This window comes from Microbulbifer sp. CnH-101-G, assembly GCF_052466775.1.
This window is the reverse complement of the sequence record NZ_CP174292.1, coordinates 3,222,783-3,280,453: the sequence shown is the minus strand read 5'-3', so window position 1 is coordinate 3,280,453 and position 57,671 is coordinate 3,222,783. Positions and strand designations below refer to the sequence as shown.

The 57,671-nt window shown below is 52.3% G+C and carries 51 protein-coding genes and 1 pseudogene (2 of these 52 cut by a window edge); 29 read left to right on the top strand and 23 right to left on the bottom strand.

Annotated elements, in window-relative coordinates; all coding sequences use genetic code 11:
• Positions 1–88: pseudogene (locus ACJJID_RS14525) on the top strand (IS30 family transposase) (its annotated part extends 245 nt beyond the left edge of the window); the annotation flags it as partial.
• Positions 89–214: 126 nt separating this feature from the next.
• On the opposite strand, the gene ettA reads toward ACJJID_RS14525, so the two are convergent.
• Positions 215–1,879 carry an energy-dependent translational throttle protein EttA gene (ettA, locus tag ACJJID_RS14520; RefSeq protein ID WP_152454926.1) on the bottom strand — a complete coding sequence of 555 codons (1,665 nt, stop codon included), beginning with the start codon at positions 1,877–1,879 and terminating at the stop codon, positions 215–217.
• A 181-nt stretch (positions 1,880–2,060) separates the two neighbouring features.
• On the opposite strand from ettA, the gene ACJJID_RS14515 reads away from it, so the two are divergent.
• The 5 genes from ACJJID_RS14515 (at position 2,061) to fnr (ACJJID_RS14495) (ending at position 7,541) form a co-directional block, all read left to right on the top strand.
• Positions 2,061–3,167, top strand: a complete 1,107-nt coding sequence (locus ACJJID_RS14515) for an enoyl-CoA hydratase/isomerase family protein (RefSeq protein ID WP_444920089.1) — start codon at positions 2,061–2,063, stop codon at positions 3,165–3,167.
• A gap of 57 nt (positions 3,168–3,224) precedes the next feature.
• Positions 3,225–4,133 carry a 3-hydroxyisobutyrate dehydrogenase gene (gene mmsB, locus ACJJID_RS14510; protein ID WP_444920088.1) on the top strand — a complete coding sequence of 303 codons (909 nt, stop codon included), beginning with the start codon at positions 3,225–3,227 and terminating at the stop codon, positions 4,131–4,133.
• A 403-nt stretch (positions 4,134–4,536) separates the two neighbouring features.
• The gene (locus ACJJID_RS14505; RefSeq protein ID WP_444920087.1) at positions 4,537–5,235 is read left to right on the top strand and encodes an OmpW/AlkL family protein; all 699 of its coding nucleotides are present in this window, start codon (positions 4,537–4,539) and stop codon (positions 5,233–5,235) included.
• Positions 5,236–5,356: 121 nt separating this feature from the next.
• Positions 5,357–6,742, top strand: coding sequence for an oxygen-independent coproporphyrinogen III oxidase (gene hemN, locus ACJJID_RS14500; protein ID WP_444920086.1), 1,386 nt, complete (start codon positions 5,357–5,359; stop codon positions 6,740–6,742).
• A gap of 70 nt (positions 6,743–6,812) precedes the next feature.
• The gene (gene fnr, locus ACJJID_RS14495; protein WP_152454922.1) at positions 6,813–7,541 is read left to right on the top strand and encodes a fumarate/nitrate reduction transcriptional regulator Fnr; all 729 of its coding nucleotides are present in this window, start codon (positions 6,813–6,815) and stop codon (positions 7,539–7,541) included.
• Between the two features lie 82 nt (positions 7,542–7,623).
• On the opposite strand, the gene ACJJID_RS14490 is transcribed toward fnr (ACJJID_RS14495), so the two are convergent.
• The gene (locus tag ACJJID_RS14490; protein WP_444920085.1) at positions 7,624–8,646 is read right to left on the bottom strand and encodes an adenosine deaminase; all 1,023 of its coding nucleotides are present in this window, start codon (positions 8,644–8,646) and stop codon (positions 7,624–7,626) included.
• A 265-nt stretch (positions 8,647–8,911) separates the two neighbouring features.
• Here ACJJID_RS14490 and ACJJID_RS14485 point away from each other — a divergent pair, with 265 nt between their 5' ends.
• From ACJJID_RS14485 to ACJJID_RS14475, 3 genes are all read left to right on the top strand, one after another.
• A complete protein-coding gene (locus ACJJID_RS14485; RefSeq protein ID WP_444920084.1) occupies positions 8,912–9,781 on the top strand; it encodes an SDR family oxidoreductase in 870 nt (289 codons plus the stop codon).
• A 252-nt stretch (positions 9,782–10,033) separates the two neighbouring features.
• Complete coding sequence (gene fnr, locus ACJJID_RS14480; RefSeq protein ID WP_444920083.1) at positions 10,034–10,771, top strand: fumarate/nitrate reduction transcriptional regulator Fnr; 738 nt, start codon at positions 10,034–10,036, stop codon at positions 10,769–10,771.
• A gap of 287 nt (positions 10,772–11,058) precedes the next feature.
• Positions 11,059–11,718 carry a putative adhesin gene (locus ACJJID_RS14475; RefSeq protein WP_152454920.1) on the top strand — a complete coding sequence of 220 codons (660 nt, stop codon included), beginning with the start codon at positions 11,059–11,061 and terminating at the stop codon, positions 11,716–11,718.
• An 82-nt stretch (positions 11,719–11,800) separates the two neighbouring features.
• On the opposite strand, the gene ACJJID_RS14470 is transcribed toward ACJJID_RS14475, so the two are convergent.
• Both ACJJID_RS14470 and ACJJID_RS14465 read right to left on the bottom strand, forming a co-directional pair.
• Positions 11,801–12,244: an STAS/SEC14 domain-containing protein gene (locus ACJJID_RS14470; protein WP_444920082.1), complete on the bottom strand. Its 444-nt coding sequence runs from the start codon at positions 12,242–12,244 to the stop codon at positions 11,801–11,803.
• A gap of 41 nt (positions 12,245–12,285) precedes the next feature.
• Positions 12,286–12,861 (bottom strand): hemerythrin domain-containing protein, encoded by a 576-nt coding sequence (locus ACJJID_RS14465; RefSeq protein WP_152454918.1) that lies wholly within the window; start codon positions 12,859–12,861, stop codon positions 12,286–12,288.
• A 399-nt stretch (positions 12,862–13,260) separates the two neighbouring features.
• Here ACJJID_RS14465 and ACJJID_RS14460 point away from each other — a divergent pair, with 399 nt between their 5' ends.
• From ACJJID_RS14460 to ribA, 14 genes are all read left to right on the top strand, one after another.
• A complete protein-coding gene (locus ACJJID_RS14460) occupies positions 13,261–13,527 on the top strand; it encodes a hypothetical protein (RefSeq protein ID WP_444920081.1) in 267 nt (88 codons plus the stop codon).
• A 55-nt stretch (positions 13,528–13,582) separates the two neighbouring features.
• The gene (locus ACJJID_RS14455; protein ID WP_444920080.1) at positions 13,583–13,834 is read left to right on the top strand and encodes a hypothetical protein; all 252 of its coding nucleotides are present in this window, start codon (positions 13,583–13,585) and stop codon (positions 13,832–13,834) included.
• A 206-nt stretch (positions 13,835–14,040) separates the two neighbouring features.
• A complete protein-coding gene (locus tag ACJJID_RS14450; protein ID WP_444920079.1) occupies positions 14,041–14,499 on the top strand; it encodes an outer membrane beta-barrel protein in 459 nt (152 codons plus the stop codon).
• A gap of 215 nt (positions 14,500–14,714) precedes the next feature.
• Positions 14,715–15,983 (top strand): serine hydroxymethyltransferase, encoded by a 1,269-nt coding sequence (gene glyA, locus ACJJID_RS14445; RefSeq protein ID WP_444920078.1) that lies wholly within the window; start codon positions 14,715–14,717, stop codon positions 15,981–15,983.
• A gap of 152 nt (positions 15,984–16,135) precedes the next feature.
• Positions 16,136–16,603 (top strand): transcriptional regulator NrdR, encoded by a 468-nt coding sequence (gene nrdR / locus ACJJID_RS14440; RefSeq protein WP_444920077.1) that lies wholly within the window; start codon positions 16,136–16,138, stop codon positions 16,601–16,603.
• Entirely contained in the window at positions 16,600–17,745 is a 1,146-nt protein-coding gene (gene ribD, locus ACJJID_RS14435) for a bifunctional diaminohydroxyphosphoribosylaminopyrimidine deaminase/5-amino-6-(5-phosphoribosylamino)uracil reductase RibD (RefSeq protein ID WP_444920076.1), read from the top strand. Before nrdR ends, ribD begins: the two co-directional genes overlap by 4 nt.
• Positions 17,745–18,407 carry a riboflavin synthase gene (locus ACJJID_RS14430; protein ID WP_444920075.1) on the top strand — a complete coding sequence of 221 codons (663 nt, stop codon included), beginning with the start codon at positions 17,745–17,747 and terminating at the stop codon, positions 18,405–18,407. The genes ribD and ACJJID_RS14430 overlap by 1 nt, the downstream gene beginning before the upstream one ends.
• Positions 18,408–18,506: 99 nt before the next feature.
• A complete protein-coding gene (gene ribBA / locus ACJJID_RS14425; protein ID WP_252083351.1) occupies positions 18,507–19,619 on the top strand; it encodes a bifunctional 3,4-dihydroxy-2-butanone-4-phosphate synthase/GTP cyclohydrolase II in 1,113 nt (370 codons plus the stop codon).
• Between the two features lie 65 nt (positions 19,620–19,684).
• Complete coding sequence (gene ribH / locus ACJJID_RS14420; protein ID WP_444920074.1) at positions 19,685–20,155, top strand: 6,7-dimethyl-8-ribityllumazine synthase; 471 nt, start codon at positions 19,685–19,687, stop codon at positions 20,153–20,155.
• A 65-nt stretch (positions 20,156–20,220) separates the two neighbouring features.
• A complete protein-coding gene (gene nusB / locus ACJJID_RS14415) occupies positions 20,221–20,664 on the top strand; it encodes a transcription antitermination factor NusB (RefSeq protein ID WP_152454909.1) in 444 nt (147 codons plus the stop codon).
• Positions 20,665–20,674: 10 nt separating this feature from the next.
• Positions 20,675–21,622 carry a thiamine-phosphate kinase gene (gene thiL, locus ACJJID_RS14410; RefSeq protein WP_444920073.1) on the top strand — a complete coding sequence of 316 codons (948 nt, stop codon included), beginning with the start codon at positions 20,675–20,677 and terminating at the stop codon, positions 21,620–21,622.
• Between the two features lie 46 nt (positions 21,623–21,668).
• Complete coding sequence (locus ACJJID_RS14405; RefSeq protein WP_444920072.1) at positions 21,669–22,157, top strand: phosphatidylglycerophosphatase A family protein; 489 nt, start codon at positions 21,669–21,671, stop codon at positions 22,155–22,157.
• Between the two features lie 31 nt (positions 22,158–22,188).
• Positions 22,189–22,824: a retropepsin-like aspartic protease family protein gene (locus tag ACJJID_RS14400; protein WP_444920071.1), complete on the top strand. Its 636-nt coding sequence runs from the start codon at positions 22,189–22,191 to the stop codon at positions 22,822–22,824.
• Positions 22,825–22,841: 17 nt separating this feature from the next.
• Positions 22,842–23,459 carry a GTP cyclohydrolase II gene (gene ribA / locus ACJJID_RS14395; protein WP_444920070.1) on the top strand — a complete coding sequence of 206 codons (618 nt, stop codon included), beginning with the start codon at positions 22,842–22,844 and terminating at the stop codon, positions 23,457–23,459.
• A gap of 69 nt (positions 23,460–23,528) precedes the next feature.
• Here ribA and pulA read toward each other — a convergent pair whose 3' ends face one another.
• Positions 23,529–26,855 carry a pullulanase-type alpha-1,6-glucosidase gene (gene pulA / locus ACJJID_RS14390; RefSeq protein ID WP_444920069.1) on the bottom strand — a complete coding sequence of 1,109 codons (3,327 nt, stop codon included), beginning with the start codon at positions 26,853–26,855 and terminating at the stop codon, positions 23,529–23,531.
• A gap of 584 nt (positions 26,856–27,439) precedes the next feature.
• On the opposite strand from pulA, the gene rsgA reads away from it, so the two are divergent.
• Positions 27,440–28,558 (top strand): ribosome small subunit-dependent GTPase A, encoded by a 1,119-nt coding sequence (gene rsgA / locus ACJJID_RS14385; RefSeq protein ID WP_444920068.1) that lies wholly within the window; start codon positions 27,440–27,442, stop codon positions 28,556–28,558.
• Between the two features lie 43 nt (positions 28,559–28,601).
• On the opposite strand, the gene ACJJID_RS14380 is transcribed toward rsgA, so the two are convergent.
• Positions 28,602–28,919 carry a DMT family transporter gene (locus ACJJID_RS14380; RefSeq protein WP_444920067.1) on the bottom strand — a complete coding sequence of 106 codons (318 nt, stop codon included), beginning with the start codon at positions 28,917–28,919 and terminating at the stop codon, positions 28,602–28,604.
• A 272-nt stretch (positions 28,920–29,191) separates the two neighbouring features.
• On the opposite strand from ACJJID_RS14380, the gene ACJJID_RS14375 reads away from it, so the two are divergent.
• Positions 29,192–31,231, top strand: coding sequence for a TonB-dependent receptor (locus ACJJID_RS14375; protein WP_444920066.1), 2,040 nt, complete (start codon positions 29,192–29,194; stop codon positions 31,229–31,231).
• A 74-nt stretch (positions 31,232–31,305) separates the two neighbouring features.
• Here the strand turns inward: ACJJID_RS14375 and ACJJID_RS14370 are convergent, their stop codons facing one another.
• From ACJJID_RS14370 to ACJJID_RS14350, 5 genes are all read right to left on the bottom strand, one after another.
• A complete protein-coding gene (locus ACJJID_RS14370; protein ID WP_444920065.1) occupies positions 31,306–33,156 on the bottom strand; it encodes a DUF885 domain-containing protein in 1,851 nt (616 codons plus the stop codon).
• A 132-nt stretch (positions 33,157–33,288) separates the two neighbouring features.
• Positions 33,289–35,205: a 1-deoxy-D-xylulose-5-phosphate synthase gene (gene dxs, locus ACJJID_RS14365; protein WP_444920064.1), complete on the bottom strand. Its 1,917-nt coding sequence runs from the start codon at positions 35,203–35,205 to the stop codon at positions 33,289–33,291.
• A 94-nt stretch (positions 35,206–35,299) separates the two neighbouring features.
• Complete coding sequence (ispA, locus tag ACJJID_RS14360; protein ID WP_444920063.1) at positions 35,300–36,208, bottom strand: (2E,6E)-farnesyl diphosphate synthase; 909 nt, start codon at positions 36,206–36,208, stop codon at positions 35,300–35,302.
• The gene (locus tag ACJJID_RS14355; protein WP_444920062.1) at positions 36,209–36,460 is read right to left on the bottom strand and encodes an exodeoxyribonuclease VII small subunit; all 252 of its coding nucleotides are present in this window, start codon (positions 36,458–36,460) and stop codon (positions 36,209–36,211) included.
• An 81-nt stretch (positions 36,461–36,541) separates the two neighbouring features.
• Positions 36,542–38,035, bottom strand: a complete 1,494-nt coding sequence (locus ACJJID_RS14350) for a PQQ-dependent sugar dehydrogenase (protein ID WP_444920061.1) — start codon at positions 38,033–38,035, stop codon at positions 36,542–36,544.
• Positions 38,036–38,841: 806 nt separating this feature from the next.
• Between ACJJID_RS14350 and ACJJID_RS14345 the strand changes: the two genes are divergently transcribed.
• A complete protein-coding gene (locus ACJJID_RS14345) occupies positions 38,842–39,411 on the top strand; it encodes an HNH endonuclease (protein ID WP_152454893.1) in 570 nt (189 codons plus the stop codon).
• A gap of 69 nt (positions 39,412–39,480) precedes the next feature.
• On the opposite strand, the gene ACJJID_RS14340 is transcribed toward ACJJID_RS14345, so the two are convergent.
• The 6 genes from ACJJID_RS14340 to ACJJID_RS14315 all read right to left on the bottom strand — a co-directional run bounded on the left by ACJJID_RS14340 (position 39,481) and on the right by ACJJID_RS14315 (position 46,770).
• Positions 39,481–40,485, bottom strand: coding sequence for a D-alanine--D-alanine ligase (locus ACJJID_RS14340; protein WP_444920060.1), 1,005 nt, complete (start codon positions 40,483–40,485; stop codon positions 39,481–39,483).
• A gap of 4 nt (positions 40,486–40,489) precedes the next feature.
• Positions 40,490–41,398, bottom strand: coding sequence for a penicillin-insensitive murein endopeptidase (mepA, locus tag ACJJID_RS14335; RefSeq protein WP_444920059.1), 909 nt, complete (start codon positions 41,396–41,398; stop codon positions 40,490–40,492).
• 76 nt (positions 41,399–41,474) lie between these two features.
• Positions 41,475–42,548, bottom strand: coding sequence for a histidinol-phosphate transaminase (gene hisC / locus ACJJID_RS14330; RefSeq protein ID WP_444920058.1), 1,074 nt, complete (start codon positions 42,546–42,548; stop codon positions 41,475–41,477).
• Positions 42,548–43,582: an FHA domain-containing protein gene (locus tag ACJJID_RS14325; RefSeq protein ID WP_444920057.1), complete on the bottom strand. Its 1,035-nt coding sequence runs from the start codon at positions 43,580–43,582 to the stop codon at positions 42,548–42,550. Before ACJJID_RS14325 ends, hisC begins: the two co-directional genes overlap by 1 nt.
• Positions 43,573–44,877: a S1C family serine protease gene (locus tag ACJJID_RS14320; RefSeq protein WP_444920056.1), complete on the bottom strand. Its 1,305-nt coding sequence runs from the start codon at positions 44,875–44,877 to the stop codon at positions 43,573–43,575. Before ACJJID_RS14320 ends, ACJJID_RS14325 begins: the two co-directional genes overlap by 10 nt.
• A 111-nt stretch (positions 44,878–44,988) precedes the next feature.
• Positions 44,989–46,770 (bottom strand): trans-sulfuration enzyme family protein, encoded by a 1,782-nt coding sequence (locus ACJJID_RS14315; protein ID WP_444920055.1) that lies wholly within the window; start codon positions 46,768–46,770, stop codon positions 44,989–44,991.
• A 534-nt stretch (positions 46,771–47,304) separates the two neighbouring features.
• Between ACJJID_RS14315 and ACJJID_RS14310 the strand changes: the two genes are divergently transcribed.
• Positions 47,305–47,805 (top strand): hypothetical protein, encoded by a 501-nt coding sequence (locus ACJJID_RS14310; protein WP_444920054.1) that lies wholly within the window; start codon positions 47,305–47,307, stop codon positions 47,803–47,805.
• Here ACJJID_RS14310 and ACJJID_RS14305 read toward each other — a convergent pair.
• From ACJJID_RS14305 to ACJJID_RS14285, 5 genes are all read right to left on the bottom strand, one after another.
• The gene (locus tag ACJJID_RS14305) at positions 47,802–50,354 is read right to left on the bottom strand and encodes a protein kinase domain-containing protein (RefSeq protein WP_444920053.1); all 2,553 of its coding nucleotides are present in this window, start codon (positions 50,352–50,354) and stop codon (positions 47,802–47,804) included. The genes ACJJID_RS14310 and ACJJID_RS14305 overlap by 4 nt on opposite strands.
• 378 nt (positions 50,355–50,732) lie before the next feature.
• Positions 50,733–51,707 (bottom strand): FHA domain-containing protein, encoded by a 975-nt coding sequence (locus tag ACJJID_RS14300; protein ID WP_253868706.1) that lies wholly within the window; start codon positions 51,705–51,707, stop codon positions 50,733–50,735.
• 641 nt (positions 51,708–52,348) lie between these two features.
• Positions 52,349–52,915 carry a YceI family protein gene (locus ACJJID_RS14295; RefSeq protein ID WP_444920052.1) on the bottom strand — a complete coding sequence of 189 codons (567 nt, stop codon included), beginning with the start codon at positions 52,913–52,915 and terminating at the stop codon, positions 52,349–52,351.
• Positions 52,912–53,523, bottom strand: coding sequence for a cytochrome b (locus ACJJID_RS14290; RefSeq protein ID WP_444920051.1), 612 nt, complete (start codon positions 53,521–53,523; stop codon positions 52,912–52,914). Before ACJJID_RS14290 ends, ACJJID_RS14295 begins: the two co-directional genes overlap by 4 nt.
• Before the next feature lie 271 nt (positions 53,524–53,794).
• On the bottom strand, positions 53,795–54,460 hold the full coding sequence (locus tag ACJJID_RS14285) for a hypothetical protein (RefSeq protein WP_152454883.1): 666 nt from the start codon (positions 54,458–54,460) through the stop codon (positions 53,795–53,797).
• A 304-nt stretch (positions 54,461–54,764) separates the two neighbouring features.
• On the opposite strand from ACJJID_RS14285, the gene ACJJID_RS14280 reads away from it, so the two are divergent.
• Together ACJJID_RS14280 and ACJJID_RS14275 are read left to right on the top strand one after the other, a co-directional pair.
• Positions 54,765–56,402 (top strand): dipeptidase, encoded by a 1,638-nt coding sequence (locus tag ACJJID_RS14280; protein WP_444920050.1) that lies wholly within the window; start codon positions 54,765–54,767, stop codon positions 56,400–56,402.
• Between the two features lie 126 nt (positions 56,403–56,528).
• Complete coding sequence (locus ACJJID_RS14275) at positions 56,529–57,434, top strand: acyltransferase (protein WP_444920049.1); 906 nt, start codon at positions 56,529–56,531, stop codon at positions 57,432–57,434.
• Positions 57,435–57,527: 93 nt separating this feature from the next.
• Here the strand turns inward: ACJJID_RS14275 and ACJJID_RS14270 are convergent, their stop codons facing one another.
• On the bottom strand, positions 57,528–57,671 hold the 3' portion of the coding sequence (locus ACJJID_RS14270; RefSeq protein WP_444920048.1) for a host attachment protein. The gene runs 294 nt beyond the window's last position; only the last 144 of its 438 coding nucleotides appear in the window; its start codon lies beyond the right edge, outside the window; its stop codon occupies positions 57,528–57,530.

The window sequence follows — 57,671 nt, the reverse complement described above, 5'->3', positions numbered from 1 at the left end:
CTGAATAGATAGGCTTAGATCTAGCCGAAGAGGAAGATCGCCGAGTGAGTTGTTTATGGGGCTGAAAGATGATCTACTCGCAAAATAAGGGGGTTGTAGTTATTACTTTAAACCAAGACGTAATATATTAATAACCTTCTAGCTGGTGATTACAATCGGTTAAGCCTTACTCCTTTTCAATAAATAAGCCCGCATTACGCGGGCTTTTTTATTCTTAGGTCTTCAGCTTTTTATAATGCATCCGGTGCGGTGCGGCATCTTCGCCTTTGCGCTGGACGAAGTCCTCATGGTACTCGGTGTAGTTACCCTCGAAGAAGACGGCTTCACTTTCACCTTCGTAGGCGAGAATGTGAGTGGCAACGCGGTCCAGGAACCAGCGATCATGGGAGATTACCAGGGCGCAGCCCGGGAAGTTGAGCAGGGCTTCTTCCAGTGCGCGCAGGGTTTCGATATCCAGGTCGTTGGAGGGTTCGTCCAGTAACAATACGTTGGCGCCCTGCTTGAGGGTATAAGCCAGGTGTAGGCGCCCGCGCTCACCGCCGGAGAGCTCGCCTACGCGCTTCTGCTGGTCACTGCCTTTGAAGTTAAAGCGGCCAACATAGTTGCGCGAGCCCACTTCGTAGTTGTTGATCTTGAGCATATCGTGGCCGTCTGAAATGGCTTCCCAAACGGTCTTGCTGTCGTCCAGGTTCTCACGGCCCTGTTCAACGTAGGCGACCTTGACGGTTTCACCGATCTTGATTTCACCGGAGTCCGGTTGCTCGGTGCCGCTGATCATGCGGAACAGGGTGGACTTACCGGCCCCGTTACCGCCGACGATACCGACAATCGCGCCCTTGGGTACGCGGAAAGACAGGTTGTCAATCAACAGGCGTTCGCCGAAGCCTTTGCTCACCTCTTTAAACTCAATCACATTGTCGCCGAGGCGCTCACCGGGTGGAATGTAGATTTCGTTGGTCTCGTTGCGGGCCTGGAAGTCCTGGGATTGCATTTCTTCCAAACGGGACAGGCGCGCTTTGTTCTTGGACTGGCGGCCTTTGGGGTTCTGGCGAGCCCACTCGAGCTCCTTTTGCATAGCTTTGGCGCGGGCTTGTTCGCCGCGCTGCTCTTGCTCCAGGCGCTTCTCTTTCTGTTCCAGCCAGGTGGTGTAGTTGCCTTCCCAGGGGATACCGTGGCCGCGGTCCAGTTCCAGAATCCAGCCGGCAACATTGTCGAGGAAGTAGCGGTCGTGGGTGATGGCCACTACGGTGCCGGTGAAGTCGTGCAGGAAGCGCTCCAGCCAGAATACGGATTCCGCATCAAGGTGGTTAGTGGGCTCGTCGAGCAGCAGCATATCAGGGCGTGACAGCAGCAGGCGGCACAGGGCCACACGGCGCTTTTCACCACCGGATAGGTTGTTAACGTCGGCGTCCCAAGGCGGCAGGCGCAGCGCGTCTGCGGCGACTTCCAGGCGGTGCTCAAGGTTGTGGGCGTCCCAGGCCTGGATGATGTCTTCGAATTGCTGCTGTTTTTTCGCCAGGGCATCGAAGTCTGCGTCGGGCTCGGCGTAATCGGCATAGACCTGTTCAAGGCCGGCGAGGGCGTCGATGGCTTCCCTCACACCGTCTTCCACGTTGCCGCGCACGGTCTTGCTGGCGTCGAGTTGCGGTTCCTGGGGCAGATAGCCGACTTTAATGCCCGGCATGGCGCGGGCTTCACCGTTAAAGTCCTGGTCGACCCCGGCCATAATGCGCAATAAGGTGGATTTACCGGCACCGTTCAGGCCCAGTACGCCGATTTTGGCGCCGGGGAAGAAGGAAAGGGAGATGTCCTTCAGAATTTCGCGTTTGGGGGGCACTACTTTGCCCACCCGGTTCATGGTGTATACGTATTCAGCCATTTGGGGTTCCGTAACTGGGTGTTGCAATCGCTCAGATTTTGCGCGCAACTTATCAGTTTGCGTAAAAAGTGCAACTGCACCCCTGCGCTTGTCGCCGCTGTACTCGCGTGTGGCTGACGTTGAATCTGATATGTGCTTAACTGCGACGCTAATTAGTACAAGAGCAATAAGACAGATAGAAATGGATCAGGACTCCCCGGTGTTGTTCTCTCGGCGCGGCGCACTGGCGATCGCGACCCTCAACCTGCCTAAGGCGCTCAATGCGCTCAACCTGCAGATGATTGATCTGCTCTCAGCCCAGTTAGATCAATGGGCTGATGACGATGCGGTGGCCGCCGTATGGATAGATGGCAGTGGTGATAAAGCCCTCTGTGCCGGGGGCGATGTGGTGGCACTGTATGAGCAATCGGCCGCCTACGGTGAGCCGCCGGAATATCGTTACACGACCGAATTCTTCTCGCGCGAATATCGTCTGGACTACCAAATACACACCTATACCAAGCCAATTGTGGTCTGGGGCGGCGGGATAGTGATGGGCGGTGGCATCGGCATTATGGCCGGTGCCAGTCATCGTATCGTGACTGAAACCACGCGTATGGCGATGCCAGAAATCACAATCGGCCTATTTCCCGATGTGGGCGGTAGCTGGTTCCTGAACCGTATGCCGGGCCGCCTGGGTCTTTTCCTGGGGCTGACCGGGGCGCAGTTTAATGGGGCGGATGCCCTGTTTGCCGGAATGGCCGATCGCATTATTGCGCAGGACCAGCGTGAGACCGTGTTGGCGGCACTGGCTGCGTTGGATTATTCGGCCGGTAACGCTATTAACCACCGTCTAATTAGTGACTGCCTTAAGAGTTGCGAGCTCTCACCCTTGCAGCGGCCGGAATCGCAGCTGCGCGAACACTACGATCAGATCCAGCAGCTCACGGACTTTGCCAGCCTGCCGGAGGTTTGCGCGGCAATCAGCGCCTATCAAGGGGTGGATAAATGGTTGCAACGCGCCGCCACCACCCTGGCCGGTGGTTCGCCACTGACCCCTTGGGTGGTATGGGAGCAGTTGCGCCGAGGGCGCCACTTATCTTTGGCCGATGTGTTTCGGATGGAGTTGGCGCTCGCGGTAAACCTCTGTGCCAGTGGCCATTTGAAGGAGGGGGTGCGGGCTCTGTTGATCGATAAGGATCGCACGCCAAAGTGGCAACCTCAGAGCTTAGAGGAGATTAGCCCGCAACAGCTGGAGAGCTGCTTTAGCGCGCCCTGGGACGGAGCGCATCCGCTTGAGGATCTATAAAGCGACCCGGGCCGCTTTACGCACGGGATACCAACAACAAAATATGGAGTGGCTTTTATGGAAAAAATAGCCTTTTTTGGTCTGGGGAATATGGGTGGCCCAATGGCGGCCAACTTGGTGAAGGCTGGGTATAGCGTGGCGGCTTTCGATCTCAATCCCACGGCTCTGGCTCAGGCGCAAGAAGATGGTTGTACACCCTGTGAGTCCCCGATACAGGCGGCTGAGGAGGCCGCTATTGTGGTCTCAATGCTGCCCAGTGGTGCGGCGGTAAAAGGCCTCTACCTGGGAGAAGAGGGGCTGCTGAATCACCTGGCTGAGAATACACTGATTATCGATTGCTCCACCATCTCAGCGGAAGATGCCCGCCTGGTGAATGAGGCTGCGTCTGAGCGGGGCCTGCTTGCCATTGATGCACCAGTTTCGGGGGGTACCGCAGCTGCCCAGGCGGGCAGCTTGTGCTTTATGTGTGGGGGCGAGGAGGCGGCAGTAGATGCCGCGCGGGCGCCGCTACAGGCGATGGGCGCCAAGATTTTTCATGCCGGTGGCGCAGGGGCAGGGCAGGTGGCAAAAATTTGTAACAACCTGCTTCTGGCTATCCATATGACTGGCACCGCGGAAGCCCTGCAGTTGGGTGTGGATAAGGGATTGGACCCGAAGGTACTGAGCGAGATCATGATGCAGAGCTCAGGCAACAATTGGTCCCTGGCCAATTACAACCCCTACCCTGGCGCTATGGAAAATGTGCCGGCGGCAAATGGCTACGCTGGTGGCTTTACCGTGGCGTTAATGCTGAAAGACCTGGGGCTCGCCATGGATGCGGCGGCTACCAGTGCCTCTTCTACGCCTATGGGGGCTCTGGCAAAAAACCTCTATCAGCTGCACGGCGCCAGTGAAGAAAACCAGAAGTTGGATTTTTCCAGCATCCAAAATATGTTCCGCCGCCCGGCGGGTGGTCTGACTTGGTAGCCTAGAAGTTACCTGGCTTCCGTGCTCTCCCTTCTCCCTCCCCCTCTCCGTTGATTGGTGCCGGCCAGTAACGGGGAGGGGGCCATGTCTGTATGTCATCTAACGTTAAAAATCCGTACCAGTTCGCAAAATTGGCAATAGGTACCAATTACTAACTCCCTCCCCGTTCCTTCAGCGCACCCCAATCGCTATCTTCGCCGCCCCGCTTGGAAGGTCTCTGATATTTGGCCAAGCAAGTGTTGTGGGCAATACGCTGCTTTTAATTCCGCGAAATCCGACAGCTTGATTTGGATCAAGCTCAGGATTGCAGCCAGCGGTTAACCTGCCTGCGACTTGTGATTGTGCCTGGAGGGGGCCTTCCAAAGTCGGGAAAAATGCTAAATCGCTATGTATGGAGAAGTTAATGAATCGTATAACTGCTTGTGCGACAGCCGCCTTGACCGCCGTACTTTCTGCACCGGTACTGGCCTACGAAGAGGGTAGCTTTATTTTGCGCGGTGGTATGGCCACAGTAGCGCCCGACACCAGTTCCAGCGCACTGTCTGTTAATGGGGCTGCCCAAACTAATACCGGTGTTGATGTAGATAACGGCTCTGCTCTGGGCCTGACCGGTGTGTATATGTTCCGCGATCACTGGGGTGTGGAGCTGGTTGCCGCAACGCCTTTCAGTCACGATATCGAAGTTGTTGGCGAAGGTCTTGGAAACTTTGATCTGGGTGAAACAAAGCACCTGCCACCCACTCTGTTAGTGCAGTGGTACCCAATGGATACTCAATCCGCTATCCAGCCTTATGTCGGACTGGGGGTGAACTACACCGCTTTCTTCGATGAAGAGATCAATAGCTCTGGCAATGCAGCGCTTAAAAGTATTGGTGCCACCGGTGATTCCAAACTGTCCCTGGATAACTCTTTCGGCCTAGCTGCCGAAGCGGGCATCGACTTCGCCTTCGGCGCCGATCAGCGCTGGTTGTTCAATATGTCTGTGTTCTGGATGGATATTGAAACTGACGCCACCGTCAAAGTACCCGGCATAGGTAAAGTGACTGCCAATGTTGATATCGATCCGCTGGTTTATATGGCGGGTCTCGGCTACCGCTTCTAAGGTGGCAACACTCTAGTTTTGGGGTGTGGCAGTCGCTGCGGTTTTCCCGGTGAGAACTCGGCGGCTGCCTTTTAGTTTGTGCGGGAGGCTGTCGCAAACATTTGATTGAGGTTGTAGAAATATGATGCAAGAGACAAAAAGCAGTATGGGTGGCCTGTCGGAAGAGCTGTTGTCCCGCTATAGCGGCCCCTGCCCACGCTACACCTCTTATCCCACAGCCGATAGATTTAAGCCACTGGATGGCAGTATTAAACCCTGGGATGCACTTCAGGATATTCGCAGCTTATCCCTGTATGTACACATCCCCTTTTGTCGCTCTCTCTGTTATTTCTGCGCCTGCAACAAAGTAATAACCTCTCAATACGGTCTTGCTTCCAGTTACCTGGATAACCTTTTAGAGGAGGCGCGCTGGTATCAGGATAGAGTAGCCCAGGTACCAGTTACCCAGTTGCACTTGGGCGGCGGTACTCCCACATTCCTCAGCGATGGAGATATGCGTCGCCTAATGGAAGGGCTGGGTGAAATTTTCGATTTGCGTCCCGGCGATGGAGTGGAATATAGCATTGAGGCCGATCCGCGCACCCTGGAACTGGAGACCTTGGATACCCTGCGGGAGCTCGGCTTCAATCGCCTGAGTCTGGGGGTGCAGGATTTTGATATCGAAGTGCAGCGATCCATCAACCGAATTTGCAGTGCTGATCAGGTGACCGAACTGACGGTTGCGGCACGCGAGCGGGGATTCGAATCTATTTCCTATGATTTGATTTACGGTCTGCCCAAGCAAAACCTCAGCAGCCTGCACAGTACCCTGGATAAGGTACTAGATTTACAGCCGGACCGAATCGCCCTCTACCACTATGCGCATTTACCCCATCGCTTTAAGGCTCAACGCCTTATTGATACGGAACTCATTCCCTCCGCCTCAGAAAAAGTAGCGATGCAGCTGGCTGCGGTAGAGCACCTGGGCCGTGCCGGATATGAATTCCTCGGTATGGACCATTTTGCCCGTCCGGGAGATGAACTGGCCAAGGCCGCTCATGCGGGGATGTTACAAAGAAACTTCCAGGGTTATACATTAATGCCCGCCGATGCACTTGTCGGATTGGGGGCTTCCGCAATCAGCTACAGTCGCAATGGTTTCTGGCAGAACCTGCACCGCCTGAAGGAATATACCCAGGCTGTTGCCGAGCGGGGTAATGCGTCATGCCGAGGCTGGTTAATGAGTGATGAAGATAAGTTGCGCCAGTGGGTTATTACCGAACTGATGTGTCGCCTAAGCCTGGACAAAGTTGAGGCCGAGCGTCGTACAGGCGTAGCTTTTAATACATATTTTTATCATGAGCTAGAGCGGCTTGAACCTATGTTTGACGATGGTCTTATTTACCAGGATGAGAAAAAGATCGTAGTCACGGAACAGGGGCGCTGGTTTGTACGCAATGTCGCCTCGGCATTTGATATTTATCTACACAGCCAACAAACCGATGCGCAATATTCTCGTGTTCTTTAATTTTCTATGGGAGACGATTGGCTGCACAGCAGGTACAATAGCCGCAAATTAGTTTACCGGCTGGTTTAGTATGATGGACTCCTCAGTAGCGGTTAGCTGCAGCAACTGCTCGGTTAGACGTTTATGCCTGCCTGCGGGATTATCTCAAGCAGATATTGATCGACTAGAGCAGGTTACGCGCCGTAAAAAAATTGTAAAAGCCGGCGAGAGCTTATATCGGTCCGGTGACCCTTTTGCGAATCTCTATGCTATTCGTTCAGGCAGTTTTAAAACTGTAGTGATCGCAGCCGATGGCGACACTCAGGTTACCCACTTTGCTTTGCCTGGAGAATTGTTGGGGTTAGATGCTTATAGTAGCCGCGTGCACCCGAGCTACGCCGAAGCGCTAGAAGACAGCAGTGTCTGCCTGTTGCCCTTTACTCAGTTGGAATTACTGGCTAATCAGGTTACGGCGTTGCAGAAGCAGATATATAGTATTTTTTCCGAAGAGCTACGCCAGGAAAATGATATTTTGATGCTGCTAGGCAAGCGCTCGGCGGATACCCGTTTAGCGGCTTTGCTGATTAATATTTCCAGTCGCTATGCCCGCCGGGGTTATTCCCACAGCGAATTTGTACTTTCTATGCCGCGCACCGATATCGCCAATTACCTGGGTTTGACGGCGGAAACGGTAAGTCGATTATTTTCCCGTTTTCAGAAAGAAAAAATGATTAAAGTGAGTGGCCGGGCAGTGGAAATACTAGATATGATCAGCCTCAGCGAGCTGGCGGGTACCCATTACGGTTACGATGAGGATTAATTGGGACTCATCAAAAGTCGAAGAGCCCTAATTAACCTAAGAGGCCTGCTGTTGAGTATAAGATCAGGCCTCTCGGGATTTTTTACACTTCCGCAACAGTCTCAATAGAGGCAATCACCTCAACCCATTTTTGTTTTTGGGCTTCTGAAATATAGCTGGCTCTGAAGCTGTTGATTGCCAGCTGTTTTGCCTGTTCCCTGGTCATACCCAGACTTTCACTCAATGCCAGGTAATTGCGATTCACGTAGCCGCCGAAATAGGCTGGGTCATCGGCATTTACCGTGACACAGAGTCCGCGTTCCAGTAGCTGCAAAATTGGATGCTGGTTCATATCCTCGTAAACACAGAGTGCAGTGTTCGAGAGTGGGCAGACAGTGAGGGGAATCTCCTGATCTATAAGCCGCTCAATCAGTGTTTCATCTTCCACACAGCGCACTCCGTGATCTATCCGACTTACATCGAGTAAATCCAGAGCTTCTTTAATATATTCAGCGGGTCCTTCCTCTCCCGCATGGGCGACCCTTTCCAGGCCCAATTCTTTGGCTTTAGTAAAGACTTGCTGGAATTTGCTGGGCGGGTGGCCTAATTCGGAGGAATCCAGACCAACGCCTTTGATAAATTCCAGGTAGGGCTTGGCGGCTTCCAAGGTAGAGAGAGCCTCTTCCTCACTCAGATGCCGCAGGAAGCAGAGGATCAAGTGGCTGCTAATTCCCCACTCGGATTCGGCATCTTTCAGTGCGCTGTGGATGCCCCGAATAACCACACCGATATCAATGCCTCTTTCCGTATGGGTTTGGGGGTCGAAGAAAATTTCTGTATGTACAACGTTATCTTCACGGCAGCGCTGCAGGTAGGCCATGGTCAGATCGTAAAAATCCTGTTCATGGATTAAGACTGAGGCACCCTGATAGTAAATATCCAGGAAAGACTGCAGATTGTGAAACTTATAGGCGGCCTTAATTTCTTCAACGCTGGAAAAAGGGATCTCAATCTTATTGCGTCGGCTTAGCTCGAACATTAGTTCCGGCTCCAGGGAGCCTTCAATGTGCAAGTGAAGCTCTGCCTTTGGCAGGGCTTTAATAAAATCCAGGTCGGCGATGCTCATAGTAATAACTGTATTGGAAAGAAATTTGGGGCTGTTGCCTGAGCTGAAAGCTACATTGATCAAGCAGCCAGATAAAACTGGAGGCCATCTTAACAGCTTCTACTCACTGGCTGAAAAGTCAGTCTTATGCCTGTTGGGTTAGGTCCTGAGAAGAGCGCTGCGGGATGCTAATATCTTGCATCAAGTAAACTATGTGGTTTACTTTTGTATGTGTTGATGTAATATACACCAGATAGTTTACTTTTTTTCCGGGTAGGAGAAAGTTATGAGCAAGGTTGTATTGATTACGGGGACATCTACGGGATTGGGGCAGAGTTTGGCCGCTAAAATGGCGGAGCTGGGATATGTTGTTTATGCCACCATGAGAGATTTGGCAAAAGCGGCTCCACTACTTGAGGTTGCCGATCGTGGTCACAGTCTTAGGGTTTTACCGCTGGATGTGCAAAATACGGCAACTATTCAAAATGCTGTGGATACCATTATCCGGGAGCATGGACGCATCGATATATTGGTCAATAATGCCGGCGCCGGTTTTGTGAAAACCACGGAGATGGCCATTGAAGCAGAGATGCAGTGGGTAATGGATGTGAACTTCCATGGCGTTGTGCGTTGTACCAAAGCGGTACTCGCCCATATGCGGAAGATGCGCAGCGGTCGGATTATCAATATCTCCTCCGTGGGCGGGTTAGTGGGGCAGCCGTTCAATGAACTTTACTGTGCCGCCAAGTTTGCTGTAGAGGGGTACACAGAGGCTATGGCCAGCTATATCCAGCCCAGTTTTAATATTCAATTCACTGCAGTTGAGCCTGGAGGCATCTATTCCGAGTTTGCCAATAGTGTTCTGTCTCAATTGCAAGCGGATGGAGGTTTAGCTGAAGGGGATTATCGAGGTGTTTTCGAACAGTATCTGGGGGGAATTCAGCAACGTACACCCGAGCAGACGGCGCGCCTTTATCAAACTGCTGAGCAGGTGGCGCAAGTGGTTTTGGAGGTGGTCGAAAGTGATGATCCGCCGGTGCGGGTTCGCACCTCTTCTTGGGCCAATGAGTTTTGTGCTTACAAAACGGATGCGGACCCTAGTGGCAAAGCGCAGCAAAAAATGGTGATAGACACCATGCTGCATGCGAATCACTGATATACCCACAGTTTTTATTGTTTGCCCAGAGTTCTGACTGTCCATTTGTGATGAATAGTACCCGGCGGTCAGATTTCTATTGAGGTAAATAAAGATTGGAGTTGTTTAAAAACTTCAGAGAGTAGGCCGAGGATAAATATAATTGGCTGATTTCAGTAAAATTTTTCCAATATTTTGCAGTTTGCTTCGAAGTGAAGACGCACTCCGCCAATGCCGTTACAATTTTGCAAAATGTTAACCGGCCAGTTGGGCATGATTGATTCATCAACAGCGGTAAGTTGCAGTAATTGCTCCGTCAGACGCCTATGCATACCAGCAGGCCTGTCTCAAGTTGATATTGACCGCCTTGAACAGGTCACGGGAAAAAAGAGGCTGATTAAGGCCGGGGAATCCCTATACCGGGTTGGCGATTCATTTCAAAACCTCTACGCAATTCGTTCTGGCAGTTTTAAAAATGTCGTAATAGCCGCTGATGGCGACACTCAGGTAACACATTTTGCTTTACCGGGAGAATTGCTTGGACTCGATGCTTACAGTACGCGTGTTCATTCAAGCTATGCCGAGGCACTCGAAGACAGTAGTGTTTGCTTGTTGCCATTTTCTCAACTGGAATTGTTAGCGCAACAGATTCCGGCTCTACAGCAACAGATATACAGTATTTTTTCTGAAGAGCTACGCAAGGAAAATGAAATATTAATGTTACTTGGCAAGCGATCCGCAGATACCCGTCTGGCCGCATTGCTAATGAATATTTCCAGCCGCTACGCCAGTCGCGGGTATTCTTCCTGCGAATTTATTTTATCCATGCCGCGCACAGATATAGCCAATTATCTGGGCTTGACTGCGGAAACGGTCAGTCGGCTGTTTTCCCGTTTTCAGAAACAGGGGTTTATCAAGGTGAATGGCAGGGTTGTACAGATTCAGGACTTGCTTGGGCTCAGTGAAGTGGCTGGAACTCACTGCGGTTACGATAATGAAGGCGGAGATTAGCTCGCCAATTTTTACTGACGAGCGTTTCAAGGAAGGGGTTAGTAGCTAGCTTAGTGCTCCAATATTCCCCAGTCATAGCCTGCTCTAGCAATTGCCCGCCATCGATCTATTCTTGCGCGTAAATGTGAATATTCTTCTGGCGCTAGTCATCCTTTCAGTATCCGATTAATTTTGGGTAGATCTTTTCTTGATGGCTCCTCCGTTAAGCTTAGTGGCGTAATTTTTGCCATTGAGCAATTGTGGGTATATGATTCGGAAAAAATAAGTTGCTAATCCAAGGAGTGATTATGCCCGTCAGAGAGTTTGATAGATTTAAGATATTTACTGCGAGTGGGAAGCGCTTAGGTGAGGCTTCCAATTTGGTTATTTCTGCGCATGGTGCTGCAACCAAACAGCATTTCTACACCAACGGGCATGGAGGAGATAATATTTTCTTTTTCTCCCCCCATGGTTATTCCTTAAGTGACCCGGGCATTAGCAGTGTGCTTTCTGGAAATGCGAAGTATCACGAATGGATTAAGAAAGGAAAGGTTTGCCATAATTATACTTTGAGTAAATACCAGGGATACCATGGGACCACTACCGGGCAAATTTTGGGACGGGTAACTCGGCCTTTTATCAAAGGGGAGTCTTACACTGATGTGCAAAATGCTCTGGATAATGCACATAAGCACAATCAAGATTACTCTTCACTCGATCCAAATAACCCTATCCATCAAAAAATGTTGGCTAATATAAAGCCTGTTATGGAAGCTGATCTATTGACTATTCGCCACAGGGTTGGAAAGGATGATCCAACTTTGGTAGATGTTATTAATACACTGCATGCGAATAAATTGCACTATGACAATATCTATTGTTCATTTTGTCGCAGTGAGGTGAGCCTCAATAATATTTTGATAGGGACACCATCCTGGGACAGTAAGTTTCAACGGGTGTCCCACTGAGGCTGGATTTTTATGCGAGGCCTAAAGAGATTATCTTAGGCAAAAAAAAAGGGGCGTAACCGCCCCATTAATCCACTACTTATCAGGAGTGTGTGGAGAAAGCTAATTCCTTTTCTGCACCTTTTTTTTCTGCCTCTTTTTCCAGTGCCTGTGATAGCCAGTCCATGGCCTCGTGCTGCTTTTCAAAGTAGCGCACTTCGCCACTCACAAACCATCCACCAACTTTGGTGGCCAGCCCCTGCCAGCCCTCATCTCCTAGTACAGCAATACGACAGAACTCGTTGCCATGTTTGAGGGTCAATTTAAATTCATCCCATATCGCGTGCAGACCCCAGCCCTCAAAATCCCGCAGATCAATCAGCATTTGTACTTTTGGTTTTTTGACCCCTTCAAGGGCATACTCAAGCAAAGGCGTGATGTACTCGTAATCTTCATGGGTTAGTTGCCCAACGGCTTTAATATACAGGAAGAAATCATTATCAATTCTCTCCATGCCAATGGAGATTCCGTGGCGTTTGATTTGCATATCTCCTCCTTCTGTGTGCTCGAAATGTGGTTTGAACAATCCTAAGCAAAGGCCTGTATGGGTGATTCTGGCTGCGTTAGATACTCACGTAAAGATTCGTAAACGTTTCTGGTTTTTTGATCGAAGAATGGATCTTTCAGCTGTTTCACCTGCTTGTGTATTTGTTTCCAGTCTTCTACTTCCAGGTACTGCTCCATTTGGGGAAATATTGCCGAATTTTCCAACTCTATATGTTTGCGTTGCAACTGCAAATAGGTATGGCTGGCTCCTTGTAAAACTCTTCTCTCTACCATGGCATCGTTGGCTACGGCATAGAAAAGCGCGCACATGTGCTTGGTAGTTGCCGCAATTTGCTCGTGCTGCATCTGTGCTTCATAAATCGCATTTCGATTGTGCACAGGTTTGGTCAGTAGCCGGGCAAGTATCAGGTCTTCCACCGGGTGATGGTACTTGTCTGGGTAAACAGAAAAATAATCCAGTGCGTCCAGAATTAGTGAGAGGGTATTAGGATCCCGCTCATTACTCCCAAAAAGGTCCTGTAGCAAGCGCTCAAAGGCATTGAGCATTTGCTGCATGTTTTTATGGTCTAAACAGAGCTGTCGATAGATGTTATTCATCCCAGACCTCCGCGATCAGTTTCGAGACTTATTGTTGCCAGCAGACTCGAGAGGGGAATTGATGTGGATCAAGTACCAAATAGATAGTGTTAGAGCTGAAAACTTTTGGCGCAGTAAACAAGGAATTTTACGGTTTTATTGTCAGTGTCAAGTAAATTGCCAGATCAGCTATGTGAAAGTCTGAGGATGGAGGACAAAAAATGGCGTGATATGCAATTTAGAGTTGGTTTTGAGTCAACCTTAGTCTTGTTATGTGAATAAAGCCGTCGTGACAGTATTTATCTATACCGGATAGGGTTTATATGCCATACCCTAAATTTGAAGTAGTTTTTTTGGCTACTTTAAGCTTGACCACTAGGGAACTGTGCCTAATTCCAACCTGGGGAGAATCATGGCCGCTTGTTCTCGCTCTTTGATGATATTTCTTTGCCTACTTCTCAGCCCCATTTTATCGGGTTTCCAGGCAGCCATTTCGATCCAGTAGCTTTTGAGGCGTTGCCATTCGGTGAAAGGCTTACAGAGAAAAATTACTCGGCGCAAGGTGATTTAAGTCTTTGGCAAATTGGAAAAGTTATGAAAAAAATAACTAATTTCTTAGGTACCCTGACTCTAGCGCTATCTTCTGGCACATTTGCCGAGGGGCTCTATTGGGGAGGGGGGGCTTGAGGCCGAATATAACGGCTCCTTATATGGTGGGGAAACCGAGGTTCAGGGAAAAGAGGTGGATGTCGATCTGCATACCCTGGCTGGCTACGGGACTTATAGGTCCCAAGGCTATTTCTATTTTAAGGGACGCCTGGGTCTCCTCTACGAGCATGTGACTGTTGGCAGTAACAGCAGTGATGACTTTGGAGTGGCTATTGGCGCGGGTATCGGCCTTGCCTTAACCGCCAATAGCCGGATGGAGTTGGAGTACACCCAGCTTGAAAAGGATGTGGGTCTTTGGTCAGGGTCTTTTAACTACCGCTTCTGAAGTTGGCTTCTAAGGCAGAATACCCGACTCCTCTGGAGTCATTTCGGTGATCATACTTTGAGTTAAGCTCTAAATATAAATCTCTCCAGAGTAAGTGTGTACTCGCAAACTTTGCTTTGGCACCTATAATCAATCCGCCCGATTTTTATTTCTCAACAAATATGGGGATGGATATACGTTTTCGTTTTAACGCGTAAGTTGCCGCCGTGGCTTTGGTATGTTCTGCAGCAGCTCAGGCAGAGGGCGCCTATGTAGGTGCAGTTTTTGGTGTAATGAATACCGATGCGGACGGAGATAGCTCACTCAATGCAGGGGTTCGTGTTGGCTATGGCTGGAATTCGGGTTGGGGTCTGGAAGCCGAATTCACTGACTCCTTGGTTGAAGGAGAGTACGATTACTACTGGAGTGAAGTGGAATACTCTTTTGCGACCCAGGCGATTTATGCGACTTACCGTTCTGAGGGGGATATTTACCTCAAGGGACGGCTCGGTTATCTCCATGAAGAGCTGGATGTCGACGGTTTTGGTGAATATTCAGATAGTGGTGCCTCGGCAGGTATTGGTGCCGGGTTCAAGCTGACCGAGAGTGTTCTATTCGAAGCAGAGTATACCTTTATCGAGTCTGATGTGGATTATTGGTCAGGCTCTTTGGTTGTTCGCTTCTAAGCTAACCAGCAGTGAAAACGCGGCCATTTGGCCGCGTTTTCGTTTTTGCGCAATCCCTGTGACCTTGGTGTACAATGCGCGCCTTTCTAAAATGCTCAGGATTCTTTGAGTAGTCAGTGGGGCCTGTTGGCACCTGAGGCCAAATTGCAAGGCCTGAGCACAGTGGTACCGAGTTACACCAGTCTCTACTCAGCCCGCATTACCGAGGGAACACCATGTTTGATTCATCTGTCACGCTCGCTTCTTACGATCCCGAAATCTGGGAAGCTATCCGCGAAGAGGATTCTCGCCAGGAAGACCACATTGAGCTGATCGCCTCCGAGAACTACACCAGCCCACAAGTCATGGAAGCCCAGGGCAGCAGCCTCACCAATAAATACGCAGAAGGTTATCCGGGCAAACGCTACTACGGTGGCTGTGAGTATGTGGATAAAGTGGAAACCCTGGCGATTGAGCGCGCCAAGGCGCTGTTCGGTGCGGATTACGCCAACGTACAGCCCCATTCCGGCTCCCAGGCCAATTCAGCGGTATATCAAGCCCTGTGCGCCCCCGGCGACACCGTGCTGGGTATGAGCCTGGCTCACGGCGGCCACCTGACCCACGGTGCCCGTGTCAACTTCTCCGGCAAAATCTACAACGCGGTGCAGTACGGTCTGAATCCGGAAACCGGCGAGGTGGATTACGAGGAGGTGGAGCGTCTGGCTCTGGAGCACAAACCCAAGATGATCGTGGCCGGCTTCTCCGCCTACAGCCGCGTCATGGATTGGGCACGTTTCCGCGAAATCGCCGACAAAGTGGGTGCCTACCTGTTTGTGGATATGGCCCACGTAGCCGGTCTGGTTGCCGCTGGTGAATACCCATCGCCAATTTCCCACGCAGATGTGGTGACTTCCACCACTCACAAGACCCTGCGCGGACCGCGCGGTGGCATTATCCTGGCCCGTGCCAACGAAGAGATCGAGAAGAAACTGAACTCCGCGGTATTCCCCGGTGGTCAGGGCGGCCCGCTGATGCATGTTATCGCGGCCAAGGCGGTTTCCTTTAAAGAAGCCATGAGCCCTGAGTACAAGGCTTACCAGAAGAAGGTGGTAGAGAATGCTCGCGCTATGGCGGAGACTTTCCTTGACCGCGGTATCAATATCGTTTCCGGCGGTACCGATGACCACCTGATGCTGGTGGACCTGATCGGTAAGGAATACACCGGTAAAGATGCCGATGAAGCTCTGGGCAATGCCAATATCACGGTGAATAAAAATGCGGTGCCTAATGACCCGCGCTCTCCCTTCATCACCAGTGGTCTGCGTGTCGGTACTCCGGCGATCACCACGCGCGGTTTCGGCGTGAAGGAAACCCAGCAGCTGACCCATTGGATCTGCGATATTCTGGACGCGCTGGAAGGCGGCGATGTTGAAGCCACCATCGCCGATGTGAAGCAAAAAGTTCTGGAGATCTGTGCACAGTTTCCTGTGTACAAGAAAGCCTGATTTAGCTTTGCTGGAAAAAGCGGCTCGGTGAGCCGCTTTTTTTATGGCTGTATCACGGTGTGCTGCACTGCAGCGGTGTGCAGTGCCGTCACAGGGGGCAACGGCTGTGATAAACTGCGGCCCATTTTCCATTCCCCTGGGGACGATCCCACATGCACTGTCCTTTCTGCAGCGCAGAAGAAACCAAAGTAGTCGATTCCCGCCTGGTGGCGGAGGGCGATCAGGTGCGCCGCCGGCGTGAGTGCCTCGAATGTCATGAGCGTTTTACCACCTTTGAGACTGCCGAGTTGCTGTTGCCTAGAGTCATCAAGCAAAACGGCCAGCGCGAACCTTTCAATGAAGATAAGTTGCTGGCGGGCATCCAGCGCGCCGTAGAAAAGCGCCCGGTGAGCATTGAGCGAGTGGAGTCTGCGGTTTCCCAGATCAAGCATGCACTGCGTGCAACCGGCGAGCGTGAGCTGCCCGCAAGGGCTATCGGTGAGCTGGTGATGGAGCAGTTGCGTGAGCTGGATGAAGTGGCTTATGTACGCTTTGCCTCGGTGTATCGACGCTTTGAAGATGTCAGCGACTTCAGTGAAGAGATTGAGCGCCTGACCAGTAAGGAAAATCAAACGCAATGAGTCAAATGGCTGTAGAGAGTGCCCAGGCACTGATGGGCCGCGCTATTCAGCTGGCGGAGCGCGGTCTCTATACCACTATGCCGAATCCCCGCGTGGGCTGTGTGATCACCGATGCTAGTGGCAAAGTGATTGCCGAGGGCTGGCACAAGCGCGCCGGTGAACCCCACGCCGAAATAGAAGCCCTGCGCGATGCGGGCGAGCGGGCACGCGGCGCCACCGTCTATGTGACCCTTGAACCCTGTAGCCACAGTGGCCGCACAGGTCCCTGTGCCGAGGCTCTGGTACAGGCGAGTGTCGCCCGTGTGGTATACGGTATGGAAGACCCGAATCCCAGGGTTGCCGGAAGCGGTTTGCAGAAACTGCGCGATGCGGGCATTGAGGTAGAGGGGCCAGTGCTGGAAGAGCGCTGCCGCGCGCTCAACCCGGGTTTTATCAAGCGTATGACTTTGGGGTTACCCCTGGTGCGCAGCAAATCTGCAATGAGTTTAGATGGTCGCACCGCCATGGCCAGCGGTGAATCCAAATGGGTTTCGGGCCCGGCTGCGCGCGCCGATGTGCAGCGCCTGCGTGCGCGCAGTTGTGCCGTTATAACCGGCGTAGAGACTGTGCGATTCGACAACCCGAATCTCAATGTGCGCGCGGATGAGATGGCGCTGGAGCTGCTCGAAGCGGAACAGGCTGCAGAAGTTCAGCCCCTGCGCGTTATTGTCGACAGCCAGCTGCGCACGCCGGCAAAGGCCTTTATTTTGCAGGGGGACGCCCCCACACTGGTGTGCACTACTGAGCGCGCCGATCCAGAGCGCCGTCAGCGCCTGGAAAAAGCCGGTGCCGAAGTTATCGTTTTGCCTCAGGACAAGGACGGTCGGGTAGACCTGCTCGCCCTGCTCAAAGAGTTGGCCCGACGCGAGTGCAATGAAGTACTGATAGAAAGCGGTGCGATCCTGTCCGGTGAGTTTCTCTACCGGGGGCACGTAGACGAATTGATTGTCTATCTGGCGCCCAAGCTGCTCGGCAGCACGGCGCGGCCGCTGTTTGAATTGCCCATCGAGCGTATGGGCTCGGTGCTGCCGATTACGATTACCGATATGCGCGCGGTCGGTCACGACTGGCGCATCACCGCAACCACGGATATCGAGCGCTGATGTTTACTGGAATTATTGAAGCGGTCGGCGAGATTGCTGATCTGCAGCCGCGCGGTGGTGATCTGCGCGTGCGCGTTAGGAGCGGGAAACTGGACCTCGCCGATGTACAGCTTGGCGATAGTATCGCCACCAACGGGGTCTGTTTGACCGTAGTGGAGCTGCCCGGTGATGGCTATTGGGCGGATGTTTCTGCGGAGACGCTGGATGTCACCAGTGTCAGCAGCTGGAAGCGCGGGGATAGGGTCAACCTGGAGAAGGCATTGACCCCACAAACCCGCCTTGGCGGCCATATTGTCAGCGGCCATGTGGACGGTATCGGCGAGGTGATATGGCGTAAATCCGAGGCCCGTGCCGAGCGTTTTCGCCTGCGCGCATCGGATAATCTGGCTCGTTATATTGCCCACAAGGGCTCGATTACCGTCGACGGTACCAGTCTCACCGTTAACGCGGTGGACGGCGCTGAGTTTGAACTCACCATTGTGCCGCATACCCTGCAGGAAACGATTATGCAGGGCTATGCCGCCGGCACCCGGGTCAACCTTGAGGTGGACCTGATCGCGCGTTATCTGGAGCGCCTGCTTCTCGGTGAGGAGGCGGCCAAATCCAGCGAAGGTGGTATGACGCTCGAATTTCTCGCCCAGAACGGGTTTTACAAGCGCTAGCTGGCTTTATCCCGGCATGCCGCGCCAGTGAGGGCGGGTGAGTGTAACTGCAGGGAAAGCCGCTCAATTTGCAATTGATTAATTTATCCAGAGTTAGCAATGGAATTAAATACGGTTGAAGAACTGATCGACGATATCCGCCAGGGCAAAATGGTGATCCTGATGGACGATGAGGATCGCGAAAACGAGGGTGACCTGGTGATGGCAGCGGAGCAGGTGCGCGCCGAAGACATCAACTTTATGGCTACCCATGCCCGCGGCCTGATCTGTATGCCCATGTCCAAAGAGCGCTGTGAGCAGCTGGACTTGCCGCTAATGTCGCGGGATAACGGTGCCCAGTTCAGCACTAACTTCACCGTCTCTATCGAAGCTGCCGAAGGGGTGACCACCGGTATTTCCGCCGCGGATCGTGCGCGTACCGTGCGCGCAGCTGTCAACAGAAATGCCAAACCCAGCGATATCGTGCAGCCCGGACATATTTTCCCGATTATGGCCCAGCCCGGTGGCGTACTGAGCCGCGCCGGCCACACCGAGGCAGGCTGTGATCTTTCCCGCCTGGCGGGTTTCGAGGCGGCCGCGGTCATCGTTGAAATCATGAATGACGATGGCACCATGGCACGCCGCCCGGATCTGGAGAAGTTTGCCAAGGAGCACAATCTTAAGATCGGCACTATTGCCGACTTGATTACTTACCGCGCGCTCAACGAGAAAACCGTGGAGTGTGTGAACGAGCGTAAAGTGCGTACCGAGTTTGGCGAGTTCAAGCTGCGCACCTATCTCGACAAGGCCCGCCGCGAGCGCCACTTCGCCTTTATCAAGGGCGAGCCCACGCCGGAGGAGCCGACCCTGGTGCGTGTACATGTGGGTAACACCCTACGTGATGTACTTACAATTCAGCGCGGTGATGAAAAATTTGTTCCCTGGACTTTCCGCCGCGCGATGCAGCGTATCGAGAAAGAGGGCAAAGGTGTGGTGGTATTGATCTGCCACAACGAGACCACCGAGGAAATCGAGGAGAGCATCGATTGGCTGATCAGCGGCAAGCAGCAGCGCCCCAGCCAGGATCTGGTGTACAAGCAGGTGGGTACCGGTTCGCAGATACTGCGTGATCTCAAGGTGCGCAAGATGCGCCTGATGAGTGCGCCGTTTAAGTTCAGCGCTATTTCCGGTTTTGAACTGGAAGTGGAAGAGTACTTGAACGTCGAAGAGTAATAACAGAATGTTTCCCGGCGCATTTGAAATGGCACGGGTATGGAAAGAAATACGGATTGGACATTATGAGCAACATTCAAGTGATTGAAGGGGATTTTGTCGGCAGCACTGGTAAGTACGCGCTGCTGGTGAGCCGTTGGAACAGCTTTGTGGTTGAGAGCCTCAAAGACGGCGCCCTCGATACCTTGCGCCGCAAGGGCATCAAGGAAGAGGACATCACCATCTACTATGCCCCCGGCGCCTTCGAATTCCCGCTGGCCGCGCAAAAGCTGGCGGAAACCAAAAAATTTGATGCGATTATTGCACTGGGCGCGGTGATTCGTGGCGGCACTCCGCACTTCGAATATGTCGCTGGTGAGTGCACCAAAGGTCTGGCCCAGGTATCCCTGAATACCGGTATCCCGGTGACCTTTGGTGTGTTGACTGTGGACTCCATTGAGCAGGCTATCGAGCGCTCCGGCACCAAGGCTGGCAACAAAGGTTGTGAAGCCGCCGAAACCGCCCTGGAAATGGTTTCCCTACTCGGCAAAATCTAATTGCCACAGCGCCGGCCAGTTGCGTCGGCGCTGCCCATTCTGAGAAGTATCTACCGGAAAAGACAATGACCGTAACTGCATCTGCCCGCCGCAAGGCGCGCCACTACGCCATGCAGGCGCTCTATCAATGGCAAATGGCCGGCGCCAGCCTCAATGCGATTGAAGCCGAGTTCCATACCGACAACGATATGAGCAAAGCCGACGTGGAATATTTCCGCGATATCTTCCACGGGGTTGCCAAGAACCTCGACGAAGTAGAAGGCGCTTACTCCTCCCATCTGGATCGCAAAGTGGAAGATCTGGACCCGGTGTCCCGGGCTTTGCTGCGCATGGCCACTTATGAACTGAAAAACCGCATCGATGTGCCCTACAAAGTAGTGATTAACGAAGCAGTGGCACTGGCGAAAAAATTCGGCCCCACCGACGCTTTCAAGTTCATCAACGGCATCCTGGATAAAACCGCCGCGGACCTGCGCGCTGCGGAAGTGGCCGCTGACAAGAAGTCCTGAAGTCACGCTTATGGGAACTGCGCCGGGCGAGTTTGAAATCATCCGCGATTATTTCGCCAGCGCTCCTGTGGGCGAAGGGGTTGCTCTGGGAATAGGCGATGACTGCGCCCTGTTACAGGCACCGGCCTCGGGGCAGCTGGCCACCTCTATGGACACCCTGGTGGCCGGCCGGCACTTTCCCGCAGATGCGGACCCCGCCGCGATTGCCGCACGCGCACTCAGGGTTAATCTCAGTGACCTGGCGGCAATGAATGCGCGCCCGCTCTGGTTTACCCTGGCCCTGACCCTGCCTCACAGTGATGCGGTTTGGCTGCGCAAATTTGCCGGTGGCCTACTGCAGACCGCGGCCCAGTTTGGTGTTTCCCTGGTAGGGGGCGATACCACCGCGGGCCCACTGTCGATCACCATTCAGGTGATCGGACACACGGATTCGCCGCTGCGCCGAGACTGTGCCCGCCCCGGTGATCACGTTTATGTCAGCGGCCCTCTAGGTGCCGCTGCCGCCGCTTTGCCAGTAATCCTGGGAGAGCAGCGGGTACCCCCCGAATTGCAGTTGCAATGCGAGCGCGCCTTCTATTATCCCGAACCCCAATTCCCTCTGGCTGCGGCGATTGCCAAGCTGGCCAGTGCGGCCCTGGATATCTCTGATGGTCTGCTCGCGGACCTGGGACATATTTGTGAGTCCAGCGGTGTCAGTGCCGATATTCATCTGGAGCGATTAGCCGTTTCTCCCTTGGCGCGGACTCTTGCCGCAGAGAAAGCAACAACTCTGGCTACAGGCGGTGGCGATGACTACCAACTCTGTTTTACCGTTCCGCAGCAGCGGGTTGCGGACCTGGAACAACTGGACCTGAACGTAACTGCTATCGGCACCCTTGCAGAGGGCGAGGCCGAAGTGCGTTGCTGGCATAATGGCAGTCCCTGGTCGCCACCTGCGACAGGTTATAAGCATTTTTAGGTGGCATTAACCGGGAAGTGCCGGTAGCGGCTTTGGAAATAAGACTATGAGAATACATAACCCCAGTTTTTCCGAGCTTTTGCGCGATCCCACTATGCTTTTAGCTTTTGGCTTTGGCTCGGGGTTGGCACCCAAGGCGCCGGGTACTTTCGGCACCCTGGTAGCCATACCCTTTTGGTGGCTGATGAAGGATCTCTCCGCGGCCTGGTATTTGGGAATCCTTGTGGTGACGGGCCTGGTGGGATGTTACCTGTGCGGGGCCGCAGCAAAGAAACTCGGTGTGCACGACCACGGTGGCATTGTTTGGGATGAGATGGTGGGCTACTGGCTCACAATGTTTATGGCCCCGGCCGGCTGGATTTGGGCACTTTACGGTTTTGTACTCTTTCGCCTGTTCGATATCGCCAAGCCGCCGCCCATCGGTTGGGCAGATCGGCGTGTACAAGGTGGCGTCGGAATTATGCTCGACGATATACTGGCTGCGGTTTATGCGGCTTTGATATTACAGATAACCGTGTTTTTTGTTGGGGCTTAGTTAGTTGGGGCTTAGCGGATAGGGATTATCGATGCACAAGGCATTTTGGCTTCTGCTGGGCTTATTGGTTTCCAGCACCGCTTGGGCACAACAGGTACAACTGAAGGGTTTGTTTGGCGATAGCGCCATGCTGGAAATCGATGGCCGTCAGCGTATTCTCAAGGCGGGTCAACAATCACCGGAAGGAGTTGGCCTGATAGAAGCCACCACCAGCTACGCCCACATCCGTGTGAATGGACAAGAGCAGAAGCTCACCCTGGATGCGCCCATCGCCGCCAGCTATGCCCAGGCCGAACGCGCCGAGGTGCGCTTGATGGGAGATAGTCGCGGTCACTTCAATACCGATGCCTGGATCAATGGGATGCGGGTACCGGTGATGGTGGATACTGGGGCGACCACCCTGGCAATCAATTACCCCACCGCCCAGCGCCTGCGCTTAAATCTCAACGGCGCCAAACGTATACCGGTGTCGACCGCCAGTGGTATCACTAGTGCTTATTTGATCAATCTCAGCAGTGTCACTATCGGTGGCATTAAATTGCACAATGTAGAAGCTACCGTGCATCCTGATAACTTTCCCCAAGTGGTGCTTCTGGGAAACAGTTTTCTCGGCCGGTTAGATATGGAACAGCAGAGGGGTGTGCTGATACTGCGCGCCCGCAACTGACGTGAAGAGGTATTAAGTTGACCATTCGTTATGTGGAATCCTCAAAATTGCCAACCTCTTGGGGCATGTTTGAGATGCATGGTTTCGAGGAAGTGGAAACTGGCAAGGAGCATGTCGTGCTCACCATGGGTGACTTCGATACCGAAGAGCCTCTGTTGGCCCGTATTCACTCGGAATGCCTGACCGGGGATGCACTTTTCTCCCTGCGTTGTGACTGTGGTGCACAGCTGCAACATGCGATGCATCGCATAGCGATGGAGGGGCGTGGAGCTATTTTTTATCTCCGCCAGGAGGGCCGTGGTATCGGCCTGTTGAATAAGATTCGTGCTTACCACTTGCAGGATTGTGGTGCGGATACGGTGGAAGCTAATGAGCAGTTGGGCTTTGGTGCCGACATGCGTGATTACTCGATTCTCAAAGCGATGATTGATCACCTGGGCATCCACGCCATTCGCCTGATGACCAATAACCCGCGCAAAGTGAAAGCCTTGCAGGATTTGGGGATAGAAGTCACCGAACGTTTGCCACATCAGTCAGGGCGCAATCCGCACAATGCCAAGTACCTCTCCACCAAGAAAGGCAAGCTCGGTCACTTGTTTGAAAATGGGGATGAGGAAGAGGGCGAGGAAAAATAATTATTTCTTCTTAAAGCACCCCCAATAAAAAAGGCCGGAAATTCCGGCCTTTTTTATTTTTTCGCGAGATTACTTTCTTCGCCGTGGCTGTATAAATACGGCGGTAGTACGGCCGGGCAGAGTAAAGGTGCCTGTGTCTCTATCAAACTTCACTCCGCGCAGGCGTGAGTCTACCGAGCGGCGCTGACGTGGATGCTTGAACAGGTACTCACCAATGAGGTTTTCGCTGGTAAAATCCAATGATTCGTCATCGCTATTAAACAGCACCACAATACGTTCAAAGCGGCGATCGATGTTGCCATTGGAATCGGATAACTCCATCACAATCAGCCCAGGAATCTGGTCGGGTCCGGTGTTGAGGAAATTGAGATGTGCCTCTACGGACTTTGCATCAGACAAGCGGAACAGGGGAGAGCTGTAGCGAATCGCCAGCTGCTCGCGGAATAGAGCGGAGCTCCACAAGCGGTGCCGGCGCTCGGGAGCCAATTCCGGGTTCGCCAGTAAAGGTTGCATTAAGGACCAGTTATCTTCGTTTTTATCTGCAATAGGTAAACCCGCACCCCAATTATCGGTGGCGAGGCTGAAGTCCAGTGCATTAAACCAGTCACCGGAGTTGTAACTGTCCCGATCCATCGACTTTGAGCGCAGGAAATCCTGGCCTGCGTGGATAAACGGCACTCCCTGGGCGAACAGAACCAGGGAATTACTGAATGCCTGGATACGCACTCGTTCAGCCAAGCCGGCGCTGTCGCTGGCTTTGATCTGTACTCCGTCGAACAGCGTCTCGTTGTCGTGGGCAGCAATATAATTAATGGATTCCTGCGGGTCGGCGGTATAGCCGGTGGGCTGGCCGTTATAGACCAGCTCGCTGCCGGTAATGATATTGCCGTTGGCATCTTCAAAAGGATAATCCGCCAGGTTGCCGACGAGGGAAACGCGGACTTTATCTGCCAGGGTTAGCAGTGTGGCACGCTCATCTTCTCCCTCAAACTTGCCGTTGCTATCGGTGAACAGACCGGTACCAAAGCCCTGCTCCTCAAAGCCTCCGAAGGGGTTGCCGCCACGCACGGAATCGCGCAGGCGATCGTTAAAAGTGCCTATACCGCTGCCCGCCATATTGCCCTGGCGGGCCTGTACAAAGCGAGCATCGTCAGCCACCTCGCCAAAATTCCAGCCCTCGCCGTACAGGTAGATAGCGTTGCCATCGACACCATCGGTTGCCGGGGTCAGTGATTGCAGTGCCGCTTGCGCTTTGAGGATATTGTTGAGGCTGTGGTGTCCCATCAGATCGAAACGGAAGCTGTCCACCTTGTAGGCCCGGGCCCAGGTGACCAGGGAATCGATCATCAGCTTTTCCATCATGGCGTGCTCACTGGCGGTATTTGCGCAGCAGCTGCTCATCTCCACTCCGCCCTCCAGATTGCGGCGGTGGTAATAGCCGGGGACGATTTTATCGAGTACGGAGTTGTCGTATTGGCCATAGGAGCTGGTGTGGTTGTAAACCACGTCCATCACCAGCCGCAGGCCGGAGTGGGATAACCCTTGCACCATTTGACGGAATTCGCGAATGCGCACAGGTCCATCGGGAGCGCTGCTATAGCTGCCTTCGGGGACCGTGTAGTGCAATGGATCGTAGCCCCAGTTAAAGCCATCGCTATCGCGAACAGCATCTACCTGGGCCTGCTGCTCGCCGCTGTCCGATGCGTAGTCTGAGAGGTCCGGGGTTTGCTGCTGCTGGGTGCGATCCTCATTGACTGTGGCAAAGTCAAAGGCCGGCAGCAGGTGGATATGGGTGAGGCCGGCGCGGGCCAGTTTATTGAGGTGGCGCATGCCGTCGCTGTGCTTGCGGGTGAAAGCCTTGAAGGTGCCGCGCTCTGCTTCGGGGACAGTTTGATCCGCAATACTGAAATCGCGTACGTGCAGCTCGTAGACACTGATATCTTCCGGTTGGGTTAACTTGGGCTTGCGCAGGCGGTCCCAACCGCGCGGCATCAGGTCCCGGTCATCCAGGTTGACGATCTGGCTTTTGCCGCTATTGATGGAGAGACTCAGGGAGTAGGGGTCGGTGACCAGGTTGGTTTCAATCTGACGGCTGAAGTAGGAATACACCTCGACCTCGTAGAGGTAAAAGCTGCGGTCCCACTGCTTATCGATATCGGCACTCCAAACCCCGGTAGATTCATCGCGCAGCATGGATACCACCTGATCGGCGCTATCACTGCTGGGGTCTGTAAACAGGTGCAGCTTTACTGCCCGTGCGGTGGGAGCCCAAAGATCGAGCTGGATATTCTCCTCGCCGACACGGGCACCGAGTTCACCGTCGTAGTAGAAGCGATCATCGAGCGCACCGGCCATCTGCACACCAGTCGCATCCAGTAACGTGCCCTCCGCATCGTAAGCGGCGAGGGCGAGTTGCTGGGTGACCAGATCACCAGTGGAAGCCTGCCCCGGCAATTGCCAGGCACTGAAACTGGCCAGGTGCGGGAATTTTTGTTGGGCGCTGTCGGGCAGGGTGGCGAGAGGGGTGAGATCGATGGTGCCATCGGAACGGATATCACCGTCCTCCAGTTTTAGCTCGGCGCTGTTGCTGTAGTGCAATTTAACCTCGATGCCTTCCTGCACCTGGATATCCCAGGCAAAGCTGCTGCTATCCACCCAGTGCGCTTTATCGCTGCTCAGGTCACCCTTGGCGAAGCCATCACTGCTGACGGTGACTTCTTTACTATTCGAGTCAAAAGCAAAGTAGATTTCATCGTAATCGGCAGCCACGGTAAAGCTGACGTTGGCTCCATTGTTGCCGTAGCTCTCCTCCCAGCCTTCGTGCAGGGCTACCTTGAATTCATAGGAGCCGGCAGGAAGCGCTGAGGTGATAAAGGTGTAGGTGCTATCTCCATCGGCATCCTGCATCCAGCTGCGCAGGCAACTGGGTTGCCAGTCTCCCGGACACCCGAGCAGGGATTGGAAGTTGCCGGCTACAGCGGCGACCACGCTATTGTGGTTGTCGGTGATCCAGTGAGTCTCGTGGTCGTAGATAAATTTAACTTCGCGGGCCTCATCCAGGCTGAGGGAAATATTACCGCCGTCCCGCTGGCCGCCCGAGCCATAGTTTTCATCCCAGCTGTTGTTGAGTGCGGCTTTGTACTCCCAGTTGCCGACGGGTATCCAAAAGTGGCCTTGCCATTTGTCGTCTTCGCTGTCATAGCTGAGCAGGGTGGTGACACAACCTGGTTGCCAGTCGCCATCGCAGCCCAGTTGGCTTTGTAGGTTGCCGGGAATATTGACCTCTGTGGGATCTGGTGTATCAGATGCCCAAACCGGTAATTGGATGGAGCAGAAGACTGCCCCCAGAATCAGCCCCGCCCTTGTGCCGGGGCCTGTAAATTTTGTTGTTGGCATAGCGCTTCCCATTTTTTTTGTACTTGTTGCGGTTCTCTCAGTTGGTATTGAATCGCAGTCACGCATTGACGGCCTCCCACCCCGAGGAGGTGGAGGTCTGGGGGAGGTGGTTGGGGGTGTCATAAAACCTTTATAAAATCGTCATCTTGTGGCAATGCGCGCTAGACAAGATGATTCGCGAGTAGAAGAAGTGGCGAGAAGGAAAGTCGGTTCTATACTCTACTGATCAGGTTACTGTGGGTCGAGAAAGGTGATGCACCTGCTGTAATCGGATTCGAAGGCCGGCTTTTGCCGGCTTTGCTTTTTGTAGCGGGGAAGTCTTATAGATTTTTTGCCCCGCCAACACTCTTAACCTGCCCCGCCCAGATACTTGTCTATAAAAGACAGTGATGCTAAGTTTCTTATTCACTTAACCAGCGGAGGACTTTTGATGATTGTTTCCAACCTCCGCCGGGCTCCCCAGCAGTAAACCAACTGCTCAGTCCGGCGATCTTGTTCTTAACGTCGGGCTTTCTCACAAGAAAGCTCTGTTGACCGTACATGACGGTTGCTAGGCACTTTTTTGTGCCCAGAGGATTTCAATTTTGAGTAAATCATACTTTTCCCGTCGCCCTCAGACTGGCTGCGGTAGCAATTCTGTGCGCGCCTCAAGCAAGCACACGACGTCACCTCTAAGAGCACTTGGCTGGAAGTCTTTTTTCCAACAGCAACTCTCTCTCGATGAGCTAGGGAGCTGTATACCTATGCGGGTGATGGCAGTGCATCGCAGCCAACTTGAACTGGCTGGCGAAGAAGGTGCGCTAACCCTGTCGCTAACGCCATCATTGGCTGCGGAGTCTTTAACTATTGGGGATTGGTTGCTACTGGGGCGGGACGATAATCGCTTCGTCCGGTGTCTGGAGCGCAACAGCCTGTTTCAGCGAATGGCGCCTGGGGCTCTGCAGCGACAGTTAATTGCCGCCAATGTAGATAGTGTTTTTATCGTTTCATCACTAAACGAAGACTTTAACCTGTCTCGCATTGAACGCTATCTCGCACTGGTGCGGGAATCTGGCTGTCGCCCCTGTTTGGTATTGAGTAAAGCCGATCTCTGTGCAGATCCGAGTGGTTATCTGGAGGCCTTGCGTTCCTACAAAGAGCTGCCCGTGGTGCTAGTCAACAGTCTGGACTGCGACAGCGTGGCGCCCTTGCGCGAATGGTGCCTGCCTGGAGAGACGATCGCCCTGCTGGGCTCATCAGGGGTGGGGAAATCCACTCTGCTCAACACCTTAAGTGGAGCCGATCTGGCGCTTACGGGAACCATTCGTGAAGACGACAGTAAGGGGCGGCATACTACCCGCAGTCGCACGCTCTTCCCTCTCAATTGTGGCGCATTGTTGCTTGATAGCCCAGGGATGCGCGAGTTGGGCTTGGTGCATGTCGAAGAGGGAGTGGCACAGGCGTTTGCCGATATAGAGTCATTGGCACAGCGCTGCCGCTTTTCTGATTGCCGGCACCGTTCTGAACCTGGTTGTGCAGTACTTGCTTCCCTTGCGGGAGGCACATTGGATGAGCGCCGCTTGCGCAACTGGGAGAAATTGCATCGGGAGCTTCATATCAATCACCAAACCTTGGCGCAAAAGCGCGCCGGTGATAAAGCGCTCTCCCAGCTCTATCGGTCGGTGCAGGATCAGGCACGTAAAAGGAAGTATTCTGGAGAGTGATAACTTCATTGTTTGGGGGCTATGTCCCCCAGACAATGATTATTCAGCTGGATAATTTTAATGTCACAACACCGGCGATAATTAAGATTATACCCAGGCAGTGTCCGATACTGGCGGAGTCGTCAAAGAAAATCACTCCTACAATAAATGCCCCAGCGGCGCCGATGCTGGTCCATACGGCATATGAAATACCGATAGGGATTTCCCGCTGGGCAAGCCATAGGAGAAAGCCGCTTACGCCGATAAAAAGTATCGCCATAAGAATGCCCAGCAAGCGTGTTGTGCTCGCTTGGGAAATTTTCAATCCCATTACCCAACCTATTTCGCAAAACCCAGCCAGCAAAAGGTAAAACCAGGCCATAGTAGTCCTCTCTTGGCGTCTGTCTTTTTAGCCAGCTAAAAATGCTGGTCGTTACCAAAGGTTAGCTAGTAACTAGCCGCCAAGAGCGAAAGGTTGGCTGGGGATAAAAGCACTGGTATGAAAAGTTTTTATGACTTATTAACATAGGCCAATAAATCTTTATTGACCTTCTGTGCTTTGACCTGTTATCCCTGGCGCTAATTTGGGAAAGCATGGTGGTAGATAGGATGGGAACCAGGGATAGGTTAGCCAAAATTGTTGGAATTTCACTGTTGTCGGTTTGTTTGCCGGTCTTTTCACAAGAGGCTTATCTTGAGTCATTAGTGGTCACGGCGAGCCCCTTTGAAAAAAATATCGGGGAATATCCGGAGAGCCTTTCTGTCCTCAGCGCCGAACATCTGGAGCTGATATCCCACAACCATATTCAGCAAGCATTGCAGAGTGTTCCCGGTGTCAATCTGGCGAGGGGAAATGGCCAGGAATATCTTCCCTCGCTGCGCTCTCCGGTACTTAGTGGTGCCGGCGCCTGCGGTAGTGTTTTGAGCCTGGAAGATAGTATCCCCCTGCGAGCCAAGGGCTTTTGTAATATTAATGAATTATTTGAATCGCACAGCGAATCGGCTCGCAGCATTGAAGTGATACGAGGGCCGGCAGGTACCCTCTATGGCTCTAATGCTATGCATGGTGTGATAAACCTGATCAGCCCGGAAGTGGGAGGGCGGGAAGGGTTGCCTTTTCGTGGGGTCGCGATCGAAGCGGGCCCTCATGATTACTACCGGGCACATGTCACATTGGATTCTGGTCTTAGAAATAACTCGGGTGTAAGGGCTGATTTGTCCCTGACTACGGACGGGGGTTACCGGGACGCTTCGGGTTTTGCTCAACAGAAAATCGCACTACAACACCAGGCTTTGTTTGATGGGGTTCAGGTGCGTACTAGGCTGGCGGTATCCAATTTAAATCAGGAAACTGCCGGCTATATCAATGGAGAGAATGCATATCGGGAACGTTCACTCAGTCGGGAAAATAGCAATCCCGAGGCTTTCCGCGATGCTTATTCTGTAAGGCTTTCCTCCCAAATACTTATGGATCGAAGCAAGGGCGGCCAACTTCAATTGACCCCCTACCTGCGCAAAACCGATATGCGTTTTTTGCAGCACTATTTGCCCGGGCAGGCATTGGAGGAAAATGGTCAGGAGAGTATCGGGTTGCGAGGCAGTTACCTCTTTGCCTTGAGTGATGACCTCGAAGTTATCGCTGGGCTTGATGCAGAATTTACCCGCGGCCATTTACGTGAGTTACAGAAAAATCCGACGGAAGGATCAGATTTTTTGCGGGAGACTATTCCGCTTGGCAAGCACTATGACTATCAAGTTGATGCTTTTAGCGTAGCGCCTTTTACTTTAGCCACCTGGACTATGACCGATACATGGACACTTTACGGCGGGGTGCGCTTCGAGTCGTTGCAGTATGACTATAACAATAAAATGTTGTCTGGCCGTACGACGGAAGATGGCCGCTCGTGTGGCTTTGGTGGTTGCAGGTTTAATCGGCCAGAAGACCGTAAAGACAGTTTCCAGAATCTGTCCCCCAAATTAGGTGCCACTTACGACTTCGCACCAGGATTGCAGTTTTTTGCCAATATTGCTCAGGGGTATCGGGCTCCCCAGGCAACAGAGCTCTATCGTTTACAGCGGGAGCAAACAGTCGCCGAGCTGGATTCCGAGGAGGTCAGCAGCATTGAACTGGGGGTGCGAGCCTTTAACAATCGCCTTTCCTATGAATTCGTCGCTTATGGTATGCGCAAGCGCAATGTGATTTTTCGGGATACGGAGTACTTTAACCAATCCAATGGAAAAACTTCACACCGCGGTGTGGAGCTGGCACTTGGCTATGCATTTGCTCAGAACTGGCGACTTGAGACTTCGTCTAGCTATGCCGAGCACCGCTATCGAGACAAGCGAGAGCTGCAGGGCGTATTGCTGAATGGCAATCTGGTGGACTCGGCTCCAAGAGCATTTGGTAACTATCGCTTGCAGTGGCTACCTCGGCAGGAGATCACAACCGAGCTAGAGTGGTTGCACCAGGGGCGCTATTACACTGACCCCCAAAATCAGCATGCATATTCTGGGCACAATTTATTGAATTTTCGAGCCCAGTGGAAAACTGATCGCTGGACCCTATCTGCAAGGGTGTTAAATCTTACCAATAAAGCCTATGCGGAGCGGGCGGATTACAGTGATTTTACTGGTGACAGATATTTTCCTGGAGAGCCCCGTTCAATTTATCTGTCTGCATCTTCTGAGTGGTGAATAAATGGATAGAGCTCTTATGGTAGCTACCAGGTAATAAAAAAGGGCAGGAAATTCCTGCCCTTTTATTTTTTCTAGCCCTCAGAGGTCTGCAGGACTGAAGGAGGAATTGCCTGGGCCGATGCAGAGCCCTGATTTTCTATCCATGCTTGCATACGCTCCTCAAGAATATTGAGTGGCAGTGCACCAGCACCTAAAAGGGCGTCGTGGAAGCTGCGAATATCAAAATTATTGTCGAGTTCCTGTTCCGCTGTTGTGCGCAGTTCTTTTATTTTTAATTGCCCTAATTTGTAGGCCAGGGCCTGTCCGGGCCAAACCAGGTAGCGGTCAATTTCCACGGTGACGTCGTGCAGAGGTTTGGCGCTATTATCCATAAAGTAGTCAATCGCCTGCTCCCGGCTCCAGCCCAGTTGATGCATGCCGGTGTCTACAACTAGACGCACTGCGCGCCACATATCGTAGGTCAGGGCTCCGAATTCACTATAGGGGTCCCTGTACAAACCCAGGTCATAACCGAGGCTCTCGGAATACAGCCCCCAGCCTTCCACAAAGGCGGTGTAAAGTGCCATACGCCGCAATGGATGGATATCGGCTTGCTCCTGGGCCAGGGCAATCTGCAAATGGTGGCCAGGCATGGCCTCGTGCACCGTCAGCGCCTCCATTTCCCACTTGGGGCGGCTGGGCAGGTTATAGGTATTGGCATAGAAAATACCCGCACGCCCGGCTTCATTGGAGCCCGGCTGGTAATAGGCCGTGGTCTGTGATTGCTCTGAATAGCTGGGAATGGGTTTTACTCCATAGGGCAATCTGGGCAGGGTGCCAAACAGCGCGGGTAACTCGCCGTCGATACGCTTGGCGATATCCCGGTAGTCTCTTAGCAAATCCTCGCGGCTGGTATGATAGAAGCGCGGGTCGGTACGCAAAAATTCGGTAAACGCTTTGAAGTCGCCCTTAAAGCCGGTCTTCTGAATAATCATGTCCATTTCACCGCGGATACGCTTCACCTCGGCCAGGCCAATGCGGTGAATTTCTTCCGGGCTTAAGTCAGTGGTGGTGTTCTCATTTACTTTGTGCGCATACCAGCGCAGGCCATCGGGGCGGCTGCTGAGGGCAATGTCTTTCTGTGCTCCGGGAATATATTCTCTCTCGATAAATTCCGCCATGTCCCGCCAAGCTGGTAGCAACTGGCTGTTGTAGATGGCCAAGGCCCGTTGGCGCAGGCTCTTTTGTTTCGCTTGGGGGATCGCTTTGGGCATTTCTGCGAAAGCACTGAGCAGAGGGCTCTGCTCGGGATTTTTGGGGGTCAGCGCGCGGATCTGCCGCGGTAAGTCACGCAGGGTGATTTGCGGTGGGGTAACTCCATTACTTAACCCCTGCTGCATCAGGGCCTGTGTTTGTGTTACCAAAGTTGGAAGCTTTGACAAGCGCGCCAGAATCTCTTCGTAATCAGCAACCTTACTGCGCGGCATGCTGTTAAGCACGCTCGGCACATAGCGCTGGATGCCGCTCATATGGGTGATGGGTTGCAGGTGTTCAGGAAACTGAAAGCCCTTTACCTCGCCGAGGAGATCCTGGTAGAGCAGCTGATAGTCGAGCCGTTGTTGCTCGGGCAGTGCGTCAACGTTTAGGTTTCTGGTTGCGCCTAATAGCTGACGAGTCTGTTCCTGCCGCTGTTGAATGGCCCTGCTTGAATTATCCACCCAGCGATCATTTTGGCCTGGATAGCCCTCATAAGTGGCCCGGCTGGGAAAGCTCTCCATAATCCAGCGATAACGCAGGTCTTGCAGGGCAGTCAGCCTCTCAGAGACATTTTCTGTAGGCAGAGCCCGAAAAGCCTTCTTGAAATCTTTCTGATCCATGGCGGCAGCGCTAAAGCTGGCAAACAAGCCGATGGATGCGATAAAGGTTTTCTTGAGTAGTGACATCTTTCCCCCAAGGCGTGCGGAAGTCGATTGATAGAAAGGCGCTGGGCCAGGCGGTCTCGTCGAATCAATAGTGCGCCGCAGAATTGTGAACCTGGCAGCCCGATACCCCAGGTGGCTATCGGGCCCGTATGGTTAGTTGGCGGCTGCAGCGCGGTCGTTAAAATTGTGCCGGTTAAGTAGCTGTAAGCGCCGGCGGATTTGTTCCTCGATACCTTCGGTATCGAGGCCTATAGCTGCGAGCAGGTCCTTGTGCTTACCGTGCTCAATGATGCGGTCGGGCAGTCCCAATTGCAGAACGGGTTGCGTTCGCGCAGAGCTGTTGAGGTACTCCATAACGGCACTGCCAGCACCGCCGGCTATGGTGTTTTCCTCGATGGTAACCAGTAACTGATGGCTGTCAGCGAGTTCATCGATCAGGGCCTCGTCCAATGGCTTGACCCAGCGCATATCAGCGAGGGTGGCGCCGAGGCGCTCGGCCGCTGCCATGGCTGGGGCGAGCAGGGTACCAAAATTCAAAATGGCCACGCCGCTGCCCTTGCTCAGTAGACGGCCCTTACCAATAGGTAGCTCGCGCATTTCTTCTTCGATCGCCGTGCCCATGCCGGTGCCGCGGGGATAGCGTACCGCTGCGGGACCCTTGTGCTTGTAGGCGGTATACAGTAACTGGCGGCACTCATTTTCGTCACTGGGTGCGGCGATAGCCAGGTAGGGCAAGCAGCGCATAAAGGTTAGGTCGAAGCTGCCGGCATGTGTCGGGCCGTCCTCACCGACTAGACCGGCGCGGTCGATAGCGAAGGTGACATCCAGATTTTGGATAGCCACATCGTGCACCATCTGGTCATAACCGCGCTGCAGAAAGGTGGAGTAAATGGCTACCACCGGCTTCTGTCCCTCGCAGGCGAGACCGGCGGCAAGCGTTACGGCGTGTTGCTCGGCGATCGCCACATCGTGGAAGCGCTGGGGGAATCGCTTGGAGAACTCCACCATACCGGAGCCCTCACACATGGCAGGAGTAATGCCGATCAGACGTTCGTCCTTTTCAGCGGTGTCACATAGCCACTGACCGAAGATGTCCTGGTATTTGGGGAGCTTCTTCCTGCCCGGTACGGCCACCTGAACCTTGCTTTCAGGCTCAAGCTTGTTCAATGCGTGGTAGCCCACCGGATCGGCCTCCGCCGGTCCAAAGCCCTTGCCTTTGGTCGTAGCGATATGCAGTAGCTGGGGACCGGGCTGGCTGCGCAGATTGCGCAGGGTATGCACCAAATCGTGCATATTGTGACCGTCTAGTGGTCCCACGTAGTTGAAGCCCAGCTCCTCGAATAGGGTGCCGGGGGTGATCATGCCTTTGACATGTTCTTCGGTGCGGCGCGCCAGCTGCCAGGCCTTGGGGATGGCCGACAGTATCTTGCGGCTGCCCTCGCGCATATTGAGATAGGTTTTGCTGGCGAGAATCTTGGCGAAATAGGTGGCTAGTCCGCCGACATTCTTAGAGATCGACATGCTGTTGTCATTGAGAACAACCAACATATCCCGGCCGGTGTGAGACGCGTGATTGAGCGCCTCGAAGGCCATGCCGGCTGTCATAGCGCCGTCGCCAATTACTGCCACAACTTTGCGCTCGTCGGGAGAGCCCAGGGCCATACCCAGGGCTGCGCCGATGGAGGTGCTGGAGTGGCCGACACCAAAGGTGTCGTAGGGGCTTTCGCTGCGCTTGGGGAAGCCTGACAGGCCACCCTGTTGGCGCATGGTGAGCATTTGCTCGCGGCGGCCTGTTAGGATCTTGTGCGGGTAGGTCTGGTGACCCACATCCCAGACCAAGCGGTCTTCCGGTGTGTTGTAGATATAGTGCAGGGCGATGGTCAGCTCTACCACACCGAGGCCGGCGCCGAAGTGTCCGCCGGTTTGGCCGACACAGTACAACAGGTACTCGCGCAGTTGACTGGCGAGTTCGGGCAGTTGGCGTTCATCGAGTGCGCGCAGCTGTGCCGGCTCGTCGATGGCGTCGAGCAGTGGCGTATGCGGGCGAGTGCGTGGAATATCTTCGAGCATCAAACGGTTCAATTGCTACAGATGGTATTAGTGAGGGGGATTGTATGCCTGTGACGGGCATATTGCATCCCAGTGGCGGGGCGGGAGCCCCGACTTAGTGGCCGCGCTGGACGATATAATCTGCCAGCTGCCTCAGCAATAGTGTATCGCCCGGTAGGGCTTTGAGGGCATCCAGGGCCTCCCTGTGCAAGCCCTGCAGCTTCTCTTTGGCGCCATCAAGGCCCAGTAGGGAGACATAGGTGGGTTTGTTGAGCAGGGCATCCGCGCCCTGGGTTTTACCCAGCACCGCAGTGTCTGCAGTGATATCAAGGATGTCGTCCTGTACCTGGAAAGCCAAGCCAATGGCCTCAGCGTAGAGGGTGAGCGCCTCCAGTTGACTTCTGTCGGCCCCGCCGAGGAGGGCGCCCATGCGCGCACTGGCGCGAATGAGGGCGCCCGTTTTCAGGCGATGCATCTTTTCCAGCTGTGCCAGGGAGAGGGTTTTATCCACAGAATCCAGGTCTATGGCCTGGCCTGCCACCATCCCTCGCCCGCCGGATGCCCTGGAGAGCTCAGAGATAAGCTGTAACTTCACGGTAGGTTCGGTGCTATCGGCCAAAAGCAGTTCGAATGCCTGGGTTTGCAGCGCATCACCGGCGAGAATGGCCGTGGCCTCGTCAAAGGCGATATGGCAAGTGGGACGGCCCCGACGTAGGTCGTCGTCATCCATAGCCGGCAGGTCGTCGTGCACCAGCGAGTAGGCGTGAATGCACTCCAGGGCCGCGGCGCTGGCATCGCATTTGGCCGGATCGAAATCCACCCCATAAAAGATCTGGGCGCAGGCATAGACGAGTGCCGGGCGCAGGCGCTTGCCGGGGCCAAGGGCAGCATAGCGCATGGCCTCGAAAAGCTTATTTGCTCCGGGAACAGACTCGGCCAGGGTATCGCGCAGTCGGGTTTCGACACGCTGAGAGGAGCCCTTGAGGAAAGCACTCAGCTCAGCGGGCGGGGTTGGGGCGCTCATTTAATCGTCGCCTGTGGAGTCGTCGGCTTCGAACGGCAGCTCGCGAATACTGCCGTTCTCCTCCATGAGCATTTTGACCTTCTGCTCGGCGCTAGCGAGTTTTTTCTGGCACTCTCGGGTGAGTTTGACTCCCTGCTCAAAGTCGGCCAGGGCCTCTTCCAGGGGCAGATCACCCGCTTCCAGACGCTCCACTAATTCTTCCAGGGCTTCCAGGCTCTGTTCAAAACTTGCCGATTTTTTCTTTGCCGCCATAGCATCGCCTCGTAATTGCGGGGCAACCTTAGCCGTTGGCGCGGCAGGGGTCAATTGGCACGGGGCAAGGGCTGGTGAGGGTTATTGCAGGGCCTCGCGCGATAGCAGGTAGTGGGCCAGTGCTTTTTTCTGTTCCCCGGTAAGGTCATACCTGGGCATTGGGGGCGTTGGGGTATCAAAATAGTCCGCCAGGCTTTGCAGTGTGTACTTTTTGTTGAGCCCGGTTAATGGCACTTGTTGTTGGTGGCACTGGGCGCAATTGTGACTGAGGTAAAGTGCTCTTCCCTCGCGTGCGGCGGCGGCATCGGTTGGTGGCGGTTTTTTGGGTACCCTAGGTGTGGTAGGTGCTTTCTCCGCTGATAACTTTACTTTTTGTGGGGTAGCGGTTTGTGGGGTAGCGGTGGGAAAGAGACGATAGATGGCTCCTGCGTAATCGTCGGAAATATAAATATTGCCTTTACCATCCTCGGCAATTGCCACTGGCCTGCCTGAGACCTCCTTGCGGTTTTCGCTGAGGAAACCCCAGAGGAAGTCCCGCTGGGAGATCTTTCCACCTTCATTCCAATGCAGGGAAACCACTTTGTAACCATCTTTTACACTTCTGTTCCAGGAGCCGTGCAGTGCGACTAAAGCGGCCCCACGATAACCTGCGGGTTGCTCTGGGCTGCGCAGAAAGCGGATGCCGAGTGGAGCATTGTGTGCGGCAAACTCGTGCACTGGTGGCAGGGAAGCGGCGATCATCTCTTTGATGGTGGGGTCTTCATCATCGATAAAGTCAGGGTCTGGCACCCGGTCGCCATAGGCATAAGGCCAGCCATAGAATTTGTCGGGATGGATCAGATTGAGTTCATCGGGTGGCAGGTTGTCACCCAGCCAGTCTCGGCCGTTATCGGTGGCGTAGAGACCGCCATCTTTGGGTGACCAGTCAAACCCCACACTGTTGCGTAAACCGGTGGCGAATATTTTTAGATCACTGCCATCGGGACGTAGGCGCATGATGCTGGCGCGACGGCGATCTTTCTCTACACAGACATTACAGCTGGAGCCACTACTCAGGTATAGCCAGCCATCCGGTCCCTTCTCGAGGGTTTTGGTCCAGTGGCCACTGTCCTCCAGGCCTTCGACAATTCTATGGTATCGTCCAGCCAAACGGGCATCGGAGTGATCGAAGGGCACTCTGCCGACTGCATCGCTTTCTGCGATGTAAAGCCAGTTCTCATGCAGTAGAAGTCCATGTGGCCGGTTGAGATCGCCAATCAAGATGCGCTGGCTATCAGCGCGCCCATCACCATTGCGGTCGGGGGATAAAAGGGAAACTTGTCCCTTCTTTGGTTGGGAAACCAGGATATCCCCCGAACGGGTTATTGCCAGCCAGCGTGCATTGGGCACATCATCGGCGAATAGTTCTAGTTGATAGCCAGTGGCAGCAGATAATTTTTGAAGAACTTTCTGTTCGTTGGTTTTTGCGCCACCAGTTATCTGGCGCCAGGGCACGCTAATACCCGAAGAAACCACAGTGAAGGCGCTTGAAACAACGGCGCTGAAGATAAGCAAAAAAATTAGCGTATATTTCAACGTCTTATTCCCTGTATCGATTGAACTTGAAATAAAGGTGTTTATAGTGGCCGCGCTCATGCACTGAGCCTTGTTTTAGCACAGTGCTCCCATCGGGTCTCCCCTTCTTTTATGAAAGAAATATTTCACCTTGTGAGATATGTCTTACACAAAATTCAGCAGATTGCCCCTACTTTTTTTTCGCTTGATGTCCATAATTAACTGGCAGGGACGCAAAAGGGACTGCAACTCTGCGGCAAAGGATAAAAGGAATGCGCCGCTCGCCCTATGGATATGGGCACCATCCTGTGAGACGCACCGCCCGGGCCGGATTGCCTGGGCGGTGTTTTAAATGCTTCAAGCCCCAGCTAATTCTCTAAATAACTCCTGCTAGTTACCCCTCACACTCTTGACTCTTTCTCTAGTAGATTATTCTTAGTGGCTGCCATTTTATTGTAAGTTAAGTTCGTGCTTGTCTGGAATTTGTAATATTTATCCGCTTTAATGATGAGAGGTCGGCCATAATTGCTCGGGCCGGTGGAGGATGGCGCATTCAGCAATCAATCATTAGCGGTGCCCGTTTATGCCCTGGCATTCCCTCATTGCTGGGTTGCTGTCAAATTGTCAGTGAAATCATCAGCGGGTCGTCTCTCTAATCATTTCAATATCCTATCGAAACTGGACACTCCTGTTCAGGTTCAACTTCTTCTCTCTTGTTTCCAGTTGGTCTTTCAAAGCGGACTTTTGGGCGCTTTAAAAATTTCCACTTTGCTCGTTATAGCGGCAGTGGGCCGGGTTTTTCTGTTTAATTGCGGGGAGGCGAGGTCATGCAAGCGCGAATTTTACGCCTGAATTTGGCGGGGCAACCATTAGATTGGCTCACTTGGCAGGAGGCCTCCTGCTTGTATGTACGCGATCTGGTTACCTGGTCTCTGGGGGGCATAGTGCAGCGGGTACGCGGCGGGTTTAATCGAAATGGTGAGCGGTCCACCTTGGATCTGGCATCGATCATAGCTTGTGGCGGTGCTCGAATGGCGCGCCCACGCAGTCGTCCGCCACTCACAAACCGCGCACTTTTTTTTCGGGATGTCCATACCTGCCTCTATTGCGGCAATATTTTCAAATCGTTCGAGTTGACCAGAGATCACGTTATCCCTGTGTCGAAGGGAGGGATGGATTCCTGGGAAAATGTAGTTACAGCCTGCCGCCGCTGTAATCAGCACAAGGGCAATTATTTGCTTGAAGATATTGATATGGAATTACTGGCCTTGCCCTTTTGCCCCAATGCTGCGGAATATTTGGCTTTGATTAATAGTGAGCGGATACGTGGGGATCAGATGGAGTTTCTGCGCAGTCAGTTTTCCCGTCGTCGCCAGCAGGACTGGTTGTTACATTAACTCTTGGGAAGTTATTGAAATTAAAAAAGGGGCATGGACCCCTTTTTTAAGCAAAAGCTAAAACAGTAATTAATTTTCTGATTGAGCTACGGATGAGCGAATCTGGCCTGTCAGATACTCAGTGAAATCATGACCGTGGTTTTGCATCATTTTGGGGAACATAGAGTTGGGGGTCATGCCGGGAAAGGTGTTCACTTCATTCAGATAGAGTTCCCCCTCCTCCGTCAGGAAAAAGTCGATGCGGGATAGATCTTTAAGTTTGAGCGCCTTAAAAGTACGTAATGAAACTTCCTGAATCCACGCGAGTTGTTCTTCATTGAGGCCCTCAGCTTTAATAAAAGTCTCAGCGCGACTACCGGAGGCATACTTTTCTTTGTAGGTATAAAAAGTATCTGCCGGTGCGCGGACCTCACCTGGATGGGTGGCTATCAGCTCTTCGCCAAAAGTGTACACCGCGACTTCCAGTTCGCGAGCATTGAGAGCTTTCTCGATCAGCACGTAGGATGAGAGGGTAAATGCTTCTGCTATCGCATCTTCTAGATCTTCCTTGCGACTGACCTTGAAGCAGCCCACCGAGGAGCCCTGGTTTGATGCTTTAACAAAAACCGCCTCCCATTCTTCCAGTGCTGCGTGGGCTTTACCCAGTTCCTCAGCTTCAAGGCTGTGTAAGAATAAATAGGGGGTATTATCGATTCCCAGTGCGCTCAACCACATTTTTGTTTTAATTTTATTAAAACAAATTTTGCTCGCCTCGGGTGCTGACCCAAAATAGGGAATACCGTACATATCTAATTGGGACTGTAGATCGCCCGTTTCCCCAGGGTATCCGTGGATCGCGGGGATAACGTAATCCACTTTCCAGGCATTGCCTTCTTCATCGCGAATTTTGCCATCGTAGAAGATATGGTAGACGCGGCCCTCTTTATCGGTGAGGCAACCGCTCGAGTCCATTTCTACTCGCATTAGGGCGATATCTTCGGATTCTGCCAGTTGCCCTTCAATGAAGTCTGCGGTGCGCAGGGACACTTCGTGCTCGCTGCTGCCACCGCCGCAGATAAGCAAGGTGTTGATCATAGAGTTATTCCGTCGTGGTGCCGGCCGGGGGTGCCAGTAAAACTTGCTGACACTGTTGCGGCATCGTCTTGGGTTTGGGTTTTGTCGGTTGGGTCTTAGTGCCGTTCAGTATTGCGTAGAATTCTTCGCTAAACCACCAGTCCAGGTCATTGCCACAGGGTGCTGTGCGCACGGGGGCCTGGGGTTTACAGTTGTTGCTCCCGGCCGGGCAGGACAGTCGTACATGAAAGTGGTAATTGTGTCCCCACCAGGGCCGAACCTTGCGCAGCCACTCATTGTCGGTACCGGAAACTTCACATAAATGGCGTTTGATGGTGGGGTGGACAAATATACGCTCGACCCGTTGGTCTTCAGCGGCCATACGGAGGATTTTGGGTACTCGCTCGTCCCAGTTCTCTTCAATCAAACGATGTTGGCGAGTATCTGCCAAGGGGATAGCGGAGATATTATCGCGCTCCCATTCCGTCAGCGCACGCTCAGCGGCGCGTCTGTCCTGTGAATACCAGATATCCACATCCAGGCCGGTCTGATGACTGCTATGTCCTCCGCTGCCAAATGGGCCGCCGCGCGCCATCGACATATCACCAATCTGTATCCTGCCGAGATTACTTTGCGCGACACTTTGGGAAAAGTCCCTCAGGAAAGCGATGGTATCTGGGTGCGCGAAATGTCGATCGCGACCGGTGCGAACCAGCTGGTAGCCCTCACCGCGCAGTGGAAGGGTTTCTCCTCCGGCCAGGCAGCCATTGGTGTAGGTGCCTATGCTGGCTGAATCTTGAGCGCTGGGCCTCTCGCTCTCCTCCCAGGGATTGGCCTGGGCCTGGAAGCCTAGAGCGGCAGAGGCGATAACCAATGAGCGGGTGAATAACTTGATGTTGGCGAACAGTCTGGGGCGCTTAAATAAGAGAGACATAAATCCCTAGTTACCGGTAAGTCTGGTGGTCGGGTTGCGCGAGGCGCGGACCCGACGAGTATAGACAGACAGTGTACTAGCTCTGTGACGCAAGTATCTCTTTGCAGTTCCCTATGAGTTGATCCATTTCTTTATCGGTGCCAATGGAAATGCGTAGGTACTCGCGGATACGGGGCTTATCGAAGTAGCGCACCAGAATACCCCGCTCACGTAGGGCCAGGTAGAGGGTCTCGGCACCGGGGGCTGGTGGCTTCGCCAGGATAAAATTCGCCATAGAGGGAATAACTTCGAATCCCAGCTCCAGCAGGGCCTCCTCTGTTCTTGAGCGTGTGGCGATCACCTTGTCACAGTTGTCCTCGTGCCAGGCTTTATCGCGAATGGCTGCAGTTGCCACTTCTTGGGCAATCGCGTCGATAGGGTAGGAGTTGAAGGAGTTCTTTGCGCGCAGCAGCCCTTCAATCAAGTGCTCCTGGCCCATGGCAAAGCCGAGGCGCAGACCGGCCAGTGCATAGGACTTCGACAGGGTGTGAATTACCAGTAGGTTGGGGTATTGCTCAATTAGCTGAGTGGCGCTTTCGCCCCCAAAGTCGATGTAAGCCTCATCAATGATGACCACCCGCTCTGGCTGCAGCTGCAGCAGCGCCTCAATCCTATCGAGCGATAGGTGGCGTCCTGTAGGCGCATTGGGATTGGGGATAATAACCCCGCCAGCAGCACCTGAGAAACCCACTACATCGAGGCTGAAATCTTCTAAAAGGGGGATGCTACGAGACTCTATGCCAAAGAGCTGGCAGTACACCGGGTAGAAGCTATAGGTGATAGCTGGGAATAGTAAGGGTTCGTTGCGGCGGAAAAAGCTGTAAAAGCTCAGAGCTAGTACTTCATCGGAGCCATTGCCGACGAAGACTTGCTTATCATTTAGACCGTAACGCTCAGCAATGGCTGCGCGCAGCTCACAGGACTCTGGGTCTGGATAGCGCCGTAGAGCATCGGCAAAATCCCTCTGTGCTAATAGTGCCAGTGCCTGAGGTGAGGCGGGATAAGGGTTTTCGTTGGTGTTTAGTTTAATCAGGGTTGTGCCACTGGGCTGCTCACCGGGGGTGTACGGCTCCAGTTGCTCCAAGCCGGGACTCCAAAACGATGTATTCACTACTCTACCTCTGCGCTATCGTCTTCTTCGGAAGAGCTGTCCTTGCTTCCTTTCTCTGACTCGTCATTTTTGATGGGAATATCAAATTGTGCCGCTGAACCGGTGATAAATTCCTGCATGGGCACCGGTTTACGCAGCAACATATTATCGTATTTGAGTTCGGTAGAAATCTCAGGTGTTTCACTGAAGTCATCAATCGAGCTGATTGTTTCCACCAAGCTGAGGCCTAGAAATCCGATTGGTAGTATCAAAGCCACGGCCCATCGCCAAGCACGCCCAAGATTGGTAGCCAGGTAACAAGCGCACCAGAGCATGGCGGGCAGTATGATGGCGAGCACCAGGAAGTCCAGGACCTCCATGGTATTGCCGATGGCAAAGTTGTAATTCAGCACACTGCCGAACCACTCCCAGACGGCATAAGTGAGTGCGCCAATGGCGGCGATGGAGAGGTGGGCAAAAAAGTGTGTTTCGTGACGCACCACCCGGCCTACGAAAGCCCAAACGCCCGCATAAATAACCAGGCCGATCACCGCACTCGCCAAAATATTGACAGCAATAGTCCACTGGTAAGTGCGCGCGTAGCCGAGATAGCTGAGCAGCGCAGTGGACAGAGCTACGGCGAGCACCAGGAGGATGGCGTATAGAGGGTGGGACAGGCTGGCAAACAGGTTTTCCAGCGAGTGCAGAGGCGTGGCCTCGGCAACGCTGTCGTCGCAATTGAAGATCCGCAAGCGCGACTTGCCACACTGTATCAGGTCTCCAGAGGAAATCTGATGAGAGGAAATTTCCCCTGGTTTAACTGATCGGTCCTTCAGGTTTCCCAGCAGCTGGCTGCCATTGACCGTATTTAGGTCGTGCAGAATGTAATTGCCATCTTCTTCCCGACGGATTTCCGCGTGGCGCCCATCTGTATGAATATCTTCCAGAATAGCGTCGTTACTGTAAGCACGGCCCAGGGTGAATTTGTCGCCATCCATGTGATAGCGCATCTGTACCCGGTGAGCGCGGTTGAGTTCTTCAATTATCAGTGCCATTGGATTTCGCTCGTGAACTTCTCGGCAAAGGCGTCGGCAGACTCCCGGGTAAAGCCGGATAGAGTAAAGTGGCTGACCAGCGCGCGATTTTTTTGGTCCACGCTGAGGCTTAAGAAGAATATATCGTAAAGGTCGGGGAAGTTTTTGTAGCGCCTGACACAATAGCTGGTGCGGCTAATTAGAGGCTTTTTACTCCGTTCAGGCTTGGATTGAGGACCATTGCCATTCCCATTGCGTGGCTGGGAAGTAAACCCCTGGCGGCAGCGAAAGTTGGTGACATCCTCTTCGCCGGCACTGTTGCCGGGATAAAAGGTGCTCATCTGGTGTTCGTATTCCGCATAAAAACGCGCCGGTAAAAGGTTTTCGGCCTCTAACCAGAAAAACTCGTATTCCACTCGGCCGGTATTGAATTCATCGGAGAGAAATATCACATCCTGTCCGGTGCAACCTTTGTCGATACGTTTGATGGGGTTGTCGCTGTCTTCCTCGCTGTTACCCCAGCATTTAATGGCAGGAACTATTTCTCCGACGACCTTGGCCTCACCTAAAGAGCGCCGTTGCCAGTCTGCTTCCAGGATGGAATCAATAATACGCTGTTGATTGTCGAGCAGTTGTTGGTAGGTGACCTTTTGTAGGTCCAGTGCCACATTGCGTTGATGGAAGTGCTTTAGCAGGTTGATCAGTTTATCCACCGGCACCAAAAAACTCACCTGGTTGCCGGCAGTTGCCACATTGATTCCCACTACTTGACCGCGGGTATTAATCGCAGGGCCACCACTCATGCCGGGATTAATAGAACCTGCAAAATGAATACGATCGTAAAAACTGCCTCCGGCGATACCGTTATAAGTGCCTGGTATCAAGGTCATTCCAAGATCCAGGGGGTTGCCGAGTGAGACAATGGTTTCGCCTTGTTTCGGCGTTTCAGTGGCGAGTTGCAGATATTCCTTACCCGGCTTGTCCTGGCGCAGTAGCGCCAGGTCGTTGACAACATCAATATCCAGAAGCTTTAGAGTGCCTTTGGTGCCATCGGTTGAAAGATATTCCAGTATGTATTTATCCGGGTCGCTGACTGCTTGAGCGACGACATGGTAATTAGTGGCGAGTAGGCCATCGGCAGAAATCTGGAAACCTGAGCCGAGCCCGGCTTTGGAATTAGAAGATTTCTCGATCAGGCGGATTTGATAAAGGCTGCCACGGTAATCGCTGTAAAGCTGCTCATATCCCTGTGCCATAGCCAGAGTTGAGAAACAGAAGAGCACCCAGGCCAGAAGTTGGGCGGAAAAATTCGGCATTTTTGTTTGATTAAATTATGGACAGAAGCGGTGATACTACGGGATATAGACTAGTGCAACAAGCGGGGCACGGCCGAGGATATTAGCCGTACCCACCACTTTTCAATCCCTCTATAGATAATCGATGATTTTCGGTTGTGACTCTACGACTTTTTGATGCGACTCCAGATAAAAGCGCGTAAAAATTGCATCCGCCTCCTGTGGTGACATAAAGCCCTCACTAAACCCTGGGCTGACCGGATCCAAGTGTAGGCGTGCACAACTGATCACATGAGCTGCCAGCTGGGCCATGTTTTCATCTCCCACGGAAATACGGATAGTGGTTGAGAATATTCCCGCCGCCTCCATGGCTTGAGGAGAGAGTTCGGAGTGAGAGGTGAGTGCAGGGCAGAGCACCATGGTATTGGTCTGCCCCAGGCTTACCATCTGTCCAAAGGCGGGCTCCAGCGCATCAAAGAAGCTCTTGAAAGCTTCTGTAGGAATTTGTGCCGCTTCCATATCGATACTGAAGAGTGGCGTCGGCAGCTGATAGCGCATCAGGGTTTCACGCAGCGTTGAGTTCGGGTGGCTTTCCACTGCATGACTGTTCACCCGGATTTTACTGTGGCTGGCGAAGAAATGGCTGAGGCAAAGGGTATTGATGCACTTGGTCAACATACGCATTTCCAGGGTGCGCATGCCGCAGTGCACTTCCCAGGCCTTGTCTGCATCGAGGAAAGCGCCTTTGATGTAATACACATCCCAGAACATGCACTGATCCCAGTTCAGCCCCTTAGCACTGTCTCCCTTGGGAATAAACATACGATGGTTCTCCCCAATCACTACGCCGGCGGTTGCGGCGCCTGTGCCACCAATGTCTTTGGTGTAGGAGTGCACTACAAAGTCTGGTCTTTCCTCGCGATCTTTGCGTCGCAGTGGTTGATAGAGGAAAGGGGTGGCCAGGGTGGCATCCAAGCTGACCAGAATATTTTCCCGGTGCGCAGCCTTACAGATAGCTGGTACATCCAACATGATACCGTGGGGATTGCAGGGCGACTCGATATAGACATGAAGTTTGGAGCCTTGCTGAAGGGCATCGGCATAATCGCGCTGGGTGTCGGCGATCAGTTTTTCAAAGTCTTCGCCGCTGGTGCCATCAAACCAAACCAGCTGGATTGCCAGCTTATCGGGGCGTGCATAAAAGTCCTGTAATAGCTGGTGCACGCCCCCATAAATATTACGCGAGACGATCAGAATATCGTCGCGGCGTAGCTGATTGGAAAGCAGCGCATCAATAGCGGCCATTCCAGAGTTGAAGTTCCAGGCCATATATTCATTAGCCGCCGGTCCGCATTCCAGATCCACAATGGCGTTGGCCAGGGAGATAGAAGTGGGGTTGAGTAGGCGTGAGTAGATATCGTGACTGGGTTCACGGCCGCGGAAGGCGTCATCCACCCACTCGGTACAGGCATAGATATAAGTAGCGGTGCGTGCAATAACCGGGGTAGCGGAAAAAATCGCAGGGATATTATCGAACAGTGGGTAGCCACCGCGGGTGGTGATATTGAAATCGTCCCCTTGCAGGCTCTGAAAGCTGGCACGCAGTGGATTTTGCAGGGTGTCTAACAGTTTTGCCAGCTGGAAACTCATAAAACGTTTGGCATTGAAGTAGGCAATTTTGTCGGACCGATCCAGTCGATTCAGCGTTTCGTTTACCTGGCTCCACAGCTGATTCAAGTTGCCCTGGGCCTGATATAACAGAGCTGCAGTTTGCTCCAATAAACGCCCGTGCTCCGATTCCCGGTCAATACAAAAGTGCTGGAGTTGCTCCCGAGCAAGCTCCGCAATATTAGTAGCCTCAGTGCTGTTGCGTCGGGGAGAGAGAATTTTTACATCTTCGAGATTCGCTTCCATCGTATCCTCATTAGGTGATGCTTTTTGTTATTAGATGACTCTAACAGCCTAAGAGAAAGGATAAAATACTTGGCGTGTAATTCCTTGTAATTGGCCGTGATAGACCTGTAATTCCTGAATTCGTAAAGTAGCTACCAGTTGAGGGGGTACGGGAGATTGTGAAAGCGGTTCCCTGCCACGGATGGGCAGCCCCCACAACATTTCGGATGGATTTTGTATTCTCGCACTGTCGGAGGTGCGAGAAGTGGGAAGAATCAGCGCAAGCTGAGCGGACAAGCTGGAACCGACGGGTGCAGAGTCTTAGTCGGACCTTATGGATGAGCTTGCCCGAGGCACGGATGCCAAATTTTGCTCTTGATAGTGTTGTTGTAACCGTCGATGGTTGGGACCATCATTCCGGGCCGGCAGGATTGCTACTGCCGGCTTTTTTTCGAAACGGAACTGGTTATCATGACGCAGTCACAGACGTATTTTACACAAGAAAAAACGTCTTAGGATGACACCAAATAACAAATGCTTACAAGGGGATGAACGATGAGCACTTGTGCCGATTTACCCGTACTGGAGTGCGAGGTACCTAAAGAAGGCTTGAAATTGGATCTGGTTTTACGGCCTAGAGAGCAAAAAGATGGTGAGCCGCAGTACTGGCCGCTGTTTAATGCCGATAATCCGGAAGAGCATTTTGGTAATATGCTTTTCAAAACCCATAAAGATGGTGTGGTTACGCTGAAAATCACCCTAGACTTATCTGAGGTACCAGGGCGTGAGTTGGAATTTGTTCGCTACAAGCAAGATCATAAGTTAGACGGTATTATCGCATTAACTCCAGATTTTCGTCATCAGTTCCGTGCGCGTGCGAGGGAAGTCGATGGGGACTATACCAAACTAGTCATTAAAATCCGGGATAAGGACCGCATTCCTGACCGGTTCAATTTCCTGTGGATGTGTGTAGATCCGACAACTGGGATGCATTTTGTCTCTGGTGATCCAAAGACGGGGATTGACCCGCTCCCGCCTACCAATAACGGTGGTTAATGCAAACAGATACTATTTTTTACCTTTTTTGAAGTTTGGGGCTGGGTGCAGAGTTGTTGAAAAGCGGGTAATGCGAACCATCTCGCCCCCATCCCTTGCTCCAAGAGTTGCTCCAAATGATAATTCGCAGATTGCCACTCATCTGCAAGGGAGTAGACTTGGGCGGCAGCATACTTAACAAAAGTATCATCTGGAGATTTGCGTAAAAGTTCTTTAATTAGAGCTATAGATTTAGGGGTTTGCTTCAGATGTGCTAAAGCCTGAGCTCGGAAGTACCTGTCACTCAAGTCCGAACTGCCGTGAGTAAGCTCTAATATTCTTTTGTAATAGGTCTCTGCCTTAACTTGGTCAGACAGCATTAGGTAGGTTTCAGCTATCTGCATGAGCATTTGAGTATTTTCTGGGGTTGATTCCAGTATCTCTAGGTATGTAGAAAGCGCATCAGTGTATTTTTTCTGTAGGAAAAAAATGGTTCCTAAGTTGGACTTGGTGCGCCAGCTGCGGGCGTTCTCTGGTACGGATAAAATTGCCTTTTGAGCAAGTTGTAAGTTGCCATTCTCTAGTTCAATCGCACCTAGAAGGGCATAGGCGGGGTAGTAGTTTGGGGATGTTTTAATTAGCTGCTCTAACACTTGTCTGGGTGTCTTATAGTCTCCTGCTGCTACCTGATTGATTGCTATTAGATATTGGTGGAGTGCTGATGGGTGTAACGCTGCGGCTTGTTTGGCATATTTTTCACCTTGCATATAATTTCCCTGTATATATAAAAAGCGGGAAAATTGAGCCAGCAAGTGGGCTGAGGGATGTCCCTTTGCTTGTAATTTACTTAGAGTAGCCTTAAACCCCTCTTCATCGGAACCTACGGACTGGATTAATAGCTTAGCTTCAAGTAAGGAAGTTTGATGTTTGCTTGGAATTTCTGCATTAGCAAGAATTCTCAAGGCTCTAGTTAAAATTTTTGTATTGTTGGTCTTCATATATCTGGTGGCCGCTTCCCAGGCATACAAAGAAAAAAGATTAATATTTTTTGGATATTTGGCAATTAGATCCTCAGTGGATTCTAAGTCAGAAGGCAGCATTGGCTCACTACTGCCGCGTTTGGCTAGAATCGTAAGGTATTGCTTATAATCGGCAGGTTCCATCCGTATATCATTGATATTTTCCTGCCTGTAATCTGGGGAAAAGAGCTCTAGTGCACTGTTATGGATAGTGTATTGTGCTTCCTGGCGTTCATCGCTGAGGAAAACAAAACTACTCTGATTCTTAATCTGGCTGTCAATGGGGTTGACTCTGAGAAGCTCTATATTGCAGCGCTGCTGCATACAGTCTAGTCGTGCTTGCAGAACATCTGTCACACCTTTGTCCCTTAGTTCTTGCAGCTGCTCTTCTAAAGAGCTGCCCTTTTTAGGAGAATAGCTAACCAAGGCGCTAGATCTGAGACCTGAAGGCGTACTCATAAGAGCCTGGCGTACTACCGCATGAACAAGTGTTGCTGCATCGCTCCCTCCCTTTAACTCCCCATTAATCTCTATCGGTAGCACTGCGATATATTGAGCTGGTAACTGCATAAAGTACTGCCAGCCTAAATATACAGCTATTATTAGCGCTACCGAGCAAGTAAGAACCTTAGCGACAAACTTGTTTTTCTTGCGTGGCTTAATTAATAGCTGGGTGACAGTTTCAGAATACTGCTGTGTATTTACATCAATACCATGCTTGCGCACCAGTTCTAAAGCTTCAAAAACCCTTTCCGCAGATTCTGGCCGCTGTTCTGGGCGCTTACCCAACAGTCGGTCTAAAAGTGCGGCTAATGGCTTGGGGATTTCCGGCCAAGCCTGTTGTGGTGGAATATGGGGCTTACTGATAACTTGCTGGGCAAAAGCCAGTGCACTCTTATCGCCACGCTCAAAAGGTTTACGACCGCAAAGTAATTCATAGGCGATACTGCCGAGGCTGAATAGATCACTGCGGGCATCGAGGTTGGTGCCTTGCAACTGCTCGGGAGACATGGCTTGAACACTGCCGGCGATATGGTCTTCTCTGGTGAGCTGCTGGTCGCAGTCGAGGGCCTTAGCGATGCCGAAGTCGGTGATTTTGGCTACGCCATCATTGGTGACCAGGATATTTTCGGGCTTTAGATCCCGGTGGATAATCCCCAGGCAGTGGGCTTTCCCTAACCCCAGGCAGATTTGCATTAATAAGTCGAGTTTTTCAGCCAGTGTGGCGCTGCGCTCGCGCATCCATTCTTTAAGGGTAACCCCTTCAACCAATTCCATGACCAGGGCGATATTGTGGTCTTCCTCCAGGACATCGTACAAACGTACAATGTTGGGGTGATTCAGTCTGGCTAATAATTGTGCTTCGCTGCGAAAACGGGCCTCGGCGGAGTTACCTGTCATATCAGAGCGCAACTGCTTGATGGCAACCTTACGTCCTAGCTTTACGTCCTCAGCCAGATAGACAACACCCATACCGCCAGCGCCAAGGGTGCGCTCTACCCTATAGCGGCCTTGATATACCTCAGTTTTCTCCAGCGCAACTACGTCCATTGTATTTAGTTCTTTTCGGATGGATAGGGGATTCTACCTGATAGTACATTTTCGTGAAGCCATCTGTCCTCTCTTCAGGGGAAATGGTTCACGTTATTCCATTTCTTTTGGATTGCTATCGGTTGCAGAAAACGGCAATTTAAGGTTTTTAAAGTCTTTACTTTAAGAAGCAGAGCAAGTGAGTTGTCGCTTGGTAATCACGTGCCTGGAGTTGTCCTAACCAATAGTCATATATGACAGAAAAGCCTGGCTTTCTATTCAGTAAGCCAGGACTTATGAGATAGGACCGAGTCTCCATGCCTGTCAGAGTATTGCAGTAATAGGCACAGAGCGATCTTTTGGCGACTGGGGGTAAGAAGAAAGGCCAGAGGCCAAAAATTAGGCTTCCTGTACCTCGGTCTTTGCTTCCAGCTGAGTACCTTTATAGATTTCAAACTGATGGCAACCCAGGCGAATCTCCCAGGAGCGTCGCTCTACCAAGTTTGAGGTATCTACCGCATCTGGTAATGACTCAGAGATTTGCTTACGTGCGCGAAAAATCTGAGTATTTAAATGGTTGACGGTGATGCCCAGCTCATGGGTGGCTACCTGAATAGAAACCCAGCCCTGAGAGTCTGCATCCATACCATTTTGCATATCGCGGAAGCGTGCCCGGGCTAGATACAGTAGCAGGTAGTTGTGAATTCGCGCCGGCAGGGACTGCTTCATTCCCTCTCGCTGCAGCTGTAATTGGACATGCTCCTCGTGGGAACTGACAGAAAAGCGCAACCCGAAGTCTGTAATAGACAGCTGCTGCAATGAGAGCTCTTTGGTTGCGCCCTGGTTATCGGCGAGAAACAGTTGCCAGCTTTGCAGGCCGCAATCAATGCGATCTCCGTGATTTACCAGGCGCTTGTTGCCGTCCTCACCGGTATCGCCGGTAAACTCATACTGCCACTGGGCGGTAACTGGACTGAAATGTAGGCTGGCGAGGGGTTCACTTTCATCTGGCAGCAGATGGTACTGCTCTAGAGGTTGGGCTTCCCCGGTTTTCAGGTCAATCAGTAAGTTCTCTGGGGCATCGAGATTCTCGACCACCCAAGCGGGGTTATTGACTCGGCCAAAGCAAACCTTGTCCCCGGTTTGCAATGGGTAGCTCTTGGCCGGAACCAGCTGTTGGCCATTTAACCAGGTCCCATTGCGGCTGAGGTCGCGAATGTTCCAATGAGTACCGGTCCACTGAATAGCCGCGTGAATACCAGAGATTTCGGCACTGGTGATGCGAGTGTCCACGGCCCCCTGACGGCGGCCGATAGTGTGGTGGGCCATCAGGTATACGGGCTGATCCCTATCTGGATGCTGTAAGCAAGCCATTGTCTTGTCCTTTTACTCCGGGTTACGCCGGGGGCTGAGTTGGAGCTTTTCACCACATCTGGTGGCGGCTCACTGTTACGGATGAGTTTACTCACTCGGCAGCAAAAAAGAGTGATCTCAAAATGCTATCGCCCCAGGCTCTCGGAAACCCGCTTTTTTAGGGTAATGCTAGGTTGACTCTTCCACCCCAAGAGGCGGGAGGTGAGAGCATACATTGGAGGCTGGAAACAGCGAAATCTTGAGATTCTTTTTATACCCAACTGTGGAGTGAATACAATCACTGCTACTACTAATAATTGCTATTTTCACTGAAAAGCGTCGGTGTCGTCAAAAGTAGCGTAATAGTTTGTGCTCACTTAGTGTGAACTAGTTAAAACTTTGCTTTTCTTTAGTTTCTTTGCAGTTACCCCGACCAACTGCTAGACGCCTTCTTCACCAATAGTTATAAACGGTGGCAGGTTTTGGTTAATTCATAGCGCTCTTCGATGCTGGCTAGTTGGTACTAATTTAATAGATCTTGCGCCGCTAAAAAATGCCAATTATGCGGTAGTTTCTGCCAGGGAGTATCAATGGGGAGTTGAGATGGGAGAGTCCGGTTCGCTGTGAACCGGACTTTAAAGCAGTTTGCGAGTCCTTATCCCTTAGATACGAATCCCTTCAATATCGAGGATCATTTCAACCTTCTGGGAGGCTGGGCCCAGGTTGTAGTCGATGCCGAAATCCTTCAGGTCAAATTCAGTGGTACCGCTGAAACCCTGGCGGTAGCCACCCCAAGGGTCCTTACCACCGCCGATATTGGTGACGTCGATGGTTACCGGTTTGGTGACGCCACGCAGAGTTAACTCACCTTTTAAAAGTGCCTTACCGTCTTCCAATGGTTCGAAGCTGGTGCTTTTAAACGTTGCGTTAGGGAATTTTTCTGTGTGGAGAAAATCGGATCCACGCAGGTGCTTGTCGCGCTCGGCGTGATTGCTGTTGAGGCTGGTCACATCAATATCGACGTTAACGGAGGACTTTTCCGGTGCCTTGTCATCATAAAAAAATGAGCCGCTGAAATCGTCAAAACGTCCATACAGCCAGCTGTAGCCAAGGTGCTTGATGCGAAATTGAACAAAAGCATGAGCGCCTTTAGTGTCGATTTTGTATTCCGCTGCCTGGGCTGTAGTGCTAAGTAGAGCGACAAAAAGCAGGGCGGTGAGCTTCTTCATATAGAGGTTTCCTTTTTTGTGGTTGTAACTGTGTCTTGCTTGTTCTGGCGGCTAGGCATGCCAGGCAGACCGAGCATCCTGCGCAGTGTTGCATCCCTGTCGATAAAGTGGTGCTTCAGCGCTGCCAGGGCGTGGAGGCTTACAAGGGCGATTAGAGTCCAGGCCAGAATCTCGTGTAGGCTTCCTGCGATGTCTTCCTGGTTGGGAATGTCCTGGATGGTAGCTATTACACTAAACCACCCGAATACATCAATAGGGCGTCCATCGGCAGTGGAGATCAAGTACCCCGACAGCATAATGGCGAATAGCAGTAAGTAGATCAGACCGTGAATACCGTGGGCTGTGAGTGCCTGCCAGCGAGGTGTTCCAGGATCTGCTTTAGGTGTGGCATTGACTGAACGCCACAGTAGACGAAGCACCAAAGCGATCAGTAGCAAAACGCCAAGGCTCTTATGGATACTGGGAGCTTGTTGATACCAGGGGTTGTAATAGGATAACTGGCGCATCCACCAGCCGAGCGCAAAGACACCTATGACTGCTGGCGCCATCAGCCAGTGCAGTGCAATAGCGACCCAGCCGTATTGATTTTGATTATTGCGAGTCTGCAAGCTCTATCTCCAAATTTTTTGGCTGATAGGATGAAAAGATGAGACTTCGAGATGCCTGTCTGGCTAGCCTCGAATCCCTTAACCGCTTGGATCTTTTGGGGTGAAGAAGGCCAAGGGTGGCTAATTTCGCATCCGTCCGATCAGCGGGTTAAAACTTGGCGCTAGGGTATCGCTTTTGTTGCCCGTGACCAATGGTTGGCAGGAATCTTTGCGAGAGGGATCAATAACGATTGGTGGTGAGAACCACCGGGAAACCTCAGTAATTGCTCGGTTAATGCGGGCGGTTTTGACTACCTTCGCGCTCTGCTGCGAGAAGAATCCGCTCGCAGGACCCCCTATCCAGTGCCGAGGAGCGCTGTGCCAGCTGCTCCGCCAGCCAGCTGGTGGAGTGACGCTCGCCCTCCAGGGCCAACTGCTCAAGCTGCCAGATCACGTCGAGTAGTAACTGGCGTTCCAGTTTGTCTTCGCTCTCCTGGCTGGAAAACAGCTTGGGCTCGAGCCGCTCCAAATCGCTGCGTTTCAGCACCAACTCCGCCAAGCTGGGATACCAGCGGCCGCTAAATGGTTCTGGACGTTGGTGGTAGTCAAATGTGATTCGCAGGCGGTTGCCCTCGGCATCCTCCAGTAGGGGCGTGTCTTGCTCATAAGCGGGGAGGGCGGGACTGTGGCGGAGAATTCCGACGACCGCGCGCCAATCGCTGTGATTATCTGTGCAAAGGCGCAAGGGCTCGACCAGCTCTCTCTGCCCTTTTCGGTTGAGGAAAGTCAGCTTTTGTCCCGGTCGGTACCAGTAAAGATCGAGCAGCTTCTCCTCGGCTAAATCTGCCAGGTGGGTGCTGGTTAAGGGCTCTTCCGCCAGTGCACTCAGGTGGCTGACGGCTTGTTGGACGCTCAGCCACTGCTTGCGGTGGAAATGTTTGCCGTTGGTCGTCGCCATATGCTACTCACGTCTCGCGTTGCACTCCCAAAATTTTAGTAGCCCTGGAATGCTAGTGCCTACTAGCGCTTATAAGGGCTTTAGGCTGGTTTGGTCTGTCATCTTTAATGGTTATTTTTTAACAGGCCTATGTAAGCTTGGAACTGATGATAGCTATTCCTATTACTGGCCGAGGTGGGAGGGATCCCTTCAAACACCTTTACATTCATATATCCGGTTAAATATTACGCTGGCGATTAGAAAGTGGATGAAGTTCACCTATTTCATTGCCCAGTTCAAAGTGTTGGCAGTTCCAAGTTTTACTATGGCGAAACTTCACACTCACTCCCAGGTGCTCTTAGCTGGCGATAATTACCTTCAGGGTTGGGGGATAATGGCGAGTGATGCTATTGGCTGGCGTGTACAATGGCACTTTTATTTGCCTGGGGGGCTCATGAAGTTACGACACGCTCTTTTACCGCTGTTTCTTTCTACAAGCCTGTCTGTGCCTGTTGTGGCCGGGGTATCGTCCCAGGCTCAGGATGCATCCGACTATGCGGTCGATAAATACGAGGTCGCCATGACCGAGACTCTGGCGAGCTTGGTACGTTTTGAAACCGTAGCCCGCGAAGACCTGCCATTGGATCGCAACCCTGAATTTATAGGCTTTAAAAAGACTTTGCAGGAGAAGGCTGGAGAGCTGGGGCTGGAATACCAAGATTTTGGTCACGTTGTGGTCATTGCCCTGGGTGAGGGCGCAGAGAAAGTGGGTATTGTTACCCATGGGGATGTTCAGCCAGCCAACCCGGTTAAATGGCAGAAAAGCCCGTTTATCTTGGATGCAGAAAGCGAGCCCGGCAAGCTGATTGCCCGAGGCAGTGAGGATGATAAGGGCCCCATCGCCACAGCACTCTACGCGATGAAAGCGATCAAGGACCAGGGAATACCCATGAAGCGCCGGGTTGAGCTTCTGGTCTATTTAGCGGAAGAGTCCGACTGGGAACCCCTCAAGAAATTCCTGAAAACTTATCCCACCCCCGCCTACAACATCACCATAGATGCCAGCTATCCGGTGGTAACGGCAGAGAAGGGGTGGAGTGAGGTACAAGTCACCACAGCTGGTGTACTGCCAAATAGCTTTGATAAACCCTATGTTAAAAGCTTCACTGGGGGCTACTTTCGCAGTCAGGTGCCTGATGAGGCTCGTGCGGTACTGGAAAATGTCAATACTGAGTTAGTTGCGGCTATTCGTGCTCGTGCCGCTCAACACAAGGCCACTTCTTTTGAGTTTATTGGCGGTAACGGCAGTTTAGAGATTATCGCTCGCGGTGTGGCTACCCACAGTTCAGAGCCTGAACATGGGGTTAACGCGATTGCGTATTTAGCGGACGTGCTCAGTGTGCACCAGTGGCCCGCCAATAGTGCTGGTTCGACGGTGCGTTATTTGAATGATCTGGTTGGCACTGGCATCCTGGCCGAGCAGTTTGGTGATATCGCTTACAGCGATACTTTTATGGGGCCTATGACGGCAGCGGTTACCATGGTGAAGGAGACAGACTCTGGTCTGACCAGCTATCTCAATCTGCGCCGTCCAACAGGGAAGACAGCCCCCCAACTGGAAAAGGAGATCCACGCAGCCCTAGCCAATTGGCAGGAACGCACGGGTATTGCACTTACAGATACAAAAGTTACGCTGGGGAATCCCTACAGGGTGGACGATGCTCCTCATGTAAAACCACTCTTACAAGTTTTTCGCCACTTTACCGGTATGGAAAAGGCTGAGCCTGTGGCGATTGGAGGTTCCACCAATGCCAAGCTGCTGCCAAATGCCGTGAGTTTTGGTCCCTCCATGCCTGGAGCTGCCTACACCGGGCACTCTGAGCACGAATTTATTACGGTTGAGCAGTTTCGCCTGAATTTAAAAATGTATACCGCGATGATGATTGAGGTAGCTAACCTCTAGTCAGGTCTGTAGTGGAGACTTTATATAGAAGTAAGATAGTGTGCGCTCGAGTATAGCCAGGTAATTGTTGCCAGCTCGGGTGCCTGTAATAAGTCTCTTTTTTACCACTTAATTTAGAAATATGAGATGTTAAATTTTCTTCCCTCGACAGTATTATTGATATTGACCTCGATACTGCTGTTTATCAGTACGATTATTTGCTTTATTCCTATTTTGTTTTTTGTTGTGCTGCGGTTGATTTTCCCATTTGCCGCACTGCGAAAAACTTATTCGACTATTTTTATGTCGATTGCTGAGGCCTGGATCATTCTGAATATAGGCTGGATGAAACTTACCCAGAAGACAAAGTGGGATGTGAAGGTAGATGGAGAGCTAGAAAAAGAAGGCTGGTATCTAGTGACTTCTAATCACCAGAGTTGGGTGGATATCTTCGTTTTGCAAACAGTTCTTAACCGGAAAATTCCTTTCTTAAAGTTTTTTATTAAACAGGAACTTATTAAGGTTCCGGTAATGGGGATTTGCTGGTGGGCGCTGGATTTTCCATTTATGAAGCGTTATAGCAAAGCATATTTGGAAAAACATCCGGAGATGCGCGGTAAGGATTTAGAAGCGACCAAGAAGGCCTGCGAGCGTTTCAAGTTAATCCCTACCAGTATTATGAACTTTCTCGAAGGTACACGTTTCACTCAGGAGAAGCACGATAGACAGGGCTCACCGTTCAACTATTTGCTTAAACCCAAGTCTGGAGGAATCGCTTTTGCCATACAGAGTATGGGAGAACAGCTTAATCGTTTGTTGAACGTTACGATTGTCTATCCAGGTGGTATTCCCACTTTTGCAGATTTCCTCGCGGGAAAAGTGAAGCACGTAGTTGTTCGTATAGAGCAGATTCGTATCCCGGAGAAATTCTTTACGGCTGATTATATGAATGATCAGGTGTTTCGCGCAGAGTTTAATAGCTGGGTTTACAAGCTCTGGCAGGATAAAGATCAGCTTATTGGTAATCTGTTAAGTGAAACCAAAAAAGCCTAGAAATGCTCTTTTTTTAGCTACTGTTCAATAGATCGGTGATAGGGGCTGGTATTTCAGCCCCACCTTTCAGAAGACTCCCACAAGAAGAGTCAATCATAGCCAGATGGGCAGTTGCGCCCGAATTTCATCTGGCTGACTATCTACCAAGTTTTTTCCAGTCTCTCCGGCAACCGTGGCTCGGGTGGGTGTTTTGAGTGCGTCTCGCAAACTACCTACCATATAAGGTTCCGCTACGAT

What these genes read in the sequence shown, in the direction of transcription:
- ettA (WP_152454926.1), bottom strand. Translation starts at nt 1,879, where the DNA reads ATGGCTGAATACGTATACACCATGAACCGGGTGGGCAAAGTAGTGCCC.
- ACJJID_RS14515 (WP_444920089.1), top strand. Translation starts at nt 2,061, where the DNA reads ATGGATCAGGACTCCCCGGTGTTGTTCTCTCGGCGCGGCGCACTGGCG.
- mmsB (WP_444920088.1), top strand. Translation starts at nt 3,225, where the DNA reads ATGGAAAAAATAGCCTTTTTTGGTCTGGGGAATATGGGTGGCCCAATG.
- ACJJID_RS14505 (WP_444920087.1), top strand. Translation starts at nt 4,537, where the DNA reads ATGAATCGTATAACTGCTTGTGCGACAGCCGCCTTGACCGCCGTACTT.
- hemN (WP_444920086.1), top strand. Translation starts at nt 5,357, where the DNA reads ATGATGCAAGAGACAAAAAGCAGTATGGGTGGCCTGTCGGAAGAGCTG.
- fnr (WP_152454922.1), top strand. Translation starts at nt 6,813, where the DNA reads ATGATGGACTCCTCAGTAGCGGTTAGCTGCAGCAACTGCTCGGTTAGA.
- ACJJID_RS14490 (WP_444920085.1), bottom strand. Translation starts at nt 8,646, where the DNA reads ATGAGCATCGCCGACCTGGATTTTATTAAAGCCCTGCCAAAGGCAGAG.
- ACJJID_RS14485 (WP_444920084.1), top strand. Translation starts at nt 8,912, where the DNA reads ATGAGCAAGGTTGTATTGATTACGGGGACATCTACGGGATTGGGGCAG.
- fnr (WP_444920083.1), top strand. Translation starts at nt 10,034, where the DNA reads ATGATTGATTCATCAACAGCGGTAAGTTGCAGTAATTGCTCCGTCAGA.
- ACJJID_RS14475 (WP_152454920.1), top strand. Translation starts at nt 11,059, where the DNA reads ATGCCCGTCAGAGAGTTTGATAGATTTAAGATATTTACTGCGAGTGGG.
- ACJJID_RS14470 (WP_444920082.1), bottom strand. Translation starts at nt 12,244, where the DNA reads ATGCAAATCAAACGCCACGGAATCTCCATTGGCATGGAGAGAATTGAT.
- ACJJID_RS14465 (WP_152454918.1), bottom strand. Translation starts at nt 12,861, where the DNA reads ATGAATAACATCTATCGACAGCTCTGTTTAGACCATAAAAACATGCAG.
- glyA (WP_444920078.1), top strand. Translation starts at nt 14,715, where the DNA reads ATGTTTGATTCATCTGTCACGCTCGCTTCTTACGATCCCGAAATCTGG.
- nrdR (WP_444920077.1), top strand. Translation starts at nt 16,136, where the DNA reads ATGCACTGTCCTTTCTGCAGCGCAGAAGAAACCAAAGTAGTCGATTCC.
- ribD (WP_444920076.1), top strand. Translation starts at nt 16,600, where the DNA reads ATGAGTCAAATGGCTGTAGAGAGTGCCCAGGCACTGATGGGCCGCGCT.
- ACJJID_RS14430 (WP_444920075.1), top strand. Translation starts at nt 17,745, where the DNA reads ATGTTTACTGGAATTATTGAAGCGGTCGGCGAGATTGCTGATCTGCAG.
- ribBA (WP_252083351.1), top strand. Translation starts at nt 18,507, where the DNA reads ATGGAATTAAATACGGTTGAAGAACTGATCGACGATATCCGCCAGGGC.
- ribH (WP_444920074.1), top strand. Translation starts at nt 19,685, where the DNA reads ATGAGCAACATTCAAGTGATTGAAGGGGATTTTGTCGGCAGCACTGGT.
- nusB (WP_152454909.1), top strand. Translation starts at nt 20,221, where the DNA reads ATGACCGTAACTGCATCTGCCCGCCGCAAGGCGCGCCACTACGCCATG.
- thiL (WP_444920073.1), top strand. Translation starts at nt 20,675, where the DNA reads ATGGGAACTGCGCCGGGCGAGTTTGAAATCATCCGCGATTATTTCGCC.
- ACJJID_RS14405 (WP_444920072.1), top strand. Translation starts at nt 21,669, where the DNA reads ATGAGAATACATAACCCCAGTTTTTCCGAGCTTTTGCGCGATCCCACT.
- ACJJID_RS14400 (WP_444920071.1), top strand. Translation starts at nt 22,189, where the DNA reads ATGCACAAGGCATTTTGGCTTCTGCTGGGCTTATTGGTTTCCAGCACC.
- pulA (WP_444920069.1), bottom strand. Translation starts at nt 26,855, where the DNA reads ATGCCAACAACAAAATTTACAGGCCCCGGCACAAGGGCGGGGCTGATT.
- ACJJID_RS14380 (WP_444920067.1), bottom strand. Translation starts at nt 28,919, where the DNA reads ATGGCCTGGTTTTACCTTTTGCTGGCTGGGTTTTGCGAAATAGGTTGG.
- ACJJID_RS14370 (WP_444920065.1), bottom strand. Translation starts at nt 33,156, where the DNA reads ATGTCACTACTCAAGAAAACCTTTATCGCATCCATCGGCTTGTTTGCC.
- dxs (WP_444920064.1), bottom strand. Translation starts at nt 35,205, where the DNA reads ATGCTCGAAGATATTCCACGCACTCGCCCGCATACGCCACTGCTCGAC.
- ispA (WP_444920063.1), bottom strand. Translation starts at nt 36,208, where the DNA reads ATGAGCGCCCCAACCCCGCCCGCTGAGCTGAGTGCTTTCCTCAAGGGC.
- ACJJID_RS14355 (WP_444920062.1), bottom strand. Translation starts at nt 36,460, where the DNA reads ATGGCGGCAAAGAAAAAATCGGCAAGTTTTGAACAGAGCCTGGAAGCC.
- ACJJID_RS14345 (WP_152454893.1), top strand. Translation starts at nt 38,842, where the DNA reads ATGCAAGCGCGAATTTTACGCCTGAATTTGGCGGGGCAACCATTAGAT.
- ACJJID_RS14340 (WP_444920060.1), bottom strand. Translation starts at nt 40,485, where the DNA reads ATGATCAACACCTTGCTTATCTGCGGCGGTGGCAGCAGCGAGCACGAA.
- mepA (WP_444920059.1), bottom strand. Translation starts at nt 41,398, where the DNA reads ATGTCTCTCTTATTTAAGCGCCCCAGACTGTTCGCCAACATCAAGTTA.
- ACJJID_RS14325 (WP_444920057.1), bottom strand. Translation starts at nt 43,582, where the DNA reads ATGGCACTGATAATTGAAGAACTCAACCGCGCTCACCGGGTACAGATG.
- ACJJID_RS14320 (WP_444920056.1), bottom strand. Translation starts at nt 44,877, where the DNA reads ATGCCGAATTTTTCCGCCCAACTTCTGGCCTGGGTGCTCTTCTGTTTC.
- ACJJID_RS14315 (WP_444920055.1), bottom strand. Translation starts at nt 46,770, where the DNA reads ATGGAAGCGAATCTCGAAGATGTAAAAATTCTCTCTCCCCGACGCAAC.
- ACJJID_RS14310 (WP_444920054.1), top strand. Translation starts at nt 47,305, where the DNA reads ATGAGCACTTGTGCCGATTTACCCGTACTGGAGTGCGAGGTACCTAAA.
- ACJJID_RS14305 (WP_444920053.1), bottom strand. Translation starts at nt 50,354, where the DNA reads ATGGACGTAGTTGCGCTGGAGAAAACTGAGGTATATCAAGGCCGCTAT.
- ACJJID_RS14300 (WP_253868706.1), bottom strand. Translation starts at nt 51,707, where the DNA reads ATGGCTTGCTTACAGCATCCAGATAGGGATCAGCCCGTATACCTGATG.
- ACJJID_RS14295 (WP_444920052.1), bottom strand. Translation starts at nt 52,915, where the DNA reads ATGAAGAAGCTCACCGCCCTGCTTTTTGTCGCTCTACTTAGCACTACA.
- ACJJID_RS14285 (WP_152454883.1), bottom strand. Translation starts at nt 54,460, where the DNA reads ATGGCGACGACCAACGGCAAACATTTCCACCGCAAGCAGTGGCTGAGC.
- ACJJID_RS14280 (WP_444920050.1), top strand. Translation starts at nt 54,765, where the DNA reads ATGGCGAAACTTCACACTCACTCCCAGGTGCTCTTAGCTGGCGATAAT.
- ACJJID_RS14275 (WP_444920049.1), top strand. Translation starts at nt 56,529, where the DNA reads ATGTTAAATTTTCTTCCCTCGACAGTATTATTGATATTGACCTCGATA.